Annotated in this window: 51 protein-coding genes (1 of these 51 running past the window's edge); 36 read left to right on the top strand and 15 right to left on the bottom strand. The window is 47.7% G+C overall.

Annotation, left to right across the window (positions count from 1 at the left end):
* The 3 genes from ACO0LC_RS04795 to ACO0LC_RS04785 all read left to right on the top strand — a co-directional run.
* Positions 1 to 1,026, top strand: partial view of a pyridoxal phosphate-dependent aminotransferase gene (locus tag ACO0LC_RS04795; protein ID WP_423001155.1) — the 3' portion only. 204 nt of this gene lie to the left of the window's left edge; 1,026 of the gene's 1,230 nt are visible here — the last part of the coding sequence; its start codon lies off the left edge, out of view; its stop codon occupies positions 1,024 to 1,026.
* Between the two features lie 135 nt (positions 1,027 to 1,161).
* Positions 1,162 to 2,472 carry a homoserine dehydrogenase gene (locus ACO0LC_RS04790; RefSeq protein ID WP_423001153.1) on the top strand — a complete coding sequence of 437 codons (1,311 nt, stop codon included), beginning with the start codon at positions 1,162 to 1,164 and terminating at the stop codon, positions 2,470 to 2,472.
* Between the two features lie 83 nt (positions 2,473 to 2,555).
* Positions 2,556 to 3,797, top strand: coding sequence for an MFS transporter (locus tag ACO0LC_RS04785; RefSeq protein WP_423001151.1), 1,242 nt, complete (start codon positions 2,556 to 2,558; stop codon positions 3,795 to 3,797).
* A 47-nt stretch (positions 3,798 to 3,844) separates the two neighbouring features.
* Here the strand turns inward: ACO0LC_RS04785 and ACO0LC_RS04780 are convergent, their stop codons facing one another.
* Genes ACO0LC_RS04780 through ACO0LC_RS04770 form a run of 3 tightly spaced genes read right to left on the bottom strand, consistent with a single transcriptional unit; the run spans position 3,845 to position 5,949 of the window.
* The gene (locus ACO0LC_RS04780; RefSeq protein WP_423001149.1) at positions 3,845 to 4,591 is read right to left on the bottom strand and encodes an NRDE family protein; all 747 of its coding nucleotides are present in this window, start codon (positions 4,589 to 4,591) and stop codon (positions 3,845 to 3,847) included.
* Positions 4,582 to 4,869, bottom strand: coding sequence for a DUF4936 family protein (locus ACO0LC_RS04775; protein ID WP_423001147.1), 288 nt, complete (start codon positions 4,867 to 4,869; stop codon positions 4,582 to 4,584). The genes ACO0LC_RS04780 and ACO0LC_RS04775 overlap by 10 nt, the downstream gene beginning before the upstream one ends.
* A 39-nt stretch (positions 4,870 to 4,908) precedes the next feature.
* Positions 4,909 to 5,949, bottom strand: coding sequence for a YgfZ/GcvT domain-containing protein (locus tag ACO0LC_RS04770; RefSeq protein WP_423001145.1), 1,041 nt, complete (start codon positions 5,947 to 5,949; stop codon positions 4,909 to 4,911).
* 140 nt (positions 5,950 to 6,089) lie between these two features.
* On the opposite strand from ACO0LC_RS04770, the gene mltG reads away from it, so the two are divergent.
* The 12 genes from mltG (at position 6,090) to ACO0LC_RS04710 (ending at position 17,734) form a co-directional block, all read left to right on the top strand.
* Positions 6,090 to 7,076 (top strand): endolytic transglycosylase MltG, encoded by a 987-nt coding sequence (mltG, locus tag ACO0LC_RS04765; RefSeq protein ID WP_423001143.1) that lies wholly within the window; start codon positions 6,090 to 6,092, stop codon positions 7,074 to 7,076.
* A gap of 15 nt (positions 7,077 to 7,091) precedes the next feature.
* Positions 7,092 to 7,739: a dTMP kinase gene (gene tmk, locus ACO0LC_RS04760; RefSeq protein WP_423001141.1), complete on the top strand. Its 648-nt coding sequence runs from the start codon at positions 7,092 to 7,094 to the stop codon at positions 7,737 to 7,739.
* Positions 7,736 to 8,767, top strand: coding sequence for a DNA polymerase III subunit delta' (gene holB, locus ACO0LC_RS04755; protein WP_423001139.1), 1,032 nt, complete (start codon positions 7,736 to 7,738; stop codon positions 8,765 to 8,767). Before tmk ends, holB begins: the two co-directional genes overlap by 4 nt.
* Positions 8,768 to 8,787: 20 nt before the next feature.
* Complete coding sequence (locus ACO0LC_RS04750) at positions 8,788 to 9,177, top strand: PilZ domain-containing protein (RefSeq protein WP_423001137.1); 390 nt, start codon at positions 8,788 to 8,790, stop codon at positions 9,175 to 9,177.
* A 5-nt stretch (positions 9,178 to 9,182) separates the two neighbouring features.
* A complete protein-coding gene (locus ACO0LC_RS04745) occupies positions 9,183 to 9,686 on the top strand; it encodes a GNAT family N-acetyltransferase (RefSeq protein WP_423001135.1) in 504 nt (167 codons plus the stop codon).
* An 82-nt stretch (positions 9,687 to 9,768) separates the two neighbouring features.
* A complete protein-coding gene (locus tag ACO0LC_RS04740) occupies positions 9,769 to 10,674 on the top strand; it encodes a 23S rRNA (adenine(2030)-N(6))-methyltransferase RlmJ (protein WP_423001133.1) in 906 nt (301 codons plus the stop codon).
* Between the two features lie 267 nt (positions 10,675 to 10,941).
* Positions 10,942 to 12,594 carry a 3-(methylthio)propionyl-CoA ligase gene (locus ACO0LC_RS04735; RefSeq protein WP_423001131.1) on the top strand — a complete coding sequence of 551 codons (1,653 nt, stop codon included), beginning with the start codon at positions 10,942 to 10,944 and terminating at the stop codon, positions 12,592 to 12,594.
* Between the two features lie 106 nt (positions 12,595 to 12,700).
* Positions 12,701 to 13,936: a branched-chain amino acid ABC transporter substrate-binding protein gene (locus ACO0LC_RS04730; RefSeq protein ID WP_423001129.1), complete on the top strand. Its 1,236-nt coding sequence runs from the start codon at positions 12,701 to 12,703 to the stop codon at positions 13,934 to 13,936.
* A gap of 92 nt (positions 13,937 to 14,028) precedes the next feature.
* Positions 14,029 to 14,976, top strand: coding sequence for a branched-chain amino acid ABC transporter permease (locus tag ACO0LC_RS04725; protein WP_423001127.1), 948 nt, complete (start codon positions 14,029 to 14,031; stop codon positions 14,974 to 14,976).
* A 3-nt stretch (positions 14,977 to 14,979) separates the two neighbouring features.
* On the top strand, positions 14,980 to 16,266 hold the full coding sequence (locus ACO0LC_RS04720) for a branched-chain amino acid ABC transporter permease (RefSeq protein ID WP_423001125.1): 1,287 nt from the start codon (positions 14,980 to 14,982) through the stop codon (positions 16,264 to 16,266).
* Positions 16,263 to 17,027, top strand: coding sequence for an ABC transporter ATP-binding protein (locus tag ACO0LC_RS04715; RefSeq protein WP_423001123.1), 765 nt, complete (start codon positions 16,263 to 16,265; stop codon positions 17,025 to 17,027). Before ACO0LC_RS04720 ends, ACO0LC_RS04715 begins: the two co-directional genes overlap by 4 nt.
* The gene (locus tag ACO0LC_RS04710; protein WP_423001121.1) at positions 17,024 to 17,734 is read left to right on the top strand and encodes an ABC transporter ATP-binding protein; all 711 of its coding nucleotides are present in this window, start codon (positions 17,024 to 17,026) and stop codon (positions 17,732 to 17,734) included. The genes ACO0LC_RS04715 and ACO0LC_RS04710 overlap by 4 nt, the downstream gene beginning before the upstream one ends.
* Positions 17,735 to 17,760: 26 nt before the next feature.
* Here the strand turns inward: ACO0LC_RS04710 and ACO0LC_RS04705 are convergent, their stop codons facing one another.
* Complete coding sequence (locus ACO0LC_RS04705) at positions 17,761 to 19,221, bottom strand: diguanylate cyclase (protein ID WP_423001119.1); 1,461 nt, start codon at positions 19,219 to 19,221, stop codon at positions 17,761 to 17,763.
* 277 nt (positions 19,222 to 19,498) lie between these two features.
* Here ACO0LC_RS04705 and ACO0LC_RS04700 point away from each other — a divergent pair, with 277 nt between their 5' ends.
* From ACO0LC_RS04700 to ACO0LC_RS04685, 4 genes are all read left to right on the top strand, one after another.
* Complete coding sequence (locus ACO0LC_RS04700; protein ID WP_423001117.1) at positions 19,499 to 21,577, top strand: 3-hydroxyacyl-CoA dehydrogenase NAD-binding domain-containing protein; 2,079 nt, start codon at positions 19,499 to 19,501, stop codon at positions 21,575 to 21,577.
* Positions 21,578 to 21,778: 201 nt separating this feature from the next.
* Positions 21,779 to 22,813: a hypothetical protein gene (locus tag ACO0LC_RS04695; protein WP_423001115.1), complete on the top strand. Its 1,035-nt coding sequence runs from the start codon at positions 21,779 to 21,781 to the stop codon at positions 22,811 to 22,813.
* Positions 22,804 to 23,415 carry an ABC transporter ATP-binding protein gene (locus ACO0LC_RS04690; protein WP_423001113.1) on the top strand — a complete coding sequence of 204 codons (612 nt, stop codon included), beginning with the start codon at positions 22,804 to 22,806 and terminating at the stop codon, positions 23,413 to 23,415. The genes ACO0LC_RS04695 and ACO0LC_RS04690 overlap by 10 nt, the downstream gene beginning before the upstream one ends.
* Before the next feature lie 213 nt (positions 23,416 to 23,628).
* Complete coding sequence (locus ACO0LC_RS04685; protein ID WP_423001111.1) at positions 23,629 to 25,230, top strand: ABC-F family ATPase; 1,602 nt, start codon at positions 23,629 to 23,631, stop codon at positions 25,228 to 25,230.
* Positions 25,231 to 25,316: 86 nt separating this feature from the next.
* Here ACO0LC_RS04685 and ACO0LC_RS04680 read toward each other — a convergent pair whose 3' ends face one another.
* From ACO0LC_RS04680 to ACO0LC_RS04665, 4 genes are all read right to left on the bottom strand, one after another.
* Entirely contained in the window at positions 25,317 to 25,844 is a 528-nt protein-coding gene (locus ACO0LC_RS04680) for a hypothetical protein (protein ID WP_423001109.1), read from the bottom strand.
* 108 nt (positions 25,845 to 25,952) lie between these two features.
* The gene (locus ACO0LC_RS04675) at positions 25,953 to 26,222 is read right to left on the bottom strand and encodes a hypothetical protein (protein ID WP_423001108.1); all 270 of its coding nucleotides are present in this window, start codon (positions 26,220 to 26,222) and stop codon (positions 25,953 to 25,955) included.
* Positions 26,223 to 26,225: 3 nt separating this feature from the next.
* On the bottom strand, positions 26,226 to 28,115 hold the full coding sequence (gene feoB / locus ACO0LC_RS04670) for a ferrous iron transporter B (protein ID WP_423001106.1): 1,890 nt from the start codon (positions 28,113 to 28,115) through the stop codon (positions 26,226 to 26,228).
* Complete coding sequence (locus ACO0LC_RS04665) at positions 28,115 to 28,414, bottom strand: FeoA family protein (protein WP_423001104.1); 300 nt, start codon at positions 28,412 to 28,414, stop codon at positions 28,115 to 28,117. The genes feoB and ACO0LC_RS04665 overlap by 1 nt, the downstream gene beginning before the upstream one ends.
* Positions 28,415 to 28,670: 256 nt before the next feature.
* Between ACO0LC_RS04665 and ACO0LC_RS04660 the strand changes: the two genes are divergently transcribed.
* Positions 28,671 to 29,648 (top strand): bifunctional helix-turn-helix transcriptional regulator/GNAT family N-acetyltransferase, encoded by a 978-nt coding sequence (locus tag ACO0LC_RS04660; protein WP_423001102.1) that lies wholly within the window; start codon positions 28,671 to 28,673, stop codon positions 29,646 to 29,648.
* On the opposite strand, the gene ACO0LC_RS04655 is transcribed toward ACO0LC_RS04660, so the two are convergent.
* Both ACO0LC_RS04655 and ACO0LC_RS04650 read right to left on the bottom strand, forming a co-directional pair.
* A complete protein-coding gene (locus ACO0LC_RS04655) occupies positions 29,645 to 30,259 on the bottom strand; it encodes a glutathione S-transferase family protein (protein WP_423001100.1) in 615 nt (204 codons plus the stop codon). The genes ACO0LC_RS04660 and ACO0LC_RS04655 overlap by 4 nt on opposite strands.
* 22 nt (positions 30,260 to 30,281) lie before the next feature.
* Positions 30,282 to 30,782, bottom strand: a complete 501-nt coding sequence (locus ACO0LC_RS04650) for a DUF1579 domain-containing protein (RefSeq protein WP_423001098.1) — start codon at positions 30,780 to 30,782, stop codon at positions 30,282 to 30,284.
* Between the two features lie 99 nt (positions 30,783 to 30,881).
* On the opposite strand from ACO0LC_RS04650, the gene ACO0LC_RS04645 reads away from it, so the two are divergent.
* The 11 genes from ACO0LC_RS04645 (at position 30,882) to ACO0LC_RS04595 (ending at position 44,109) form a co-directional block, all read left to right on the top strand.
* A complete protein-coding gene (locus ACO0LC_RS04645) occupies positions 30,882 to 31,838 on the top strand; it encodes a helix-turn-helix transcriptional regulator (protein WP_423001096.1) in 957 nt (318 codons plus the stop codon).
* A gap of 731 nt (positions 31,839 to 32,569) precedes the next feature.
* On the top strand, positions 32,570 to 32,872 hold the full coding sequence (locus ACO0LC_RS04640; RefSeq protein ID WP_423001094.1) for a hypothetical protein: 303 nt from the start codon (positions 32,570 to 32,572) through the stop codon (positions 32,870 to 32,872).
* Between the two features lie 157 nt (positions 32,873 to 33,029).
* Positions 33,030 to 33,590 (top strand): HNH endonuclease, encoded by a 561-nt coding sequence (locus tag ACO0LC_RS04635; RefSeq protein ID WP_423001092.1) that lies wholly within the window; start codon positions 33,030 to 33,032, stop codon positions 33,588 to 33,590.
* A 230-nt stretch (positions 33,591 to 33,820) separates the two neighbouring features.
* Positions 33,821 to 35,038: an NO-inducible flavohemoprotein gene (hmpA, locus tag ACO0LC_RS04630; protein ID WP_423001090.1), complete on the top strand. Its 1,218-nt coding sequence runs from the start codon at positions 33,821 to 33,823 to the stop codon at positions 35,036 to 35,038.
* 107 nt (positions 35,039 to 35,145) lie between these two features.
* Positions 35,146 to 35,613, top strand: coding sequence for an RrF2 family transcriptional regulator (locus tag ACO0LC_RS04625; protein WP_423001785.1), 468 nt, complete (start codon positions 35,146 to 35,148; stop codon positions 35,611 to 35,613).
* Between the two features lie 275 nt (positions 35,614 to 35,888).
* Positions 35,889 to 37,526 (top strand): response regulator, encoded by a 1,638-nt coding sequence (locus ACO0LC_RS04620; protein ID WP_423001088.1) that lies wholly within the window; start codon positions 35,889 to 35,891, stop codon positions 37,524 to 37,526.
* Positions 37,527 to 37,610: 84 nt separating this feature from the next.
* A complete protein-coding gene (locus ACO0LC_RS04615) occupies positions 37,611 to 38,306 on the top strand; it encodes a methyltransferase (protein WP_423001086.1) in 696 nt (231 codons plus the stop codon).
* Between the two features lie 2 nt (positions 38,307 to 38,308).
* Entirely contained in the window at positions 38,309 to 39,544 is a 1,236-nt protein-coding gene (locus tag ACO0LC_RS04610) for a sulfotransferase (protein WP_423001084.1), read from the top strand.
* A complete protein-coding gene (locus ACO0LC_RS04605) occupies positions 39,541 to 40,356 on the top strand; it encodes an arginase family protein (RefSeq protein WP_423001082.1) in 816 nt (271 codons plus the stop codon). The genes ACO0LC_RS04610 and ACO0LC_RS04605 overlap by 4 nt, the downstream gene beginning before the upstream one ends.
* A 177-nt stretch (positions 40,357 to 40,533) precedes the next feature.
* The gene (locus tag ACO0LC_RS04600; RefSeq protein WP_423001080.1) at positions 40,534 to 41,577 is read left to right on the top strand and encodes an ABC transporter substrate-binding protein; all 1,044 of its coding nucleotides are present in this window, start codon (positions 40,534 to 40,536) and stop codon (positions 41,575 to 41,577) included.
* Between the two features lie 9 nt (positions 41,578 to 41,586).
* Positions 41,587 to 44,109, top strand: coding sequence for a response regulator (locus tag ACO0LC_RS04595; protein ID WP_423001078.1), 2,523 nt, complete (start codon positions 41,587 to 41,589; stop codon positions 44,107 to 44,109).
* Positions 44,110 to 44,225: 116 nt separating this feature from the next.
* On the opposite strand, the gene ACO0LC_RS04590 is transcribed toward ACO0LC_RS04595, so the two are convergent.
* On the bottom strand, positions 44,226 to 45,407 hold the full coding sequence (locus ACO0LC_RS04590) for a tyrosine-type recombinase/integrase (RefSeq protein ID WP_423001076.1): 1,182 nt from the start codon (positions 45,405 to 45,407) through the stop codon (positions 44,226 to 44,228).
* 175 nt (positions 45,408 to 45,582) lie between these two features.
* Between ACO0LC_RS04590 and ACO0LC_RS04585 the strand changes: the two genes are divergently transcribed.
* The 3 genes from ACO0LC_RS04585 (at position 45,583) to ACO0LC_RS04575 (ending at position 50,220) form a co-directional block, all read left to right on the top strand.
* Positions 45,583 to 46,680: a DNA-binding protein gene (locus ACO0LC_RS04585; protein WP_423001074.1), complete on the top strand. Its 1,098-nt coding sequence runs from the start codon at positions 45,583 to 45,585 to the stop codon at positions 46,678 to 46,680.
* A 191-nt stretch (positions 46,681 to 46,871) separates the two neighbouring features.
* Entirely contained in the window at positions 46,872 to 49,034 is a 2,163-nt protein-coding gene (locus ACO0LC_RS04580) for a S46 family peptidase (protein WP_423001072.1), read from the top strand.
* 187 nt (positions 49,035 to 49,221) lie between these two features.
* Positions 49,222 to 50,220, top strand: coding sequence for an aldo/keto reductase (locus ACO0LC_RS04575; protein WP_423001070.1), 999 nt, complete (start codon positions 49,222 to 49,224; stop codon positions 50,218 to 50,220).
* A gap of 93 nt (positions 50,221 to 50,313) precedes the next feature.
* On the opposite strand, the gene ACO0LC_RS04570 is transcribed toward ACO0LC_RS04575, so the two are convergent.
* Complete coding sequence (locus ACO0LC_RS04570; protein ID WP_423001068.1) at positions 50,314 to 51,222, bottom strand: LysR family transcriptional regulator; 909 nt, start codon at positions 51,220 to 51,222, stop codon at positions 50,314 to 50,316.
* Positions 51,223 to 51,320: 98 nt separating this feature from the next.
* On the opposite strand from ACO0LC_RS04570, the gene ACO0LC_RS04565 reads away from it, so the two are divergent.
* Complete coding sequence (locus ACO0LC_RS04565; protein ID WP_423001066.1) at positions 51,321 to 52,301, top strand: zinc-binding dehydrogenase; 981 nt, start codon at positions 51,321 to 51,323, stop codon at positions 52,299 to 52,301.
* Between the two features lie 199 nt (positions 52,302 to 52,500).
* Here the strand turns inward: ACO0LC_RS04565 and ACO0LC_RS04560 are convergent, their stop codons facing one another.
* Both ACO0LC_RS04560 and ACO0LC_RS04555 read right to left on the bottom strand, forming a co-directional pair.
* Positions 52,501 to 53,955, bottom strand: a complete 1,455-nt coding sequence (locus ACO0LC_RS04560) for a DUF1254 domain-containing protein (protein ID WP_423001064.1) — start codon at positions 53,953 to 53,955, stop codon at positions 52,501 to 52,503.
* A 245-nt stretch (positions 53,956 to 54,200) separates the two neighbouring features.
* Positions 54,201 to 55,745 (bottom strand): hypothetical protein, encoded by a 1,545-nt coding sequence (locus ACO0LC_RS04555; RefSeq protein ID WP_423001062.1) that lies wholly within the window; start codon positions 55,743 to 55,745, stop codon positions 54,201 to 54,203.
* Positions 55,746 to 56,131: 386 nt separating this feature from the next.
* Here ACO0LC_RS04555 and ACO0LC_RS04550 point away from each other — a divergent pair, with 386 nt between their 5' ends.
* Positions 56,132 to 56,656, top strand: a complete 525-nt coding sequence (locus ACO0LC_RS04550; RefSeq protein ID WP_423001060.1) for a hypothetical protein — start codon at positions 56,132 to 56,134, stop codon at positions 56,654 to 56,656.
* Between the two features lie 776 nt (positions 56,657 to 57,432).
* Here the strand turns inward: ACO0LC_RS04550 and ACO0LC_RS04545 are convergent.
* Positions 57,433 to 57,671, bottom strand: a 239-nt coding sequence (locus tag ACO0LC_RS04545; protein ID WP_423001058.1) for a hypothetical protein, incomplete at its 5' end; no start/stop codon positions are given.

Here is a 57,671-nt window from a genome sequence, read left to right as displayed (position 1 = left end):
ACCGACTCCAAAGGCATGTTTGCACCGCGCAAAGCGATTATGCATTACACCCAGGAAAAGCATATCCGTGGTGTGACCATAGAAGATATCTATATCGGCAATGGCGCGTCAGAACTGATCGTCATGGGCATGAATGCCTTGCTCAATAGTGGTGATGAAGTATTGGTGCCCGCGCCTGACTATCCATTGTGGACGGCAGCTGTCAGCCTGTCTGGCGGCAAGCCTGTGCATTATGTCTGCGACGAAAGTGCAGACTGGATGCCGGATATTGACGATATCAAGAGCAAGATTACACCCAATACCAAGGCCATCGTCGTTATTAATCCGAATAATCCGACTGGTGCCTTGTACCCGGTCGAGGTCTTGCAGCAGATAGTAGAAGTGGCACGGCAGCACCAGCTCATCGTTTTTGCAGATGAAATTTACGACAAGACTTTGTATGATGGCGAAGAGCATACCTCCATTGCCTCGCTGGCCGATGACGTACTGTTCCTGACGCTGAATGGGCTTTCCAAGAATTACCGTTCTTGTGGCTATCGCGCAGGCTGGATGGTGGTATCTGGAGAAAAACGTCATGCCAAGGATTATATTGAAGGCTTGAATATGTTAGCCTCCATGCGGTTGTGTGCAAATGCGCCAGGGCAGTTTGCCATCCAGACGGCGCTTGGCGGCTACCAAAGTATCAATGACCTGGTTGGGCCCGGTGGACGTTTGCTCAAGCAACGTGATCTGGCGCACAAGCTGTTGACGGCAATTCCTGGTGTGACTTGCGTCAAACCCAAGGCTGCGCTGTATATGTTTCCTAAACTGGACCCCTTGATGTACCCCATCAAGGATGACCAGGAGTTTATCCACGAACTGCTGACCGAGCAGCGTGTGTTGCTGGTACAGGGAACGGGATTTAACTGGATCAATCCCGACCATTTCCGTGTGGTGTTCTTGCCCAATACGGATGATTTGACAGATGCTTTCGGACGTATAGCTAACTTTTTAGAGTCCTACCGAAAGCGTCACGGCACCAATTAGCAGTACTTGCGCAAAACCGCCCCAGCGGCGTTATGACTCCTAGTCGTACAATTTGTACTGCCTTCGTCGTCATGCCTTGCTGGGACAATTTTGCGAAAGTCCTGAAATTTTCATTTTTTACTGTTTAGAAAACTTATGAAACCCATCAAAGTAGGCCTGTTAGGCATAGGCACTGTCGGCTCCGGCACTTTCAACGTTTTGAAGCGCAATCAATTAGAGATTACGCGTCGCGCAGGTCGCTCGATTGAGATTGCCATGGTGGCAGACCTGAACGTTGAGCGGGCACGTGAGTTGACCAATGGTGAATGTGAAGTCGTCAATGATGCCAATCTGGTTGTCACTAACCCGGATATCGATATCGTCATCGAATTGATAGGCGGCTATGGCATCGCCAAAGACCTGGTCATGAAAGCGATTGCCAATGGCAAGCATGTTGTCACTGCTAACAAAGCTTTGCTGGCCACGCATGGTAATGAAATCTTCAAGGCTGCAGAACAAAAAGGCGTGATGGTTGCGTTTGAGGCCGCAGTTGCTGGCGGCATCCCTATCATCAAGGCTTTGCGTGAAGGTCTGACTGCCAACCGCATACAGTGGATCGCCGGTATCATCAATGGCACGACCAATTTCATCTTGTCTGAAATGCGTGACAAGGGTCTGGACTTTGCCACTGTGCTAAAACAGGCGCAAGAACTGGGTTATGCAGAGGCAGATCCTACTTTTGATATCGAAGGCGTCGATGCTGCACATAAAGCCACCATCATGGCATCAATTGCCTATGGCATCCCCATGCAGTTTGACAAAGCCCATGTCGAAGGTATCACCAAGCTGCAAGCCAGTGATATCCGTTATGCAGAAGAACTCGGTTACCGCATCAAATTGCTGGGTATCAGCAAGCGCACTGAAGCTGGCATAGAGCTACGTGTGCATCCAACCCTGATCCCAGAAAAACGTCTGATCGCCAACGTGGAAGGTGCCATGAATGCGGTACTGGTGCATGGTGATGCAGTGGGCGCGACGCTGTACTATGGCAAGGGCGCAGGTTCCGAGCCTACCGCTTCTGCAGTGATTGCTGATCTGGTTGACATCACGCGCCTGGCAACAGCTGATCCTGAGCATCGCGTACCTTACCTGGCTTTCCAGTCTAATTCTCTCAGCGATTTGCCAGTCTTGCCGATGGCAGAAATCGTCACCAGTTATTATCTGCGTATGCACGTAGCAGACAAACCTGGTGTTCTGGCTGATGTCACGCGTATCCTGGCAGATTTGACGATCTCCATCGATGCCATGCTGCAAAAAGAACCGGCTGAAGGTGAAACGCAGACAGATATCATTATCCTGACACATCAGACCAAGGAAAAAAATATCGTCGCGGCGATAGAGAAAATAGAAAAACTCGATTCCGTCTTTGGTGCTGTGACGAAGTTGCGCCTGGAAGAACTGAGCTAAATCACCAGGCTTCAAACGAAAAAGCGTGGCCATACAATAATGACCATGCTTTTTCTTTGCATAAACAGGATAAACAGGGCAACATGCCGCGCCTCTCCCTATCGCAGTTGCTGCCCTATGCCATGTTTGGTTTTCCGTTGGCGATGGTGGCATTGCCCATCTATGTCTATGTGCCACAATTTTATGCCGACCGCCTGGGCATGTCTTTGTCGGCAATAGGCACGGCATTATTGCTGACCCGTATCATGGATGCCTTCATTGACCCTTTTCTAGGTGCAGTGATAGACCGCAGGCCACAGAGCCGTACTTACGCGCCGTATATAGCTTTGGCATTGCCATTCTTGATAATTGGTTTCATTGGACTATTTCATCCTCCTCACTTGTCAGGCAATCCTGCTTTCCTCTGGTTCTTCGTGACACTGGTGGTTGTATATGCCGGATTCAGCCTGGCCAGTATTGCTTACCAGAGTTGGGGTGCATCCCTGACGCAAGAGCCTGGTCAAAGAGTCAGGCTGACCAGTGTACGGGAGGCATGTGGTCTGGTAGGTGTGATCACCACGGCCACCATCATCCAGTTTGGCAATGTCACAATATTGTCTGGTATCTTGAGTTTTAGTTTGTTGATCACGGCGTGGCTTTTGATACGCCATACGCCGCGAAAGTCGGGTGTGACAGAAGCGGATCATGTCCCGCTATCTTTGCGTCATCTATTCGCCAATCGCAGCTTCAAAGCCTTGTTTTTGGTATTTGTTGTCAATGGCATAGCCGCTGCCATACCGGCAACCCTGTTTCTGTTTTTTACTAACGACCGCTTGCATCTGGCACATTTGTCCGGTGTGTTGTTGCTGATGTATTTTCTGGCGGCTGCTTTATCCATGTCTTTTTGGACTCACCTTGCCCAAAGAAAAGGAGAAGTCAAAGCGTGGCTGTTTGCGATGTTGCTGTCAGTACTCAGTTTTGTTGGCGTGCTTGCACTGGGTGCTGGCGATGCCTGGGCTTTTGCTCTGATTTGCATTTTTTCAGGTATTAGCCTGGGAGCTGATCTGGCTTTGCCACCGGCTTTGCTGGCAGGCGTCATCCATGCAGCAGGGCATAGTGAAAAAAACGAAGCCAGCTATTTTGGCGTCTGGAACTGGGCTAGCAAGATGAATCTGGCCGTGGCAGCAGGCTTAGCTTTGCCAGTACTGGAATACTTGGGCTATATACCTGGTGTGGCAAGTCCCAAGGGCTTGCAGGCGCTGACACTGGCGTATGCAGCTTTACCCTGCATATTAAAGTTGCTGGCGGCAGCTTTGTTGTGGAAAGCCAAACTCGAAAAAGTATAAGGCCTGACTAGCAATGAATGGCGATCAGGCCAGATATTGAATGCTACTCAGCGCAACAGCTTTTCATGGAATTCCGCCGGATAGTCTTTGTGAACTTTGACTACCGTAGAAACTCTGGTGCCATAATTGGGTGAGACTATGCAGGGCGAGGACAATAAGCGCTCCATCTCGAAAGAAATACCAGTATCAGGCAAGCGGCAATCGGGGGCGGGGGTGGTGTTGGCCAACACTTCAAAATAGGCATCTACCGGGGCGCGCTGGCATATCATGCTGGCAAATTCTGCCTTGGTACGGACGACTTTAGGCCAGGGGGTATCCAGCGAGGCATTCGAAATGCCATAGATGCCAGGGGGGAGGGGCTGGCCATTGCGTACATCATCCTGATTGCGGTTGGAAAACCAGATCAAGTCTTCCTTATCACCGATCAGTAAATTGAAACCGTTATAGTCCGCGACGGTATCGCGAATACTGGCAATGTACTCTTGCGCGCTCATATCACTCTTAAGATAATTGGCAACCAGTTCGCCGCGCGATGGGGCATCTTCCCGTCTTTCGGAAGGTGCGCGGATATTGGTAATCGCGGCAAATTTGCTGGTCAGGCTATCTGCGCCATCCAGTGTACTCATACCCAGCCAGGTGCCACCAGATTGCAAGTCGCGCCCCGCATATATTCTGGGGTTGTCTTGCCACCAATCAGCTGCTGCAGATGGCCGATCATAAAATTCATCACGGTTACCAGCAAACACAAAAGGTGTGCAGGGTATCAGTTTCCAGGCAAAGACGATCAGGCACATAAGTTTACATCCATAAAATATTCCATATGTCGCTCACCAGACTGTAATTGCTGCAATCCAGTTTGTGCATAAGCCAGCTCTAGACGTTGCTCAAAATCAGACGCGACCTGATGATAAACTTCCATCCAGGTATGCATGCCATCCTGTTCCGTTGGACGTCTCTGCAAGCCTGGCCTTTGCTGGTTAGCCTGATGCATCAGGTTTTGCAACAACTGTTCTTGTTGCAGCACTTCAGCTTCTTTATCAGCGGCAGCTTTAAAATAGATATAACAATTCATATGCCTGTCTTTGATTCTTTATTTCGCGAATTTGTATAATTACTGCGTAATATCGGTAATCTCATACGGCAAACGAAGCAATTCTATTGCTGCGCCAGTGGCCGAATCCAAGGTCAGTTGACCACTTTCCTGATCGGCCAGCTTCATTTCTATCAGCACCAGCGAACTGTCTTCCTGATGTTGTTCTGCATTAACGATCATGCCGCAAGGCTGGCTGACATCATCGCTATTAAATACTTCTGTTCCTGCTGCTACATTTTTCGCGTGCACCAATGCTATTGCCATACGGCGCTTGAGTTTGCCCAGATATTGGCTGCGTGCGACTATTTCCTGGCCTGGATAGCAACCTTTTTTAAAATTCACACCACCTATGAGTTCAAAATTGATCATCTGAGGGACAAACTTCTCTTGTGTGCTGGCGATGACGATGGCAATGCCCGCCTGAATCTCAGTCACACGCCAAGCGCTGGTGTTCACGGCCTTTAACTCGGTGCTTAATTTTGGCCAGGCTTGCTGGGCAATTTCCAGCGGTACTATCCATTGATAACGCGGTGCATCATTGGCATCGACCATGCGCAGCAGGCTGCCATATTCATTACTCAGCTTTTTGTCAACTTTGGATGGCAGCTCGGGGAACCATTCTTGCAGTGCTGCTGAGGCAGCAGTTCCGCCCAGCCCCAAAACGACGTATTCAGCATTGATATCGTGTAATTTGGCCTTGGCCCGTAAAACAAACATTTGCAAGCGTTTCTGTACTGTTGCTTGTATGGTTTTTGATAGCTGCAGGATAATATCCTGACCATCTCTCCAGTACACAAAGCTGGCCAGCATACGTCCTTTGGGAGTGCAATAGGCAGCGCGGTGCAGTTCACTAGCACCCAAATGCTCAACGTCGTTGCTTAATTGATTATGCAAAAATGAGGCTGCGTCTTCACCAGTGACACGAATCAGGCCAAGATCGGTCAAAGGAGCAATAAATCCTGTCTGCAGGGCATCTGACTGCCAATGCGGTACGAAACCGGAAGTGCTCAAGTCTTCAAGCGATGCGCCCTGGTTGGATAAAAAGTCTTCCCACGTCATATTGATATACTCACTCTTATTTGCTGATTCGCTTAATGTCTGCGCTGGCTTTACAATACCGCCTGCACCTGTTCAGGCGAATTATAGTAGTGTCTGCAAAATCTCGTCAGAACTCCCTCAATTTTGATTAAGCTGCCTACATGGGTTTCATAAAAAAACTATTTGTATTATTGATTTTACTTGCGCTGGCCGCAGGTGGTGGCTTCTATTACTGGATGCAACTCCCTATTTTCAGCGAGGGCGCAGCGCGGGAATTTACCATTAAACCAGGTAGCAGCGTACGTACTGCATCGCGTCAGGTCTATGAGGCCGGGGTGCCAGTGCAACCATTGCTGTTAGAAGCACTGGCACGCACACTTGGCAAGGCTAATCGCATGAAAGCAGGGTCTTTTGAGATAGAGGCAGGCAAAACTCCCGTTGATTTACTCAATAAGATTGTCAATGGTGACTTTTCCATGGCCAGCCTGGCAGTCATAGAAGGTTGGACATTTCAGCAAATGCGCAAGCTGGTCGACGCACATCCAGCAATCAAACATGAAACCCAGGGTTTGAGCGAAACTGAGCTGATGCGCAAGATCACACCTGATTTTCCGCAAGCTGAAGGACTGTTTTTTCCTGACACCTATCGTTTTGCGAAGGGGAGTACCGATGTCCAGCTATATCAGCAGGCGCATGGCCTATTGTTGAAAAAACTCGATGACGCATGGAAAAAACGCGCAGATGGCTTGCCCTACAAGAATCGTTATGAAGCGCTGACCATGGCTTCCATCATAGAAAAAGAGACCGGGCAAAAATCCGAGCGCCCTATGATAGCCTCGGTCTTTGTCAATCGCCTGCGTACGGGTATGCTGTTGCAAACCGACCCAACCGTTATTTATGGTATGGGCGAGAGCTATCAGGGCAAGATACATAAACGTGATTTGCTGACCGATACTCCCTATAACACCTACACACGCGTTGGCTTGCCGCCCACGCCGATTGCCTTGCCTGGCATGGAATCGATTTCTGCGGCTTTGGCGCCAGCACGCAGTGATGCTTTATACTTCGTGGCGCGTGGTAATGGCACCAGCCAGTTTTCAGATAACCTGAATGACCATAATCGCGCAGTGAACAAGTATCAACGCTAATTAATAAAATTAAGAATGAAGCACACAGGAAAATTTATCAGCTTTGAAGGCATAGACGGTGCAGGTAAGTCCACCCATATCGCCTATGTGGCAGAGCGTTTGCAAAACAGACTGCAAGCGTATGGAGTAAAAGTCATTTGCAGCCGTGAGCCAGGAGGCACTTCGCTGGGTGAGACCTTGCGCGAATTGCTTTTAAAGCAAAAAATGCATCTGGAAACAGAGACTTTATTGATGTTTGCCGTGCGCCGTGAACATATCGCGCAAGTCATAGAGCCTGCACTCGCTCGGGGGGACTGGGTTATTTCAGATCGATTCACCGATGCCAGCTTTGCTTATCAGGGTGGTGGCAGGAATTTATCGCTGGATAAACTCAATGCCTTGGAACAATGGGTACATCCGCATTTGCAGCCAGACCTGACGCTATTATTCGATGTACCTCTGGAAGTGGCACGTGCCCGCCTGGATGCTACACGTGATCTGGACAAGTTTGAACAGGAAAAAGCCGATTTCTTCGCCGCTACCCGCAGTGAATACCTGCGCAGGGCTGCAGAATTTCCACAGCGTTTCAGAATCATAGACTCCACGCAAAGCATAGAGGCAATTCGTTTGCAGCTGGATGTCTTGATCGACGACTTGCTGAAATCGGCGCATGCAGTGATATGAGACACCCACTTTATACCTGGCAAGAAGAAGCCTGGCAGCAAATACAGGCTTTGGGACAGCGCTTGCCCCATGCTTTTTTATTGCATGGGCCACAAGGCATAGGTAAAACTGTGTTTGCCGAGCATTTGGCGCAATCCCTGCTTTGCGAAAGCCCAGGGCAGGGTGGGCACGCCTGTCAGCAATGTGGGTCCTGCGGCTGGTTTGCACAATACAGCCATCCGGATTATCGTCGCGTCAGGCCAGAGTTACTGGATGAAGAAGACGCACCAGCAGGAGAGGAGGCGGAACCTGCTGCTAAAACCAGTAAGGCCAGTAAAGCACCTTCCAAGGAAATCGTCATCAACCAAATCCGGGCCTTGTCGGATTTCATGAATATTTCCACCCATCGCAGCGGTAGGCGCGTCATCGTCTTGTATCCAGCCGAGGCGCTGAATGTGCCAGCGGCAAATGCCTTGCTGAAATCGCTGGAAGAGCCCAATGCCAATACGGTATTCATTCTGGTCTCGAATAGCATAGACAGGTTGTTGCCAACGATCTTGTCGCGTTGCCACAAGTTTGGTCTGGGCTTGCCTGATGCTGCTGTCGCCCTGGAATGGTTGCAAAAACAAGGGATCAAGGACGCCGATGTCTGGCTTGCACAGCAGGGCGGTGCTCCTTTGGCAGCTATGGATATGGCGCATTCAGATTTGCGTGCTGACCTCGATGAATTTATTCGTTTTTTGAGCAAGCCAGGTACAGAACTCAGCCTCAAAGCAGCAGACAAGATGCAGAAAATGGAAATGCCCGTCGTCGTTGGCTGGCTACAACGTTGGCTCTACGATATATTTTCCTATAAACAAAGTGGCAGAATCCGGTATCATCCTCGCTATGAGAAAGAGTTGAAAGCCTTGTCCATGCAGGTTGATGAGTCAGCTTTGCAGCAATTCATCAAAAATTGCAATGAAAGACAGGCGATAGCCAGCCATCCTTTGTCGGCCAAATTATTTTTGGAAGACATGCTGCTTGAATACTCAGCACTATTTGATTAAAGAATTGAGAAAGCCTGAACATGTCAGATTTACCAGCAGACCCTAGTGCTCCGCTCAATATGCCTTCACCGAATCGGCCTTCGGTGTTATCACTGGCAATTAAAGAAAAAGCTGCCTTGTTTGCAGCCTACATGCCTTTCTTGAAGCATGGCGGTATTTTTGTGCCTACTAACAAGACATATCGCCTGGGTGAGGAGATTTATCTGATTTTGACACTCCTGGATGACCCCAATAAATACCCTATCGCTGGCAAGGTGGCCTGGATCACTCCTGCAGGTGCTGGTAATAACAAGTCGCAAGGCATAGGTGTACATTTCCCGGACGATGAAAGCGGCACCAGGATACGCTTGCGTGTAGAAGAATTGCTAGGCGCGGCAGTACGTTCTTCCCGGGCCACGCATACGATTTGATGAAGATGGCTGCAGAATTTACGCATAGACTGGCTCAATTTGAGGATTTGCCACAAATCGTGGAGATTTATAACTCCACAATTGATTCTCGTGAGGTCACCGCAGATACCGAGCCGGTGACGGTAGAGTCGCGTCATGCCTGGTTTCATGAACATCAGCCTGAGTCACGACCGCTCTGGGTATGCGAGCAACATGGCCAGATCATAGGTTGGTTATCATTTTCAAATTTTTATGGCAGGCCTGCCTATTCAGGCACTGCCGAATTGTCTATTTACTTGCATGTAGCAGCACGTGGTCAGGGTTTGGGACGTTATTTCCTGAATCAGGCTATTGCCCATGCACCTAAAATCAAGGTTCACACTCTGCTAGGCTTTATTTTTGGTCATAATGTCCCTAGTCTGAAGTTATTTGCTGCATTTGATTTTGCGACCTGGGCAAATATGCCACGGGTAGCGACATTGGATGGCATAGAGCGCGATTTGATCATACTCGGCAAGCGGGTAGCCTGAACTAGCTTTTCATTTTCGCTTGCTACCATTTCGGGTGACTTGCCTATGGCAGGTTGCCTATCCATTTTTGAAAGATTTTATTATGCTGAGCTACCGCCACGGCTTTCATGCCGGTAATCATGCCGACGTTTTGAAACACTTTGTCCTGATCCAGTTGCTTGATTATCTGGGCCAAAAAGATACGGCGTATACCTATATCGACACCCATGCAGGTGCTGGTTTGTATGCACTGGATAGTGGCTATGCCAGTAAAAATGCGGAATTTGAAACTGGTATAGCCCCTTTGTGGGACAGGAAAGATATCCCCGAGGCTTTGGCTTCCTATATGGATTTGATCAAGGGCCTCAATCCCAGCGGTAAAATGCGTTACTACCCTGGCTCACCATATTGCGCCAATATCGTCATGCGTGAGCAAGACCGCTTGCGCCTGTTTGAACTGCATCCCAGCGAAATCAAGATATTGAGTGAAAACTTCCGCAAGCTTGATAACCATGCGGCTGAACAGGGCAAGCGCCAGACGGTCAGGGGCAAGCGTGTCATTATCTCGGCTGGCGATGGCTTTGAAAGCCTGAAGGCCTTACTGCCACCACCATCCCGCCGTGGCATGGTACTCATCGATCCTCCCTATGAAGTCAAGGATGACTACCGACGTGTCAAGGTCTGCCTTGAGGATGGTATAAAACGCTTCCCCACTGGTACTTTTGCGGTCTGGTATCCCGTGTTACAGCGTCAGGAATCGCGCTCCCTTCCTGAAAAACTCAAACGCCTGCAAGCGAATAGCTGGCTAAACGTCACTTTGTCCATCAGTGGCCCGTCGCCGGATGGTTTTGGTTTGCATAGCAGTGGCATGTTTATCTTGAATCCACCCTGGACTTTGCTGGCTACCCTGAAGGAAGTCATGCCCTATTTAGTCAAAGTATTGGGCAAAGATGCGGGTGCTGGTTTTGTACTTGAGTGCGGCGAAGCAGGTGCAACTGGAAAGCGTTAAGAGAATGTGTCCGTCAAAGGGAGTGAAGCTCTCTTTTCGAGACAAAGCAAATTTGTTGATTGTTGCGATGCGGAAGAGCTTTTCTTCCGCATTTTTGTTTGTGGGGAAACAAAAAAGTTGAAGCTGGACAAGATATCCTTTGTGCATTGCAAAAGAAATACTGATTGACGGATTAGTACGGTCGTACAAAAATCAATAAAGAATAATATTCAGAAAATTAGCAAAATACCAAAATAATCGATAACGCTGCAGATTTCAGGAGAACAAATGTCGTCTTATGCTATGAGTCCCGTAATGGGGCAAATGATGAGCAAGCCCATGCTTATTTCCAGTCTCATTGAACATGCTGACCGTTATTTTGGGAAGAATGAAATTGTTTCCCGCAGGGTGGAAGGGGATATACATCGTTATAACTATAACGAATGTCATAAGCGCTCCAAAAAACTGGCGAATGCTTTTGCCAAGCTGGGTGTTAAGCTCGGCGATCGTATCGCCACCCTGGCCTGGAATGGCTACAGGCATCTGGAAGCCTATTATGCAGTTTCTGGTTCTGGCGCAGTCTTACACACGATCAACCCAAGGCTACATCCTGAACAGATTGTGTATATCGCCAATCATGCAGAAGACCAGTATTTATTGTTCGATATGACCTTCCTGCCTATAGTCCAAGCTATAGCCTCACATTGTCCGGGTATCAAGGGCTATATCATGATGTGTGACAGGGATAAACTGCCTGTCGACAGCAAAATTCCGAACCTGATGGCATATGAAGATTTAATCGAAGCTCATAGTGATGATTATATCTGGCCTATGTTTGATGAAAATTCTGCCTCCAGCCTTTGCTATACCTCAGGCACAACAGGTAACCCTAAAGGTGCCTTGTACTCTCACCGCTCCACCATCTTGCATTCTTATGGCTCCTCATTGCCCGATGGCTTGAATGTATCAGCGCGGGATTCTGTCCTGCCTGTGGTCCCCATGTTTCATGTGAATGCCTGGGGCTTGCCTTACTCTGCACCTTTGAATGGGGCCAAACTGGTTTTCCCTGGCCCGCATCTGGATGGTAAATCTCTCTACGAGTTGTTTGAGCAAGAAAAGGTAACCTTTTCTGCTGGCGTACCTACCGTCTGGCTGGGCTTGCTGACCTATGTGGCCCAAAATAACTTGAAATTCTCGACCTTCAAACGTACTGTGATTGGAGGGTCAGCCTGCCCGCCAGCCATGATGAAAACCTTGCGCCATACCTATGGTGTGGAAGTGGTACATGCTTGGGGGATGACAGAAATGTCGCCTTTGGGTACCGCTGGCACCTTGATGGCCAAGCATGCTGATTTGGCGGAAGAAGAGAAAGAAGCCATACTCCAGAAACAAGGCCATGTCTTGTACGGCGTGGACATGAAAATCGTCGATGATGTAGGTAAGGAATTACCCTGGGATGGCAAGACTTACGGCAATTTGCTGGTCAAAGGCCCGTGGATCATCCAGAGTTATTTCAAAAATGAAGGCGGTGATGTGCTGCAGGATGGCTGGTTCCCCACTGGAGACGTAGCAACCATAGACGCTGAAGGTTATATGCAAATTACTGACCGCAGCAAGGATGTTGTCAAATCCGGCGGTGAGTGGATAGGTACGATAGACCTGGAGAATGTTGCTGTTTCGCATCCGGCGATTTTACAGGCTGCCTGCATAGGTGTGTTTCACCCTAAATGGGATGAACGCCCTTTGCTGCTGGCAGTCAAAAAAACAGGTGCCGAAGTCACAAAAGAAGAGCTGCTGCAATTTTTTGAAGGCAAGGTTGCCAAATGGTGGTTGCCCGATGATGTCGTCTTTATCGATAGCCTGCCTTTGGGTGCGACAGGGAAAATTTTGAAAAATAAACTGAGGGAGCAATTCAAGGAATATAAACTACCAACAGCATAGGAAGAGCAGGGCATGGACCATCAGCGCGAATTGTGATGTGCCCTGGAAGTAGCGATAAAACGAAAAAATCTAGATTCCAAACAAAGAGAATACCGGAGAGAGACAAATGAAATTTCCTTTACGTGTCAGCCTTGCTGCAGTCGCTTTATCCTTCGCCGTACCAGCAGTGATGGCTGATACCATCAAGATCGCCTATATCGATCCACTGTCAGGTGCCTTTGCACCAGTTGGGCAAAATATTCTGAATTCCTATCAATATATTGCTGACAAAGCGAATGCTGAAAAATGGGCGGGGGAACACAAGTTTGAAGTGGTTGGTTTTGATAACAAAGGCAGCCCGCAAGAATCGCTGAATGTCTTGAAAACTGTCATCGATAAAGGTTTTCGCTATATCACTCAAGGTAATGGGTCTGGTGTCGGCCTGGCATTGCTGGACGCGGTCAATAAGCACAATGAGCGCAATCCAGGAAAAGAAATCATTTACCTGAATCATGCTGCCGTTGATCCTGATATGACAAACAGCAAATGCAGTTTCTGGCATTTCCGTTTTGATTCCAATTCGGATATGAAAATGGAAGCCTTGACGACCTTCATGGCGGCAGACAAAAATATCCAAAAGGTTTATATCATAGGCCAAAATTATTCATTTGGGCATCAGGTGACGCGTGCAGCCAAGGAATATCTGGCACGCAAGCGTCCTGATATACAAATCGTCGGTGACGATCTTCACCCTATTGGGCAAGTCAAGGATTTCTCTCCTTATGTCGCCAAGATCAAGGCTTCCGGTGCAGACACGGTTATTACCGGCAACTGGGGGGCCGATCTGGCCTTGCTGATCAAATCTGCCAAAGATGCTGATTTGAAAGCCAATTTCTACACTTATTATGCGTCAACTACTGGCGTGCCTACAGCCATGGGTGCTGCAGGTATAGACCGTGTCAAATATGTAGGCTATTGGAATGCCAACAATGAAACTTTCGCCGGCAAAGACATCATTGAAGGATTCAAGGCCAAATACAAGGATGACTATTATTCCATGGCGACTTACTCTGTCCTGGCAGCTATGGGACAGGCCGTCAAACAGGCCAAATCCATAGAGCCTGGCAAGGTGGCCTTGGCGCTTGAGGGTTTGAATTTCAAAAGCCTGAATGGCGATGACAGTATGCGTAAAGTCGATCATCAAATCCAGCAGCCGCTGTATATCGCCACCTGGGTAAAAACCAATGGCAAGGATGTCAAATTTGATCAGGAAAATACCGGCATGGGTTGGAAAACCAACCAGAAGATAGATGCATTCGTTGCATCACAACCTTCTTCATGCCAAATGAAACGACCAGGCTAAGTACATGAAAAGAGAGTGCCAGCATGCGCACTCTCTTTTTTTAACTATAAATAGTACGATCGTTCAAGAATTTTCTGAAAAGGGTCTACGCTGTGGAATTTACACTGATCACTTTGCTCAATGGTGTCAGTTACGGATTGCTGTTGTTCATGCTTTCATCCGGATTGACATTAATTTTCAGCATGATGGGCGTACTCAACTTCGCCCACGCCAGCTTCTATATGCTGGGTGCGTATTTTGCCTATGCCATTAGTATTAAAATCGGCTTTTGGCCAGCCTTGTTTCTGGCACCACTAGTCGTTGGCTTGCTGGGTGCCATGGTAGAGCGCTATGGTCTGCGTTCGGTACATAAATATGGGCATATTCCAGAATTATTGTTCACCTTTGGGCTCTCATACGTGATTGTCGAATTGGTGCAATTGATCTGGGGTAGATCTACCGTGCCTTACCCTATCCCGGCATCTCTGGATGGCCCCCTGTTCACCTTGTACACAACGACTTTTCCCATCTATCGCGGCTTCATGATGCTGGTTGCGCTATTGATGTTGGCCTCGATTTATCTCTTATTGACACGTACCCGCATAGGTTTGGTGATTCAGGCTGCTCTCACTCACCCCGATACCGTTGAGGCGCTGGGGCACAATGTGCCGCGCGTTTTCATGCTGGTATTTGGCGGTGGTTGCGCACTGGCAGGCTTGGCAGGCGTAGTCGGGGGAAATGCCTTTGTGACTGAACCGGGGATGGCATCTACCCTCGGCAGTATTATTTTCGTAGTGGTGGTGGTTGGTGGCATGGGATCTTTGGCGGGGGCATTTGTGGCATCGCTATTGATAGGCGTATTGCAGACATTTGCCGTGGCGCTTGATTATTCATTTGTCACCATGTTTGCCAAACTGGGGATGGTGATTACGGTAAATGCACCAGCTTATGCCTTGTTGAGCCTGACGATAGCCCAGGTCGCACCTATCTTGCCCTATCTCTTATTGGTACTCATCCTGATTTTCAGGCCCAGAGGTTTACTCGGCACACGTGAAGGATAAAAGATGAGCAAACCTTTAGTATTCAAGCCTATCAATCTGGCACGCTGGATTATCTGGGGCAGCTTTGTGATCTTGCTGGTTCTTGCGCCTTTGATCTTCAGCTCTGGCGGCTCATTGTCTCTGCTCTCACAAATGGGCACAGTCATGATCTTTGGCCTCTCCTTCAATATGTTGTTGGGGCAGGGGGGCATGCTGTCGTTTGGGCATGCCGTTTATTCCGGTCTGGGGGCTTTCTTTGCCATTCATGCCATGAATATGGTGGCGGCTGGCAGCTTGCATTTTCCTATCACGCTGATTCCTTTGATAGGCGGTATCGCCGGTATGTGTTTTGGTGTGTTGTTTGGCTATGTCACGACCAAAAAATCAGGCACCACTTTTTCCATGATCACTTTGGGCATGGTGGAGCTGGTTTTTGCCTGTTCCCTGATGTTTCCCAGCTTTTTTGGCGGTGAGGGAGGTATTTCTACCAATCGCGTCATAGGCCAGCCTTTTCTGGGTATCACTTATGGTCCACAAATTCAGGTGTATTACCTGATTGCCTTTTGGCTATTCATCAGCACCATAGGCATGTATGCATTCACGCAAACACCTTTGGGCCGTATCGTCAATGCTGTCAGGGATAACCCCGAGCGTGTTGAGTTCATAGGCTACGATACGCAATGGGTGCGCTACATGACGTTAATCCTGTCGGCCTTCTTCGCAGGTATTGCCGGTGGTTTGTCAGCCATTAATTTTGAGATCGTGACGGCGGAAAATGTCAGTGCAGTGCGATCAGGAGCGGTATTGCTGTTCACCTTTATTGGTGGTGTGGGCTTTTTCTTCGGGCCCATGATAGGAGCGATTTTTGGAGTGTTTCTAACCGTGATGCTGTCTGATTTAACCAAAGCCTGGCAATTATACCTGGGGGTCTTTTTTATCCTGATCGTCATGTACGCTCCTGGCGGTGTTGCCAGCATACTTATGATGAATTTGCGGGTAGCAAAATTCGGCCTGTTCAAGCGGGTATGGCCCAGTATGTGGAAACTGGTGCTGGCCGCTGCAGTGACCGCAGCCGGCGTCATATTGGCGATAGAAATGCTGTATCAGCGCACACTGGAGGCTACTCAAAGTGCGGTCATAGAAATGTTTGGCATTTCCATAGACACTGCCAGTGGCGTTTGGTGGACAATGACGATGCTTGTCATTGCCCTTGGTATTTTTGCCTGCATCAGGCTGAAAGGTGGTTTCTCTCAGCATTGGGGTGAAGTCAATGCTGAAATTGAAGAGCAAATGCGGAGGGTGCAAGTATGACAGGCTTTTCGCTGGAATTAAAAGAAGTACGCAAATCCTTTGGCAGCGCAGAAATCATCCGGGGGGCAAGCCTGCAGGTGCCCAAGGGCGAACGCTTCGCTATCATTGGCCCCAATGGTGCTGGCAAGTCCACCTTGTTCAACCTGATTTCTGGCCGCTTCCCTATCAGTTCAGGAGATATTCTGCTCAATGGCGACAGCATTACCAGTCTGAAACCATATGAAATCAATCGCCGTGGGCTCTCACGTAGTTTCCAGATCACGAATATATTCCATCGTCTGTCAGTGTATGAAAACCTGCGCTGTGCCGTATTGTGGTCGCTAGGGTATAAATATTCTTTTTGGCACAGGCTGAATGGCTTGAAGGATGCACATGAAAGAGCCGAGGCTGTGCTGGAGCAAATTGGCCTCAAGCGCAGACGCAACGTGACTGCTGGTTTGTTGACCTATGCAGAGCAAAGGGCGCTGGAAATTGGCATCACGATTGCTGGTGGTGCTGATGTGATACTGTTGGATGAACCCACTGCCGGCATGAGTCGTTCTGAGTCAGATGCGGCAGTTGAATTGATACGCAAAGTCACGGTCGGTAAATCCCTGCTGATGGTAGAGCATGACATGAGCGTGGTCTTTGGGCTGGCTGATAAAATTGCCGTGGTCGTCTATGGCGAGGTCATCGCCTGCGATACTCCAGCCAATATTCGTAATAATCAAAAAGTCAAAGACGCCTATCTGGGTGGTCATGCGCCGGTGGAGGTTGAATGAGTTTGCTCACGATTAAAAATCTGAATGCTTACTATGGCAAGAGTCATGTCTTGCATGGTGTGGACATGCAAGTCCATCCTGGTGAAATTGTCAGCTTGCTGGGGCGCAATGGTGTCGGTCGTTCCACGACGGTCAAGGCGACCATGGGGCAGGTTGATGCCACAGGTTCCATTTTGTTCAAAGGTGAAGAAATCATCGGTCTGAAAGCTTTCCAGATTGCCCATAGGGGATTGGGTTACGTACCTGAAAATCGCGACATTTTCCCTAGCCTGACTGTAGAGCAAAATTTGATGCTGGGTGAAAAATCTGGTCGCTCCAAAGACAGCAAGCCGCGCTGGAGCATGGAAGATATGTACCAGATGTTTCCACGCCTGCGTGAACGCAGGAATACCCAGGCAGGTGTGATGTCGGGCGGCGAGCAGCAAATGCTGACCTTATGCCGCACCTTGATGGGGGACCCTGATCTGATCATGATAGATGAACCGACAGAGGGTCTGGCGCCAAAGATTGTGGAGTTGGTGGCCGAGTATTTGAAGGAACTGAAAAACCGAGGTATATCGGTCTTGCTGGTGGAGCAAAAACTCGCCATTGCCCTGGAAATCTCACAGCGCGTGTATGTCATGGGGCACGGCAGCATCGTTTTTGAAGGCACGCCAGCCGATCTGCGGGCCAATGAAAACATCCGTAAAGAATGGCTGGAGGTATAGTAAGAACGATATTTTTAAAATGATGATCAGGCCTGCTTACTTGGGGTCTGGCCATTGTCATTTTTGACTTCATCAAAATTATGATATTCAACCCGATTGCGCCCATTTTCCTTGGCACGATAGAGTGCCTTGTCAGCCACTACCAATAATGCTTCAATATCCTGTACGGCACGGATGACGAAAGTGCAGCCTATGCTCACGGTCACAGAGATTTGCTGTCCATCACCTATATCTATGGATTTATTGGCGAGACTAACGCGTATGCGTTGGGCTATCCTGTCCGCTTCCTCATGAGCACAGCTAGGCAATATGGCGGCAAACTCTTCACCACCTATGCGACCCAGCATATCAACGTCCCGCAAACTTGAGCTGGCGATGCGTGCAAAAGCTACCAGTACCTGGTCGCCGCCAGCATGCCCGTAGTTATCATTGACGCCCTTGAATTTGTCTATATCCAGCATCAATACTGCTACCGGTTTTTCTTGCTGCGCAAGCTCGCCTAACAGATTCAGGGCGCGTTCATAAAAAGCGCGTCGGTTCAATAAACCAGTGAGTGCATCATGCTCTGCAATGTACTCAAGATGGCGCAAAAGTTCTTCACGAGCTGCCATGACACTGGCTACGGTCAATGGTGCCAGCGCCAGCATGCTGACCCCTGTGCGTATGGACAGCAACATCGACCGTGAATTCATGTTGACGATAGAGATAGGCAGATAGCCCAGGGACATGGAAATTAATACCCAGCCGCTATACAGCAAGGTCATTATGCTGGTCGTGAAGATGCCATAACTTAAGGCACACCAAAGTAGCGCCGGAATAGGGAAGGCCAGTGCGCCCGGGCCGCCAAGCATGATACCCAAGGCAAAAGATGCAAACAGCGTACCAACTGGCAATAGTTTGTGGATTTTCAGGCGATAGATATCCTTCGATCGACGTCGATTGATCCTGAATTTTGAAACATTGGGCAAACTCAATATGACAGGCAAAATGGCAAGCAAATTCACCAATTCAGTCACTGACCAAAATGTCCATGCCTTGAGATGACTGTCATTCGATAGGACTGAGTCAGCGATCGTGTTCACTATGCCAGCGGTAGCAGCACAAGTAACGGCGATCAGAGCGAGATATAACACAGACAGTGGATGCTTCAAACGGCGATGTCCTGCGTCCAACCATGAAAACAGCATACATCCCACGATGACACAAGCCAGATTGCCAGCACTGAGTAATAAACTGCTTGGCCAGCTTTCACCACTCAATACCTCAGATGCGATATAAGCTGCTACTGCACCCAGCCACCCACAGGGCTTGTTCAGAAAGGGAAAGCGTACGAACATGCCAAGCAAAAGAGCATTGGCTGGCCATAGGCCTGCCAGATGGCCCATGGAGCGACTGAATATGCCTAGCAGGCATGCCAAAAGTACGACGACGCAAGTGATGGCGGCGATCTTTATTTCATCTATCCACGCAGGTCTGGTATCCAGCATGAGTTCACAGGCTCCTGGTCACTGCCAATCTGACATAAGGAAGGATTTCTCCTGATTTTGGCATATAGTGACAAAGATGTTTAATTTATTGATACTTCACAAACCAGAAGGCTTGCTTACCCCGATGTTTATACCAGCAAAAAGCAAAATAAAAACCCAAATAAAAATAATACGCTCGTACTATTTTGCGGTATAGTAAGCAAAAAATAAGCTTATTCCCAATTTTTTAAGCACTGAACTGGCAAATCCAAGCAGTATTTCACCTATAGGAAGAGACATGAGCGCCGAATACCAAGTGAATGGCAATATTGCCGTAATTACTCTGAACAATCCGCCTGTCAATGGACTAGGCCATGCTACCCGTACAGCAGCGGTGAATGGCATGAAGCAGGCATTGAATGATGATGCTGTCAAAGCCATTGTCATTACAGGTGCTGGTAAGGCATTTTCCGGCGGTGCGGATATCAAGGAATTCAATTCTCCCAAAGCATCTGCCGAGCCTAGCTTGCACACCCTTATCAATGTAGTCGAAGGATCGGATAAGCCGGTCGTCGCGGCTATTCATACTGTTTGCATGGGCGGTGGCCTGGAGTTGGCGCTGGGTTGTAACTACCGCATAGCGTCCAAGGGAGCGCAAATTGCCTTGCCTGAAGTTAAATTGGGCATCTTGCCTGGAGCTGGTGGCACACAGCGCCTGCCGCGCGTGCTGGGCCTGGAAATGGCATTGAACATGATAGTCTCTGGTACGCCTGTGCCCTCTGAGAAACTGGCCAAGACAGCGATCTTCAATGAAGTTGTGGAAGGCGATGTACTGGAAGCGGCGCTCGCATTTGCCGCTAAAGTTGCTGATGTGCGACCTTTACCCAAGGTGCGTGATATCAAGATTGATTATCCAAATTATGAAGCTTACCTGCAATTCTCACGCAATACAGTGCGCGCAATGGCTGGCCCTTTCCCTGCACCTTTGAAATGTGTGGAAGCAGTGGCTGCCGCTATCACCAAGAAATTTGATGATGGCATCAAATTTGAGCGTGAATTATTTGTTGACCTGGTACAAACCACAGAATCCAAGGCCTTGCGTCATGCCTTCTTTGGTGAGCGTGCTGCGAGCAAATTGCCGGATGTACCGGAAGATACACCAACTCGTCCCATCAAATCAGTTGCCGTTATCGGAGCTGGCACCATGGGTGGTGGCATTGCCATGAACTTTGCCAACGCTGGCATCCCTGTGAAAATTCTGGAAATGAAGCAGGAAGCCTTGGACAAAGGTCTGGCGACTATCCGCAAGAATTATGAAAACACGCTTAAAAAAGGCAAGCTGACTCAAGAGAAATTTGACCAGCGTGTGGGCCTGATCACAGGTACTTTGTCGTATGACGAGATTGCTCAGGCAGATATCGTCATTGAAGCGGTGTTTGAAGACATGGGTGTCAAGGAACAAGTTTTCAAAAAACTGGATGAAGTGATGAAGCAGGGCGCTATTCTGGCGTCGAATACCTCAACACTGGACGTCGACAAGATTGCTGACTTCACCAAACGCCCTGAAGATGTTATCGGTACCCATTTCTTCAGTCCAGCAAATGTCATGAAATTGCTGGAAATCGTACGCGGCAAAAAAACTGCCAAAGATGTGCTGGCAACGGTGTTGGGCCTGTCCAAGAAAATCAAGAAAACTGGCGTGGTATCCGGCGTTTGCGATGGCTTCATCGGCAATCGCATGATAGAACAATACAGCCGTCAGGCAGGTTTCTTGCTGGAAGAGGGATGTACGCCTGAACAGGTGGATAAAGCCGTAGAAAAAATGGGCTTTGCCATGGGGCCATTCCGTATGGGCGATCTGGCTGGCAATGATATCGGCTGGTATATCCGCAAACGCCGTTATGTAGAAAAACCACAGATCACTTATTCCAAAACGGCAGATTCGCTGTGCGAGCTGGGGCGTTTCGGGCAAAAAACCGGCGCAGGCTGGTATGACTATAAACCGGGCGACCGCAAAGCTTATCCTTCAAGCATCGTGAATGACATGATCGTCCAGCACTCCGCTGACCTGGGTATTACGCGTCGCAAAATTTCTGATCAGGAAATTGTCGAGCGCCTGATATTTGCTCTTGTCAATGAGGCGGCCTACATCTTGGAAGAGGGCATAGCGACACGTGCTTCTGATATCGATATGGTGTATCTGACTGGCTATGGCTTCCCATTGCATACTGGTGGACCTATGTTCTACGCCGATACCGTGGGCTTGCCTAATGTGGTCATGGCCATGGAGAAATATGCCAAAGGCCGTCATGGCGATGCCTGGAAACCGGCACCTTTGCTGGCAAAACTGGCTGCAGAAGGAAAAACTTTCAATTAAGTAAATTACTTGAAATTAAAAATGGCTTGTCTGGGGGTAATCTTCAGATAAGCCATTTTCTATTGGTGAAGAAGTAATCTCGCCAATGCTTGACTTACTATTACTGCCAAGTGATACAACACAATGACTGCTTATTCCCAATTTCATGTCAAACAAGCCCGGTACGGCTTATACCAGTTCGCGTCGAGTATGAAGAGCTCGATGGAAGTGATCTTGCTTGCTGCCGGGCAAGCGATACTTATGGCAGTGGCATTGTTGTCTTGGCCTCTGTGGCTCAACGCGATATGGATGGCCGAACACTGGCCTTTGCAAAACGTGCTTGGGGTATTGCTTGCTTATTCGGCGATATTGACGCTGCCGATCTTTTTATTGCGTAAGCGTCTATTACCCAAGGATGTGTTGCTGTGGAGTCGTACGCTACCTGTCAAGCCGACCGAGCGCTGGCTGGCGCATGTTGCGGTAGTTCGGCTCTTCATTTTCCCACTTGCTATTGCCTATGCGCTTTCTACCCTTGCATGCTGGTTTGAAATGCCGGCCAGCCATCAGGTTGCGGTTAGCGGTGTAGCAATGATGCTCATTTCACTAGCACTAATTCTGCTGTTTGGCACGCTGGTGCTGCATTTACGCCAACAATGCCTGGAATGGAGGTTGATGCGCGCCACGTTGCGCAAACCTCATGTGATATCGATGTTGTCCTACCAACAGCAAAGCCAAGGTCCAGGCTTGTTGCACCAATGGTATAAGCTGTTTTGGTTGCCGTTCTGGCGCCTGGAAAATGGGATCGGTATCAAGCAATGCATGCTGTTCATCTCCGCTGCAACAATGTTCTGGCTTTGGCTGCAACCAGGCCCGCCGTTTGTGCGCTTTCTGTTTTGCATCAGCGCCAGCAGCTTGACCTTGATCCTAACCGACCAAGGCAGTAAAGCGGTCCAAGAGCAAATGCAGCGTTTGCGTCCGCACCTGCGCGCACTACCATTTGCATTGTTGCCGCTCGAGGTATTGAGCAAGTTCATGTGTATCATTCCTGCCAATGTGGTGCTGGCGTTGTTTGCCATACTACTCTCCGGCAAGGGCGACAGTTTTCATGCTGGGGTGGCTCACTGGTATATTGGCGCGCAATTAATAGCGCAAGTGATCATTGTGAGCTTGAGCCATTTATCATCAGCAGTGCGCGCCCGCATCATTATCTTGTTTATGGTAATTCTGACGGCAATCGGGAGTGAATTGTGGAATTGAGCGTACGAAATTTGTGTTTTGCCTATCCGAACCGCAGTCTTTTTTGGGCGTATTCATTCACTGTGGGCGCGGGTATCACATGGCTGCGCGGCAGAAATGGTGCAGGGAAAACCACCTTATTAAAAGTACTGGCCGGATCACTGCATGCCCCTAAAGGTGACATTTTCCTTGATGACTGCAATCTTCGTCAGCAAGGCTTTGCTTGGCGCTTGCAATGTTTTTGGTGTAGTAGTGAAACCCCGGACTTCGCTTGGCTGACCGTGCAGGAATTTCTTGACTTACATATGAGTCTGTATCCAGCAGCGCGCGCAGCAGACCTGAACATCAATTTGGCCGCATTTGGTTTGCTGCCAATGTTAAAGCAAACTATCGACACACTCTCGCTAGGCCAGCACAAGAAAATGTATTTATCCCTGGCACTAGCTTTACCCGTGAAGCTGCTTTTAATTGATGAGCCGTTTAATGCGCTTGATGTCGAAGCCGTAGATTACCTGCGCCAGCAATTAAGCGACCCGGCACGGCAGGCTCGTCAATGCATTTTGGTGACTAGCCATGTGGCACCCGATGTGCCTTTGGTTGGTGAGATGATTGTCGGCGATTGAATGGTACACGGCGCCAGAAAGAAGAGTGTCACAAACACCATCATGCATCCATTTTAAATTTCAATTTTTGCTACTTACAAAAGATTAATTATTAAATATACAGTTGTAAGTCATTGATTTTCAGTGTGCTATACAGTGCTTAATAGTGGTTGGTGTATAATCGGAAGATTGTGCCTAACGCTTTGATTTAATTAAATAAAGATTTAAACTTACATGCTTTCTACCGCTAATATCACCATGCAGTTCGGCCCCAAGCCGCTGTTTGAAAATATCTCAGTCAAATTTGGCGAAGGTAACCGTTATGGCCTGATCGGTGCCAATGGCTGTGGCAAATCCACATTCATGAAGATTCTTGGCGGTGACCTTGAGCAATCCTCAGGCACAGTCATGCTGGATCAAAATGAGCGCCTGGGTAAATTGCGCCAAGATCAATTTGCTTTTGAAGACATGCGCGTGCTGGACGTGGTCATGATGGGCCATATAGAAATGTGGGCAGCAATGTCGGAACGGGATGCGATTTACGCCAATCCTGAAGCGACTGACGATGACTACATGAAAGCGGCAGACCTCGAAGCCAAGTTTGCTGAATACGATGGCTACACTGCTGAAGCGCGTGCCGGTGAATTATTGCTGGGCGTAGGCATACCAACTGATCAACACCAGGGCGTCATGAGCGCGGTTGCACCAGGATGGAAATTGCGCGTCTTGCTGGCACAGGCCTTGTTCTCCAATCCAGACATTCTGCTGCTTGATGAGCCGACGAATAACCTGGACATCAACACCATTCGCTGGCTGGAAGATATTCTGAACGAACGCAATTCCACCATGATCATCATTTCCCATGATCGCCATTTCCTGAATCAGGTATGTACGCACATGGCAGATATGGATTACGGCACGCTGAAAGTGTATCCAGGCAATTACGATGACTACATGCTGGCATCGTCACAGGCACGTGCGCAGCAAATGGCGAACAATGCCAAGGCCAAGGAAAAAGTCGCTGAGTTGCAAGACTTTGTACGCCGCTTCTCTGCCAATAAATCCAAGGCGCGCCAGGCAACTTCACGTGCCAAGCAGATTGATAAAATCAAGATTGAAGATTTCAAACCATCCAGCCGTCAAAATCCTTTCGTGCGTTTCGACGGCGAAAAGAAATTGCATCGTCTGGCTGTAGAGGTGCAATCCTTGAGCAAAGCTTATGACAAGCCATTGTTCAAAAATGTCGATCTGATGGTGGAGGCAGGTGAAAGAATCGCGATTATCGGTGCCAACGGCATCGGTAAAACCACGCTGTTGCGTTGCATAGGCGGTGATGACATCACTGGAATGCACGCTGATTATGGCATTGTCAAATGGGCAGAAAATGCCAATGTCGGTTATATGCCGCAAGATCCTACCGAAGAATTTGCATCGGATAAAAACCTGACTGACTGGATAGGCCAGTGGACACAAGAGGGTGATGATGATCAGGCAGTACGCTCGATTCTTGGCCGTTTGCTGTTCGGTGGTGATGACGTTAAAAAATCAGTCAAGGTGCTGTCCGGTGGTGAAAAAGGTCGCATGATGTATGGCAAGTTGATGTTGGGTCGCCATAATGTCTTGTTGATGGATGAGCCAACCAATCACATGGACATGGAATCTATCGAGTCGCTGAATATCGCACTGGAAAAATATGCAGGCACCCTGATTTTCGTGTCGCATGACCGTGAATTTGTGTCCTCTTTGGCGACGCGTGTATTGGAAATCAAGGAAAACAAAATTATCGATTTCCAGGGCACTTATGAAGAATACCTGAGTAGCCAAGGTATCGAGTAAAAGAGGGTAGGTGTAAAGAAAAAGCCAGGTTGATACCTGGCTTTTTTGTTCTTGTATGACAAATAGGCTTTTAAGTAATTAATTATTTAAGTCTTGCCTAGTAATAAATCCAGCCTGTCACTCAAGCTGCGTGCCATTTCTGGCCCCTTTGCTTTTTGGACTGCTTCCACATACGTCTGTCTCAGTGCCCGAAAATCGTCAATATTTGCGGCACGCTCTACCTTGAGTTGCAAGCCATAGCCGCGCAAGCCTATGGCGCTCTTGATGGTTTCATTGTAAAAGCTGTATAGCGCCTGAAAACGCTCAGCATCCGTCATCGATAGTTCTGCGGATACTGATGATGGCTCATCTGCCTCAGCCTCTGCTACGGTGACCGAGGCATCTGCCAGCAAATCAGCTTGTACAGACGTTTCAGCAATGAATTCTTGCGCCAGCAGTTCTTGCAAATTTTCTTCCGTTAAACCCAGTGCAGATACTTTTTTCATGATCTCGGCAGCGGTTTGCTTGCCGTCTATCATGACCAATAAAGTGCGCAATCTGGACGCCAGTTGATATTTCCTGGTGGTGATTTCTTCCCGGCCTTTTTCTGTCTTGTCGTAGATACTTGCAGTCATGTCCAGCTACAGCCTTTGTTTGTCTCAATATGTCAGAAATTGTTTCTGCTTTTTTGAGGATACATCAATTCAGGCGGGCTGCCAATGAAAGCCAGAGATAAGCATTACTTATCTCTGAGGGGATGTTTTACGAATCAGCTTGATAGGTTTTGCTTCAAGCGAGTTTGTGCAGCTATCCTCGGATGAAGACGAGCAATTACTGCAACCAGAGCCACATCCTGCCGTTTGCTTGACCAGTTTGCTAAATAAGGGCTCCATGGCAGGGAATCGACTCAGGCTATATATCCTGATCTTTTCTTTAGCTCCAGCTGGCATCCATTTCAGCACAAGATAGACAAAAGCCAAGGTCAGTAATAGAGTTGCAACCAGGTTTTGCATGGTTTATTTCCCCAGGAAAAACGTAGAAATATGGTAAGTCAGGAAGGATGCAGCATAAGCCAGCGCAAATAAATAAGCTGCCATCAACACCGGATAGCGCAGGGTATTGGTTTCACGCCTGACCACACTTAAAGTAGCCACGCATTGCGGCGCAAATACATACCATGCCAGCAAGGACAGGGCGGTAGGTATACTCCATGAGTGAGCAATCAAGGGTTCCAGCGAACGACTCAGTTCTTCACCAGATTGCGAGAGCGCATATACCGTACCCAAGGCTGCTACCGCAACTTCGCGTGCAGCCAGGCCAGGCACCAGGGCAATACAGATTTGCCAGTTGAAACCGATAGGCGCGAATACTACTTCGAGCATGCGGCCCAGATATCCGGCAATACTGTAATAGATCGCAGGTTGAGTTGCATTTTCCGGTGCGCCAGGGAAACTGCTGAGAAACCAAAGTAAAATCATCAGAGCCAGGATAATGGTCCCCACACGGGTGACGAAAATCTTAATCCTTTCCCATAAGCCCAGTAGCAGATTACGTATATTGGGCAAGCGATAATCGGGCAGTTCCAGCATTAAAGCCTGCTGGTGAACCTGACTCCCCCATTTTGTCTTAAAGAAATAGGCGACCAGCATGGCAGATACTATGCCTGCCAGATAAAGCAGGAACAAGACCAGTCCTTGCAGGTTCAATACACCCAGCACAGTTTGCTCAGGGATGAAGGCGGCGATGATTAATGCATACACCGGCAAGCGTGCTGAGCAAGTCATCAGAGGCGCAATCATGATCGTTACCAAACGGTCACGGGGATTTTGTATGGTACGGGTGGCCATGATGCCAGGGATGGCGCATGCAAAGCTTGAAAGCAGGGGAATAAAGGCGCGGCCTGATAAACCGACTTTGCCCATGACCCTGTCGAGCAAGAAAGCGGCGCGTGGCAGATAACCTGAATCTTCCATCACCAGGATGAAAAAAAAGAGGATCACAATCTGCGGCAAAAATACCAGTACACTGCCGGCGCCACCTATGATGCCTTTCACCAGCAAGCCTTGCAATATACCTGGTGCCAGTGCAGCTTCAACGGCAGCGCCTGCACTGTCTATCGATGACTTGATCAAGTCCATGGGTACTTGAGCCCAGGCAAATACTGCCTGGAATACCAGGAACATTAAGGTGGCAAAAATAATGGGGCCGATAAAGGGATGCAAGATCCAGCTATCCATGCGAAAACTCAAATTGGCAGCACGTTCGCTGACAGCATCGGCACTTTGCGTAACACAGGCAGCCAGTACGGCATTGGCTTGCTGTTGTAAACTTTCAGGGCTTTGTTCAGACAGAGCGTGTGGCGTCATATTGCCATTGGGTTGCAGTGTTTGTGCCAATGACTCAAGCTCACTCAGCAAGGCGTCTACGCCTGCAGGGTCGACGGCAACAGTTTCGACCACGGGAATATTCAGAGTACTTCTCAGTGCAGCAATGTCGACATGGATATGGCGTTTTTTAGCAATATCCATCATGTTGATGGCGAGGATGAGGGGCTGTCCAAGCGCAAGCAATTCAAATACCACACGCAAGCCACGCTTTAAATTGGTGGCATCGACGACGCAAACAATTGCATCAGGCATAGCTTCATCTGCACGTCGGCCAGTGACAACATCCTGAGTGATTTTTTCGTCGGGAGTGATGGCATGCAGGCTGTATGTGCCCGGTAAGTCCAGTACTTGCCAGTGACGCCCCGCAGTAGAGCGGAATTTACCCTCTTTCCGTTCTATGGTGACACCAGCATAATTTGCCACTTTTTGCCTTGCACCTGTCAATCGATTGAAAAGTGCAGTTTTTCCGCAATTAGGGTTACCGACAAGAGCAATGCGCGGAGAAAACAATTCGTTCACTATGTTCCTACTTTTTCTGTATGAGTAACACCGATTAAAGCAGCTTCGAAATTTCGCAAGGCAAAGGTAGATTGACCAATCCTGACAGCCAGGGGCTCTCCACCAAAATAACCTTTATGCAGTACCTTGACTGATTCACCTTTGACAAAACCTAATTCTTTCAGGCGACGGGTAATATTGAACAGGCTCTCGTTTTTTGCATCACCCTGATCTTCAACATCGACAACCACGCCAGAATCCCCCACGCGCATTTGATTCAATGTCGTGGCAATTGCTTGCTTTATTGGCAGGCTGCTCATGGCGTCGTTCCTTTGGTCTATATGCAACTCTAAATGATAATGAGAATATATATCAATACCAATTATGTTTCAATCGCTATGGGCATTTGTAACGTTCTGGATTGACTTACTTCAAGACAAAAAGGGCTTATTTTTCTTTATGTGACAATCTTCTGTTTTTGATAATAAAAAGCCGGTGACGCAGAATGGAAATAAGACTTGCAAAAAAAAGGGTTGCGTCATATGGTTGTATAGTGCAACTATATGACAGACGACCATGAATACCAACAATCCTCAATTCTGTATTCAAGCTATTCGAGATGCCTCGCGTAAATTAGTGCGTGAACTGGGTTTTATGAAACCGACGCTGGCTGGCACTCATCTTTCAGCTTCTGCTGTACATGCCTTAATCGAAATCGGAGAAAATGGCATCAGTAGTGCTACTGAACTCTGCGATGTCCTCTGTCTTGAAAAATCCAGTATCAGCCGCATGCTGCGCAAGTTGATAGACAATGGAGAATTAATCGAAACTGGCACCGAAAAAGATGGCCGTGAAAAACAGCTTGCCCTGAGCGCCAAAGGCCATCAAGCCCTGATAGCTATCAACCAGTTCGCATATGCGCAAGTCAGTAATGCGCTAAGCAATATGTCAGCATCGGCGCAAAGTAAAGTTCAGCATGGGCTAAGTGTTTATGCAGAGGCGTTGGCGGCTAGTCGCAAAGAGGTGCGCCCAACTGTATTTCCTATGGGGCATGAGGTGAATATAGTGTGTGGTTATCAGCCAGGCGTGTTGGGGCGCACAGTGGAAATGCACGCCAATTACTATGCAGATTTTGCAGGATTTGGACATTTTTTTGAGGCTAAAGTGGCTGGTGGCATGGCTGAGTTTGCCGGACGCCTGGATAAACCGTGCAATCAACTATGGTTTGCTGTGTGCGAGGCTAAAGTCGTCGCCGTTATCGCTATAGATGGCGAGGACTTGGGTAACAATATCGCGCATCTGCGCTGGTTTATCGTCGATGATGAGTTGCGTGGTAGCGGTTTAGGCAGACGCTTGCTCACCAAAGCCATTTCTTTTTGCGTGCAACAGCAATTCAGTGAAATACAATTGTGGACCTTCAGAGGCTTGGATGCAGCACGACGCCTGTATGAAGCCGCCGGATTTGTATTGCTCGAAGAGCGACCTGGTCGACAATGGGGTGAAGAAGTCATGGAGCAACGCTTTTCCCGCCCTGTACTTGATTGTCTGCTTTAACTGACGGCTGCTACCAACGCAATATCTGGATGAACCCAGCCGGGCAACGCGCGGATCGACGATAACCAGCGTTGAATATTCGGAAATACTGCTTCATCGATTCCTGCCTGTGGCATCCAAAACAAATAAGCTGAGCAACTGAGGTCGGCAACAGTGACTCCTGAGGGCAGCAAAAATTCGCTTTCGGCAAATACACGATCCAGTGTCAACAAATCAGTCATCGTGCGATCACGCAAATAAGTTATTACTTCTGGTGCTTGGGGTGCCCAGCGCAAAGCATAGCGCAAGTTAGGTATGCTAAAACCTATGCGATTGCTTTCCCAGCTTAGCCATTCGAGTATGGATTGCCACTCATATTCATCGTATCCACAATACAGTTTGGTTTTTTGTGCCAGGTAGATCAGTATTGCATTCGATTGGCACATTGCCCGCTCGCCATCCACAAGCACGGGTACTTCACCAAATTTGCTGACGGAGACAAAATTGTCTGGCCGCGCAGATCTGGCCAGCGCAAGGTCTACTCCATGGTATTCATGGGGTATGCCAGCAAGTAGTAGAAATGAGCGCGGCTTGAATGAGTGCCCAGAATCTATGCTTCCAAATAATTTCATGTGACATGTCCCCATAGAATGATCAGGTGGAATGCAGAGCATATCTGTGAAAATCCATGATCCAGTTAGTTTCCCAATGGATGCCGCCATCGGTGGAAAATGCCTGCTCCCAGCGCGGTTGATCTATTGCCGGCATGCTCCATAAAAAGCGTACACGTATTGTTTGCCCGGCAAAGATGTCGTCTGCATAAAACTCACCAATACCGTTGCTGAATTGTCCTTGCATGGGCACATCCAGATGGGATGGGTAGCGGCCATCCAGCCACCATATAGACCAGGTTTTTTTGTCTGCATCAAATGCACGTAGAGTCGCTGCCCGATAGGCTCCGTCTGGCATTTCCAGCAAATTGTCATCAACGTTAGCTGCTCCACCGAGTAACTTGATGACACTGGTATTACCCTTAAATTCCTGCCATTCATGGCAGCCTGCAAGCCGCTCTTTGAGGCGGCGGTGCTTCACTGCCCAATTTCCAATAAAAAAATCAAAGTCTTTGATGCTACTGGTGCTTGTTATTGTGCTCATATTTTCTCCTTTTGAGATCTGCTTCAGGTGAAGCGATAGATGTCAGCATAAAGAATATATAGGGCATAATTTGTCCTATTAAATAAATAAACTTGCGCGATGTCTAAAGCCTATCATCCAACCATCCGTGTGCTGACTCTACTGGAGTTATTGCAAAATCATCGGCAGCTTAGTGGGGCTGAGTTGGCACAGATGCTGGAAATTGATCGCCGCAGCCTGCGTCGATACATCCTTACCCTTGAGGAAATGGGCATACCCATCATGACGATGCGCGGACGTTACGGTGGCTATGCCATCATGCCGGGTTTTAAATTGCCGCCCATGATGTTTAATGAGGAGGAGGGCTTCGCCATATCTCTTGCGTTGTCTGTCGCGCGCAAAATGAAGTTACTTGATGTGCCAGTTGCAATAGAAAGTGCGCAAGCAAAATTGCAAAGGATTTTGCCTGAGCAGCTCAGACAAAGACTGGTCGCCACTAATGCCTCAATAGAGCTGAATCTGAGACCTGCCATGGTACCGGCTAACAAGGAAATACTGGCCAGGCTCAGTGATGCCATCGCGCAAAAGCGCCGCGTGCGTCTGTATTACCAAGGAGGAGACGGCAGCAAGAGCGAGCGCATGGTGAATGGCTATGGCGTTGCATATCATGCCACTTTCTGGTATGTCGTGGGCTACTGTCATTTACGGCGTGACATGCGCAGTTTTCGGCTTGATCGTATTCTCAAGCTTGAAGTGCTGGCGCAGTATTTTGATTTGCCGGGTGACTTCAATATTCTCGACCACCTGCGCAGTGCTGTAGCAAGCATCCCGCGTACTTATAGTGTCGAAGTCATGTTGAACACGGAGATGCAGACGGCACGTCGCTATTTGTCAGATGCCATTGCCGTTCTGGAGCAAACCCCGGAGGGGGTAGTACTCTATAACCAATCCGATGATCTAGCTTGGTTTGCGCGACAACTGGCGTCTCTGCCTTTTGATTTCGTCATTCGCAAGCCTGCACAATTGCAATTGGAGTTAAGGGAGTTGGCTCAAGGTTTGTTAGATAGACTAAATTAACTCAATGCCCCGGGTTAGGGGGTATTTCGATCATGAAAAATAAGTCATAAAAACTATACCCTATTTAATTTCTTCTTTAAATGAAGAAATTAATCTTTTAAAGACTTGTTTATTGGAAAAAATTATGTCAATATGAATTTGTAAATACTAAAAAGTTTCAATATCAACAAAAATATGATTATTCAAGCCATACATCAATCGTCAGTTAAGCCAAGCTTAGGCCTCGCGGCGCGGGCGAAACTGCTATTGAGCAATTGGCTGGAAACAAAAGAAACTAATGGTAGTGCAATACCAAGTGCTGTGCCGTCGGGAAGGTCTGAACCAGTCACTGGTTTTTATGCACAGGGCAGCGGCTGGGAGCTGGCATTTCACAGGACTATCATGATGGATATTCGGGGGAGCAATCCTTGAATTCAGTGGCCGCAGACATGTTTCTGCCTTCTGAATTGAGAGCTAAAAAGCCCGGATGCCTATAAAGAGCCGGGCTTTTTGCCTTTTTGGTTTTCAGATTAACTGCTCTGAAAACCCAGTAGTAGAACCCGCCTTGGGGCGGTCGTGCCGGAAAGCGCCGGATAACACGGGATTCTTTAACAATTTGGGACGACGTATTGACGATCCTTTCAAGCCATCATGATGGTGGGCCTGGAGGAGGGTGCCAGTAGCGGGCTACGCATTTGTCCGCAGCATCTTAAAAGTGGTTTGAATGAAAGCCTCTTTTAACATGCTGAAATATGGAGAATATCCAGATATGGCTTCTGCATGCGTTTTGTAATTCCATAAAAATAAGAAAAATAGAAGATATGTTTATGATTTATTGGTCCATCCTGGTAGATGGACAAGAGCGAAGCTGCTCAAAAGAGTTTGATTGTGAAAATATGGCTGCTGCCTTGCAGTTCTCTGAATCCTTGCGTGCAGAGCAGCGTCAAGGTATGGTTATTCGCCATATCACCATGTCATGTGAAAATCCGAATTTAGTAGGCCGCGCAGGCGTTGCCGATCCGGGGCCAGAATATTCCTGGAAAAAACGCCGTTAGATCTTGCTGAAAAATGTTTAGAAAATGAATTTTGATCATCATGCCTTACAGCATCGACTTTTCCTGCCTACAATGAAGTCATGACTAGTGATGTGTATTGAGTTTTTGTCAGCCGTCTTCCCAAATTGAAAAACATCCCAATAGAAACAGGTGATGTATGCAACAAATATTGGTTTTGGATATAGCTGGAGTACCCTATGACTGGATAAGTCAGAATGATGCTGCGACCCATTACGCTGCAAACAAAGTGGCGTGGGACATAGGCGATCAAGTCTTCACGCTGCGTGGCGGTTATAACAAGGATGGCGAGCAATCAAAAATCGCCATCAAGCCCATTATCTCCATCAGGAATAGTGAGCGCATGTCAAAAAACAGCCGTCACCAGATTCCATTAGGGGATGGAAACAGACTGCTGTATGCACGAGACAGGCATATCTGTGCCTACTGCGGAGAAGTTTTTCCTTATCTGGATTTATCCCGTGATCATATTCTGGCGACCTCACGTGGCGGGAAAGATATCTGGGAGAACTGTGTGACTGCCTGCAAGGACTGCAATCACGCAAAAGGTAATAAGTTGGTACACGATTTCAAGCCTTTGATTTATGTCCCTTATGCTCCTTGCCGTTTCGAGCATTTCATACTGAGTGGCAGGAATGTGATAGCGGATCAACTTGAGTACTTGTCTGCAAAATTGCCCAGGCATAGTCGCTTGTTGTAAGTAAAGATGACATGAATCTCATTCAATAGCAGAGGTTCATGTTCATTCCCAAAAGAAGTGCGACCTTTAGAGCCTTGTCCAATCGAATGGAAGCCAAACATGTATTTACAATATATGTTTAAGGGTTTATGATGTGTGCATGCAATCCCTATGAAGTTCTCAGCCTGTTTTTAGCCTTCGTGTTTTTGATGTGGCTTAAAACATGTATTTAATATATATCTAAAACTATTATGTTAGACATTACGACTAGAAATTTAGTAAAAGCGACAGTTCCGGTATTAAAAGAGCATGGTGTCACGTTGACCCGTCATTTTTATGCACGCATGTTTGCTCACAACCCCGAACTAAAACCCATTTTCAATCAAGGCAACCAGCAATCCGGTAGCCAGCAACAAGCCCTGGCAATGGCCGTGTTGGCTTATGCAGAACACATAGACAATCCCATGGTCTTGTTGCCTGTACTGACGCTGGTGGCAAATAAGCATGTGAGTCTTGGTATCAGGCCAGAGCACTACCCTATAGTCGGCACGCATTTACTGGCTTCGATCAAAGAGGTATTGGGAGATGCTGCCAGTAATGAATTATTGCAGGCTTGGGCGGCTGCTTATGGACAGTTGGCCGACGTATTAATTGCGCAAGAGACAGCCATCTATGCAAAAGCAGCGATGCTGCCTGGTGGTTGGACAGGTTGGCGCAGTTTTGTAGTGGCTGAGAAAATAGCGGAAAGCGAGGAGATCAGCTCTTTTTATCTCAAACCAGCCGATGGTGGCGCAGTACCTGACTATCAGCCGGGACAGTACATCTCTGTCAAAGTATTTGTGCCAGAACTGGGTATCATGCAACCTCGACAATACAGCCTCTCATGTTCGCCAGGTCAAGAGTATTTACGTATCTCAGTCAAACGTGAAGCAGAGATGCCAGGAAAACCTGCTGGACTGGTTTCCAATGTATTGCATAGGGATGTGAACCAAGGTGCCATGGTGGATGTCGCGCCCCCCATGGGTGATTATGTATTGCATGAAGAACGCGATACACCAGTTGTGTTAATCAGTGCTGGTGTCGGTGTGACGCCCAAACTGGCTATGCTGGAACATTTACTTAAGCAAAATACTTCTCGTCAGATCCGTTTTTTGCATGCATGCCGTCATGGTGGGGTGCATGCTTTCAAACAGCAAGTGCGCGAGTGGAGTCAGCAATTTGCACAAGTCAAATCACTGATTTACTACGAAGTACCTCGCGCAAAAGATCAAGTCACCATCGATTACGATCAACAGGGGCGATTGAATCTGCAAGATTTGCCTTCAGACTTCATACTGGCTGATGCTGATTATTATGTTTGTGGCCCGCGCGCATTCATGCAAGCGCAAATTGATAGTTTGCAGGATCTGGGGGTCGCATCTGAGCGCATACATAAAGAGGCTTTTGGTAGTGGTGGATTTGCTCATTAATTAATTTCAGGCCATAGGCTTTCATGGAACAAAAAAGTTTATGGCCTTGTTTTTCAGTGGTTCTGTATTACTATGCGCAAGCGATAAGGACATATCAGAAAAAATTTATGCAATTGACCCACTTTACCGACCTTGGCATGCGCGTGCTCATGTATTTGAGTCACAAAGATAGGCAAGATCCCGTCACTATCAGTGAGATTGCTGACAAATTTTCCGTCTCTCGTAATCATTTGGTCAAGGTCGTGCACTTCCTGGCTCAAAGGAACTGGATTATCACAACCAGAGGGAAGGGGGGCGGTATGGCGTTGGCCCAGGATGCAAAAAAATATCGCTTGGGTAGCATCATTCGCGAACTCGAGGGCGTAACTGCACTCATTGATTGTGCTTCGCCACCTTGTGCATTGCGCGGCAATTGCCAGCTCAAGACCGTGCTTGATGAGGCTCTATATGCATTTTATGCAACACTGGATAAATACACGCTGCAAGATGCGATCGGCGGAAGTACGTATGAAGCTATTGTCATGTTGCATCGCACAGGTTTTGTAGACCAGTCTGCGCTCAAACATCCGTCTTGATTCACCATGTTCGCATGGTAACTAGCAAGCTCCAACAAGTCTGCCAGAATATTTCATGTTCTTTTACAAAGTCATGTGTCTATAGGCATTATTGCATTGCTTATTTTTTATCATCGTTTTCAAAAAATGCTAATATGCTTATAAGAAGAGTTATCTAAACGGACTTGTCCGGTAATCTAGCTTTTGCGTCAGTTAATGTGTTCGGCTTGCTAGCTAAGATAAATCTGTCAGGCAAGTGATAGATATTGAACGTTCAGACTATGCCAGGAGTTCGAATGACATCATCCCAAATGCAAGCACGCATTTTAATAGTTGACGATGAGACCGCACACTTACAAGCCTTGTGTGATTTGTTGCGTGACCACAACTATGCAACGACGGGCTTTGCAAACGGGATCGAGGCACTTGATTACTTACGCAGCAATACATTTGACCTGCTGTTGACAGATTTGATGATGCCTGGCCTGGATGGCATTGCGATGGTCGAATCGGCCCGAAAGATTGATTCTGATCTGGCATGCATTGTCATGACCGGCGAAGGTAGTATTACATCAGCAGTCAAGGCAATGAAGGTTGGTGCACTTGATTACATCATCAAACCATTCAAAATTTCATCCATTTTGCCGGTGCTGGTGCGTGCCATGGATACGCGCCAGTTGCGTATGGCCAATGCCAAACTGGAAAGGCAATTACGCGAACATACGATAGAACTGGTGGCACTCAATAAAGACCTGGAGCAAGCCAGGACACAGGCAGAAATCGCCAATCGGGCGAAATCGACTTTTCTTTCCAATATGAGTCATGAGCTACGCACGCCTTTGAATGCCATATTGGGTTTTGCACAGATACTCGCCTCTGAAACGCTGCAGACAAGCCTGGATGAAAAAAAAGAATTTGCCAAGCACATAGAAGAAGCAGGGAGTCATTTACTGACACTGATCAATGAGATACTGGACTTGGCAAAAGTTGAGTCTGGTGCGATGAAATTATCGGTTGAGGCCATCGCTCTTGACGATATATTCAGTGAATGTCGGACAATGATAGAGCCGCTCGCTAAAAAGCGCAGGATCAGCGTTGATTTTGAAGAAGATACGCAATTTTTTGTAGCGGCCGACCGCATTCGTTTGAAACAGGTCCTGATCAATCTTTTATCCAATGCCATTAAATACAACCGTGAAAGCGGCATGGTCAAGGTCACGGCTCATGCCAGCGAAGATGGCCTTATTTGCGTGCAGGTTATAGATAGCGGTGTAGGTCTGAGCGTAGTTCAACTGGAAACCATTTTTCAGCCATTCAATCGCCTTGGGCGGGAAGTTTTCAATGAAGAAGGAACTGGCATTGGTTTATCACTGGTCAAACATTTGGTTGAGGCCATGCAAGGCAGTATAGGCATACATAGCCAGGTCGGTGTGGGCAGCACATTTTGGGTTAAATTTCCAGGCGCGATCACCAGTTCTTTGACTCAGGCGGCGGGGACTAAGGAGCAGCTCCATGAGAGCATCACAAACGGCAGGACATCGGTCAAAAAGTCCCTGCTTTATGTTGAAGACAATCCGACTAATTTGCGCTTGGTTGCTGAGTTAATTCGTTTGCGTTCAGACTTGGTATTGTTGACTGCTACAGATGGCTTATTGGGCATAGAACAAGCGCGGCTGTATTTACCTGACATTATTTTGATGGATATTAACTTGCCAGGTATTGATGGCATAGAAACTCGTCGCTTCCTGCATGACGACCCTAAAACTGCCCATATTCCAGTAATTGCGGTTACGGCGAATGCGATGCCAGCTGATCTGGAAAAAGGAAATAGCGCCGGTTTTTTCGCTTATGTCACCAAGCCTATAGATATAGAAAAATTTAGTGAAGTGATAGACCTTGCTCTGGAGTTTGCTGCGAAAAAAAGACGGGCTTAAAACATCAATATTCCAATCCCTGTCTATGCTTAGGAATGCTTTTGGTAGGTATTTTTTGCAATTGTCTTTTTGAAAGGAATAGCCATGGAACAAGCATCTGCATCTACCCTTACTCACATAGATCGTTGGCAAAAAAATAGACAAAAGGCTTTTAAAGCTATTGCCCCCACAGGCAAAACTGTCAAATATCTGGGCAAGGAATTCTTGGTTTTTCCTGAAACTTTCTGGCCATTTACCGATAGTCAACCCTTGGTGCAAAGCTTCAAAATCAAGACCGGTGAAAGTGTGCTGGATGTGGGGACAGGTTCAGGGGTCATTGCCATATTCGCCTGTTACGGTGGTGCGAGCAAAGTTACTGCCGTAGATATCAATCCGTCAGCAATCAAAAGTGCAAAGCACAATGCCAAAATGCATGGCTTTGACAAACTCATGAAAGTGAAAAAATCCAATCTGTTCCAGGCGCTTAAAGATGAGCAGTTTGACGTAATTACGGCCAATCTTCCTTTTCGTAACAAGCCTGCGCCCGATGTGGTTGCGAGTTCCCAATGGGATACTGATTTCAAGACAAATACACAGTTCTTTGCCGATGTGGGGAAGCATTTGAAGCCAGGAGGGCGGATTTATTTTGCGCAATCCAATTTTGGTGCAATTGATGAGATCAAGGCATTGGCGAAAGCTGCTGGTTTCTCTGTGAGGACATTGGCAAGTGCTGCAGCGGATAAGGCCGAGACCAAAAAATTCTATGCCTTTGTCATGAGGCGAGCAAAGTCTGTGGTGTAGCAATGGATGTTATCGATACTATCAATGTTTTGCGGCAAGTACCACATACTGATATTGCTCAAAGTGTCAAGAAGGTGGCCGTTATTCTGACCGCCCCCAGGTCAGGTTCAAGTCTATTGAAAAGCGTGTTGTCGGTGCACCCCGACATTGCTTCCATGGATGGTGAGATGGAACCTTTTTTGGCCTTAACCAGGAACGGCTTCGCCTGCAACAGTGACAGTGATGTCATCACTCAATTAAATAGTAAAGAGGCGCTACTGGATAATATTTTTGATGACATGAGTTTGCCTGCCAGCGAGGTTTCTGATTACGATACACTTAGAGGAAGATGGATAAAACGTCTGCTACTACAATATCCAGCATTGTTTTCTCAAGCCGAAGCGTACCTTCAGCTTGTGCAGGACTTGGATGCTGTCTTCGATTACGCTAAAGAGCAGCAAATACAAGGTGAAGCCATGTTGCAAGAGCTGATCTTGTCCAGAGTCTTCAGACATGAGGCATGGAGGCTGGATTACTACGATGGTAAAAAAAATCCTGCAGCAAATCATTGCTTCAATGAAGTGATTAAATTAGAAGAGCCTCCTTTCGTCATTCCCCGTCACTATCGGCGACATTTCAGATCCGACGATGCCAGTGATAAGACTTTGCTTTTTAAAACGCCACCTGATGTTTATAGGATTGGCATGTATGAGCGATTATTTCCAAATGCACAAATCAGATACATACATCTGACCAGGGGCTATGCACAGTCAGTGAATGGTTTGATAGACGGATGGTTGTCACCAGTTGCTTTTTTTTCGCGAAATCTGGAGATCGTAGGCGTTAATTTGACCATTAAGGGATATACGAATCTAGTTGGCTTTGGAAAGCATTGGTGGAAATTTGACCTGCCACCTAACTGGAAAGAATTTACCAGCGCCAGCTTGGAAGAGGTTTGCCTGAATCAATGGTTGTCTGCCCATCAAGCCATTTTTAATAGTCAAGTCAGATGTTTACCTGTTTCTTTCGAGGAGTTTTTGTCGAAACCTGGCAGCACCATGAAAAAAATTACTTCTTACCTGGGCTTGCAGGACATGTCTGGTTTGCCTGCTTTTCCAGTAACGATGGCAACCGAGGCACCCAAAATCAGGCGCTGGCAAAAACGTGAGGACAGCTTGCTACGTCTGGGGGATAGAAAAGAGGTCAGGGTGATGATGGACGCTTTGGGTTATCAAATGATTCCTGAAACCTGGCTATGAAAAATCACTTGCTTATTCCCTATCTGACGGGGCAGAGAAGAAACGGGCTGACACGTGTCAATGATGTCAGCACACATCCGTGGCAGGTCTTGGATATTCCAGATTTTACCGAGAATACTATTAGTGACGCCAATGAAAAATTGCGCAGAATGGGACAAATTTATGCACTGCATGCCAATACTGTCAGGCAGATAATCGAGCGTGGTGCCAGACCTGTGACTATCGCTGGCGATTGTTTTTCCACTTTGGGTGTTTTGACTGGATTGCAAATGGCAGGCAAGTCACCTGACCGTATATTGTGGCTGGACGCACACGGGGATTTTCATACCTGGGGGACAACGCAGACAAAATATCTTGGTGGAATGCCTTTAGCCATGCTGGTCGGAAAACGAGACAGGCGCAAAGATAGTCGCGACACAGTTGGCGCATTCCTTGATGTAATCGGCATCCAGCCCTTTCCTGAAGAAAAAATTATTTTGTCAGACGCGCGCGACCTTGATCCTGGCGAAAAAGAGTCGCTAGAAAGTTCCAAGATAACCATCTGCACAATTGGGGATGTACATAAGCATTTGTTGCCAGAAGAGAACATTTATCTGCATTTTGATACGGATGTGATTGATGATAAGGCAAAGTTGCCTGCATTAAAGTATCATGTAAAACAAGGTCCATCACATGCAGAAATAAAGTCACTTTTCACTTATCTGCGCCAGCACAAACTAGCTGCCATATCCGTTTCTGCCTGGCATGAAGAAGAAGATCTTGACAACAAAACTGCTATTGCTTGCTTAAATTTGCTAAAAGAACTAGAATAAAAATTAACATTTTTGCATTTCTCATTGCAAATTTTGGCCTTGAGCAATAAAAATATTGTTTTATCATCAAGAATATCCTAACTTCACCAGATAAGCCTTTGCTAGATTTATCCCCACTCTTGCGTAGTTCTGGCACTAACGGAGCGGGTATCTGGAAAACCAAGAAGGAGAGTAGGCATGACGGGTGCGAAATTCAGGCAATTGAATAATAAGGCCATCCTGACCTGGCTGGTCTGCCTGTTTTTGGTGGCACTCTTGATTGGTCTTATTTATCTTTGGTTAATTCGTACACCTGCGAAACCTGAGTCCTCGCTAGAGCAAGTCATCATCGCAACCAATACAGAATATGTTGGGACTTGCTCAATCACTGCTGCCAGAGAGAAGGGCTATTTCGCCAAAGAAGGAATTGTCGTCCTCATTCAATCACACTCCAGTGGTAAAGCCGCCATGGAAGCTGTCTTGCAGGGACAGGCAAATCTCGGAACGGTGGCCGATATTCCTGTCATGTTCGCCGGACTCGATCAAAGACCTGTATCGGTGATTGCCACCATATTCAAAACCGAAAAAGATCATGGCATTGTTGGGCGCAGGGACAGAGGTGTATTAAAACCATCTGATCTCAAAGGAAAGCGGGTGGGGGTGACGCTGAGCACGTCCAGTCATTTTACGCTCAGTGCATTTTTAAATCGCCAAAAATTGTCGGTAAAAGATGTCACCATGATTAACTACAAACCCGAAGAATTTGCAGATGCAATTGAGCGGGGAGAAGTTGATGCAGTTGCGTCCTGGGAGCCATTTTTAAATACCATGATGACGCGTCTGGGTAGCAATGGCGTAGTTTTTTATGGCAAAGATGTATATGAGAGTTTATACAATGTTGTTGGTATGCGTAGCTATATCGCTGAGCAGCCAGAAACCATCAGAAAGGTGTTGCGCGCCTTGGACCAGGGGAGTCAGTATTGTAACGATAAGCCAGATGCTGCAAGGGTAATGCATGAGGCAGGCAAGAAAACTGACACCAAAGAGCAGAGGGCTGCATGGGCGGCATATCGATTTGAAATAGTGCTCGATCAGGGATTATTGCTGGCTTTGGAAGATCAGGCACGATGGGCTATCAAAAACAAGTTGACCAACAAGACAGAAGTACCGAATTACCTGGACTATGTCTACCTTGATGGCATGGAAAAGATAAAACCGTCTGCAGTGACCATTATCCATTGAGATTCTAAAGTGAAAATTTCAACTAGACTGAAATTTGCGGAATTAATCTCTTTAGCGATTGTGGCTGTTATTGCCGCTATTTTGTTGTCCACTACTTTGCAGATGAAGCGGGAAATTGCAAAAAACGAAGCTGCTGGCGAGTTATTGCAAGCAGTAACTGCTTTGCGCTATCTGACGCTGGAATACGCCTTGCGCCATGATGAGCGCACCAGGGCGCAATGGCAATTACGCAGTACCTCGCTATCCAAGCGTCTGGCTGGCACCGAGGAATTTATTGAATTCAACGACAAAGAGGCGATTTCTGATTTGCGTAGTGCCAATGAGAACATAGAACAATTATTTACTCTTCTGGTAAATAATCATCATGAGCTACTACGCGAAAAAGAAAAGGCCGAGATACTGGAAGAGTTGGAATCACGCTTGCTGGGGCAGATTACGAATAAAACCCAGGCCATGATTTCCGATGCTTTGAATTTATCCGACCAAAGCCGCATTGGCGCCTTGGATGCACAGCAAAGAGCTTTCAATGCCGTTATTTTGTTTGGCGGTATTGTTGTGCTGGTTGTTACCGTCACCATTTATATCACACTCAGAAGTGTCAGTCGCCCACTGGAAAAACTACGGGAGGGAACTGCCATTGTTGGGGCTGGCAATCTGGATTTCTCCTTGCGTTTTGAAAGCCAGGATGAAATAGGAGACCTAGCCCGCGCATTTGATGGCATGACGGAAAAACTTAAATTGACCACAGTGTCACGTGATGCACTGGTGAATATCAATGAAGAATTGCAGGCAGAAATAATTGAACGCCAACAAATAGAAAAAAAAGCACAAGCACAACTCGCCCGGCTCAATCTATTGCATCAAATTACCCGCTCCATTGGCGAGCGGCAGGATTTGCGCAGTATTTTCCAGGTTGTCATCCGCAGTCTTGAAGATCATTTACCTGTCGATTTTAGTTGTGTCTGCCTCTACAGTCAGGAGAAGAATTTACTGACTGTTACTAGTGTTGGCTTGCACAGTGAGTCACTGGCACAAGAATTATCCATGACACAAAATGCTCAGGTATCTATTGATGAAAACGGTTTGTCTCGTTGTGTGCGCGGACATCTTGTGTACGAGGCGGATATCGGCAAAGTTGACTTCCCATTCCCGCAAAGGCTGGCTGCGGGTGGGCTTAGTGCCCTGGTAATGGCACCCTTGAGGGCCGAAAGCACTGTTTTTGGTGTACTGGTTGTCGCCAAGCGGCAAGCTTATAGTTTTAATAGTGGTGAATGTGAGTTTTTAAGGCAATTGAGTGAGCACGTTGCGTTGGCTGCGAATCAGGCGCAACTCTACACGGCATTGCAACAGGCATATGATGATTTGCGCCAAACTCAGCAATCCATCATGCAGCAAGAACGTTTGCGTGCACTTGGTCAGATGGCAAGTGGTATTGCTCACGACATCAATAATGCAATTTCTCCAGTCGCTTTATATACAGAATCTTTGCTCGAAACGGAAAAAAATCTTAGCGTCAAGGGGCGTAATTATCTCGAAGTTATTTCCCGCGCTATTGACGATGTGGCAGCTACTGTGGCAAGAATGCGGGAGTTTTATCGTCAACGCGCCCCTCAATTAACGCTACTTCCTGTTAATGTAAATAGTTTAGTGCAACAAGTTATAGATCTGACCCGTGCACGATGGAGTGACATGCCACAGCAACGTGGCATCGTCATTAATGTGCATACTGAGTTTCTTCCTGACTTGCCTGACATTATGGGAGTGCATGGTGAAATCAGGGAAGCGTTGACCAATTTGATTTTCAATGCGGTAGATGCCATGCCTGAAGGAGGTGTGCTCACGGTGCGTACCAATGTCGTACAAGACTTGCTTGAGTCAACCAAGGAAGTCATTTTGAAACAGGTCTGTATTGATGTCTGCGATACCGGCGTGGGCATGTCGGATGATACCAAACGCCGTTGCTTGGAACCGTTTTTCACTACCAAAGGAGAGCGCGGTACTGGATTGGGTTTGGCCATGGTGTACGGCATGATAGAAAGGCATAGCGCGCACATAGAAATACTGACGGAAGTCGGCATAGGTACCACCATGCGCCTGAGCTTCCTCGTACCCACAACAGTGGGTGAAATTTCGCACTTGCCTGTGCCGGACACTATTCCGACACAAAGACGCATCCTGGTAGTTGATGATGACCCCATGGTGCTTAAATCTTTGCGGGATATACTGGAAATTGATGGTCATAGCGTGATTTCTGCTGATGGTGGCCAAGCCGGCATAGACTCTTTTAATGACGCTCACGGCCAAGGAGATCCATTTGCAGTTGTGATTACAGATTTAGGCATGCCTTATATTGATGGTCGCAAACTGGCGAATTCGATTAAACAAAAATCTCCCGCCACTCCTATCATTATGTTGACGGGCTGGGGTCAGCGTCTTGTCGATGATGGAGACTCTCCATTTCATGTGGACTATGTATTAAGTAAGCCACCCAAATTGTCAGAATTGCGCGAGGCTTTGAGAAAAATTCTTTGATCTGCTTGAAAATTCTTTCAAATGCCCACTTTGATACTGATACGGTACACTTAAAGTGCAGCCGTCCCCTGGACTGCGACACAATAATCTCAATTTATTTGACGTGGCGAACCTGTTCACCAATTGATTTTATGCCCCGCTTCTGTTTCTGTATGGCGGGCGTCATCTGTGGTGTGTAAATAATTATTTGTGGTGCTCAACGACTCATGCCCAAGATTATCTCGTATGTGACGCAAGTCGATATCATTATTGGCCATGTGAGAACCAGCTGTATGACGCAGCCAGTGCGCCGAAGCCTGTTCAACACGGTCAGCAAGGGCGAAATACTGCTCTCCACGCTGCCTCAATCTCTCTGCGGTCTGTTGAAAAACCTTTTTTACTATGGAATGCAAAGCGCCGCGAGTCATTGCATCTGTTCTGCTGCCGATAGGTAGTAGCAATGGAAGCTGCTCTGCTTGCAAGGGTAGGGGAGTTAAGCCTTTGGCTGTACGATAGCGGCTCAGTTCAAGCATCAATTCATTCGTGGCGGGCACAATTCTCAGTTTGCCTCCTTTGCCTAAGATTTCCAGCCACCAGCGTTCTTGCCCGTTCCTGTCGCGCCTGCAGAAAAAACTGCCCATAGTATTTACTATCACTTCGGATATTCTGAGGCCACACAGGTAAAGCAAGGAAAACAGCCAGCGTAGACGGCAGTATTGTTCGCACTGACGTTCAGTTTCTTTGGGCATGGCTTCTATGCTCTGCTTGACTTCAGACCACAGCTCATCTTCCAGATAACGAGTAATGCGTGGCTTGGCTTTTCTGCTGCGCTGGCGCGACAAGGAGAGCGGATTGCCAGCCAGATAGCCCGCATTCACCAGCCAAGAGAACATGACATTCAATATCACCGCAGCCTGGCGCTGGCTACCAAGCGATAGCGGGCCTGAGAAGGGGCGCCATTCAGGATGCTTGCGAGAAAATTTCCGCTTGTCCCGCATTACCCAGCGTGTAGCCGGTTCTGGGTAGGCTAAAAATCTTTGGTAGCTGAGCCAGTCTTCATGCGTCAGTGAAGATAGCGGTTTGCCCAATTGCACTGTCGACCACAGTAGCAGGCGCTCAGCCTCTTTGCGGTAATTATCAAAGGTCGTCTTCGTATCCCAGAAGCGTGCCAGCCAGGCTTTGATGGCATCGATATCGTTATCCGCCTTAATTTGTGACCGATTGCCTGTGGCCCGGTTACTGCCGCTGCTGCCATCCATTTCCCTGGGCAAGTGCGCATTTTCCAATGTTGTCGGCACGGTCAAAATATCGGTATTCATGTTTTGGGATTGTCTGCTGGGCGATACGGGGATGTGAAGTGTTTAGTATTGCTTATTTCGACTTGGGCGGCAAATTATAATGACATTATAAAAGTAATGTCATATTTATTTTTAATTTAATTAAATACACTACGTAATACGTTGTATTATCAATTAAATTAATAGTGAGAATAATATGAACACTTCGACATCAGACGAGCGCATGCTATTGGCCGATATTGAAACGCTGCGCGAGCAATTCACGCAAACACAGGACTTGTACAGAGAGGTTTGTGCCGCGATGTTCTTCCGTTATGGCATGACGCCAACTGCCAATAAGCTCTATCAGCTTGTGCGCAAGGGCAGCATGTCAGCGCCAGCCGAGGCATTGAACCGTTTCTGGCAAGATTTACGGGAGAAGAGCAGGGTCAAAATAGAGCACCCGGATTTGCCGGAGGCTTTAAAGCAGGCAACTGCAGCAATGGCAGTCAGCCTGTGGTCCACTGCCTTGGAGCAGTCACAGGAATCCTTGTCTACTTATCGCGCTGAGACCGCAGAGCAGCTTATTGCTGCCAATGCCGCAAAAGAAATGGCGGAGCTGGAAATGCAAGTGATGCTGAAATCACAGGAATCTTTGACGAGTGAGTTAACGGCAGCCAAGGCAAGCATTCAAGAAAGGGAGCATGAAGTCACCACCTTACAAGTCAGGAATGAGAGTCTTGATATCCAGCTTGCCTCCAGTAAGTCGGAAATAGCCCAGTATCAATCCAGATTACAGGTGGCCACTCAGGAATTTACTCTGGAATTGGAAAAGCAGCGCCAGACATCCCTGTTGGCCGAAGAGCGCTTCAGAGTTGCAGAAAAGCGCGCGCTCATGGAAGTGGACAGAGAAAGACTACAGAGTGGCAAATTGCAAAAAGAGCTGGACCTGGTGCGTAGCTCAATGGTCCAGGCACAAGATAGTCACCAAAAGGAAATGCTGGCCTTACAAGAGCAAACAGGTAACTTGCGCCAGGACGTTGGTAGTCTGCAAGGACAATTGTTCGCACTCACTGAAATCCGTGACTCAACCATGAAAGAATTGCTGATGGAAAGAGGGCGCATGGAGACGGTGCAGTCTATGCTAATCACCGGCAAAACTGAAATGGAGCAACTGCAAAAGCAATTACAGCAGAGCAGAGAAGCTATAGAAAACTTGAAGGTAGAACTGGCTAATGAGCGCGCAAGCCGTGAAAACGAAAAGCAAATGCTATTGCAAAACAAGCATCAAATGAAGGAAGGTGATGTCGACTAGTTTCATGGCAAGGCTTCGTACTGCCTGGCAATCGTTTAAAAATCGTGCTCTTGGCAGAAATTTGTGCGAAATACTGAACTTTCGCTCAGTTTCTCAGACTAAACTTATCGCGCCTTAAGCTTGCTTTAAACTTGCCTTAAGGTGTACGAGGGAAACCATTTATAATTTTCACATCTTTTTATAACAATATGATGAAAAAAACACTTACCACGCTGGCGGTCATGAGCCTTTGCCAGATAGCTAGCGCAGACGAAGGCATGTGGATGCCCCAACAATTGCCACAAGTTGCCAATCAACTTAAGGCCGCAGGTCTGAAACTCGATCCAGCAACATTAACCAAGCTGACAGAATTCCCTATGGGGGCTATTGTAAGCCTGGGTGGTTGCTCTGCATCGTTTGTTTCACCACAAGGCTTGGTCGCGACCAATCATCACTGCGTCTACAATAGTGTTGCCCATAATTCCAAGCCAGAACGCAATTTGCTGGCCAATGGTTTCCTGGCAAATAGCCTGGATGAAGAATTGCCGGCATCTCCAGGCTCACGTATTTTCGTGACCAAAGAAGTCAATAATGTCAGTGACAAGATCATCGATAAAAATACGGCAAAATTGAACGGCAAAAGCCGTGTTGATGCCATAGAAAAAAATTCCAAAGCCATCGTCGCAGAATGCGAAAAAGATGCCGGTCATCGTTGCAATGTTTATCCATACTATGGTGGACTGGAGTTTTATCTCATCAAACAACTGGAAATCAAAGATGTCCGTCTGGTGCATGCCCCTCCTGAAGGCGTAGGCAAGTTTGGTGGCGATACCGACAACTGGATGTGGCCACGCCACACTGGCGACTATGGCTTCTACCGTGCCTATGTCAGCAAGGATGGTAAATCAGCCGACTACAGTAAAGACAATGTTCCTTACGTACCCAAGCATTTCCTCAAACTGGCTAAAGACAATTTGAAAGAAGGCGATTTCATCATGGTACTGGGCTACCCAGGCCGCACTAATCGCCATCGTTTGCCTTCAGAAGTTGCCTATACTTTCGACTGGAATTATCCAGCGTTCGTGAAAGGCTCGGGCGACATGCTGGCCATTATCGCCAAAGAAACCAGCGGTAATCCCGATGCCAAACTGAAGTATGCTGGCCAGGTTGCAGGCATCAACAACTACTACAAAAATCGTCAGGGTATGCTTGATAGCTATGCAGGTAGCGATATCCTGGCACGCAAGACCAAGGAGCATGATGATCTGAAAGCCTGGATCAACAGTAGCCCTGCGCGCGCAAAAGAATATGCCAACGATATTGAGCAAGTGGAAAAACTGATTGCTGAACGCGATGCAATCGGCAAACGTGATTTTTATCTCATGAATTCTTCCCCTCGCTTCCTTGGCACAGCACGCACTTTGTATCGTCTGTCCAATGAGACCGTCAAACCAGACGCAGACCGCAAAGCAGGCTTCCAGGTGCGTGATTTGCCGCGCTTTAAAGCAGGCATCGATGCCGTAGAACGCAATTACGATGAAAAAGTCGACAAAGCCCTGGTGATATACAACCTGAGCAAATATGTTGCACAGGCAAAAGCTGAACGCAATGCCAATTTTGATGCAGCTTTAGGTATCAAGGATGGTATGACAGAAGCCGAGCTTAAGTCCCTGCTTGATACACTTTATGCAGGTAGCAAACTGGGCGACAAAGCCAATCGCAGCGCATGGCTGAATGCAAAACCAGCAGACTTCAAAGCCAGCAATGATAGCTTTATTAAAGCAGCCGTCGCCATGTATGAAGGTGGTTTGAAGCAAGAAGCTGAAGAAGAAGAACTCTCCGGCAAAATCCAGCAAGCCTATGGTAACTACATGAAAGCAAAAATTGCTTTCATGAACAGCAAAGGGCAAGCGGTATATCCTGATGCCAATAGCACCTTACGTGTTACCTTCGGCAAAGTAGCTGGTCGTGATCATGGCACTGCTGATGGGCTGGCCTGGAGTGCATTCACCACGGTCAATGGCATTCCACCGAAAGCAACGGGTAAGGGTGAGTTCAATGCCCCGGCAACGCAATTGGCGGCAATCAAAGGCAAAGACTTTGGTAAGTACGTAGATCCACAACTCAAGACAGTACCGGTGAACTATCTGGCGACACTTGATATCACTGGTGGTAACTCGGGTTCTGCAGCTTTGAATGCAAAGGGCGAATTCATAGGCCTGGCATTTGACGGCACTTTGGATTCCATCATTTCTGATTGGGATTACAACAAGGCTAATTCTCGTTCCATCCAGGTTGATCTGCGCTATATGCTGTGGCAGATGAAACATGTAGACAAAGCTGATCGTCTGCTTAAGGAAATGGGCGCCGAGTAAATTTTGGTATTAGGTCGCTTGAGCTAGCTCAAGCTTCTAAATGAAATGGGTCGCATTGCGGCCCATTTTTTTGCATGATTTAGTTCTATATTGCTGAAATTTTTTCAGTAGCTCATGCAGACTATCGCATCTTATCAAGTTGCATACGCTACCCCATACTGACGATAACTTTTTTGGGAGTGTATATATGAAAATGCGTCAACTTGGATCTTCAGAATTATTTGTATCCGCTATTGGCCTTGGCTGCATGGGAATGAGTTTTGCGTATGGCAGCGGCGATGATGCGGAGTCGATCAAGACTATCCATAGAGCGGTAGATCTTGGAGTCACTTTTTTTGACACCGCTGAAGTCTACGGTCCGTTTGCCAATGAAGAACTGGTGGGAAGGGCACTCAAGGAATTGCGTGGCAAAGTCACCATTGCCACCAAGTTCGGCTTCAAAATCCTTCCTGAAGGGAAGGGGGTAGAGCGCATGGCGGGTGTAGACAGTCGGCCCAGCCATATACGCGCGGCAGTTGAGGGCTCGCTCGCCAGACTTGGTGTCGAAGCCATTGATCTCCTCTACCAGCATCGCGTCGACCCGGCAGTTCCCATTGAGGACGTCGTAGGCACCATGGCCGATCTCGTGCGCGAAGGTAAAGTTAAGCATCTAGGACTATCCGAAGTTTCAGCCCAAACACTCAGACGTGCACACGCCGTCCATCCCATTGCGGCTGTCCAATCCGAATATTCTTTATGGAGCCGCGATGTCGAGGCGGAAATCCTGCCAGCGTGCCAGGAGCTCGGCGTTGGTTTTGTTCCTTACAGTCCTTTGGGTAGAGGCTTCCTGACAGGCAAGCTCAACTCGACGGACGGCTTGAGCAGTGACGATTATCGCCGCAGCTTGCCGCGCTTCCAGGCAGAATCACTGGGAGCCAATAAGCTGCTTATCCTGGAACTGGAGCGCCTCGCCACCAAGCGTGGTGTTACTGCTGCACAGCTCGCTCTCGCCTGGATACTTGCGCAGAATGAGTCAATTATTCCTATTCCTGGCGTCCGTCGTCTTGCACATCTCGAAGAAAACCTGGCTGCGACGGACATAGTACTAACTCAAACCGAGCTTGCAGATATCGCAGCCGCCATTCCTGCAAAGGCAATTCAGGGTGAGCGCTATACAGAAAAGGAATTGGGCATGGTCGGCCTCTGAGACAACTTCGATAAACTGTAGCTCGCTCATCAATGGAAGTGCTTTTGGTGATATAAAAACATACTTCGTATTTTCTTATATTCCAGCAGTTCATCAATTCAAAGACGAGGCGGCTTGCTGACATTGATCCTGGATATAACTCCAGAGTTTTTCGGCAACAGGTCCGTGAGGGATGTTGCGGTTGCGTGCCGCAACGAGACGGACTTGCCCGCCTCTGAGATGCAGGCCTTTGATTGACAGCAATTTTTGTGTGCGCAAATCTTCTTCAATCAGATAATCGGGCATATGCCCCCAACCCATTCCCTGAACAATAATTTCTTTCTTCATCAATTGATCGCTTACTGTCCAGCTGCGAGCGCCGTCCATCAGATAATAATCGCGCGGCTTGGAATGTGTCGCTGAATCACGGATGACACACTGCACATAGTCTCGCATCTGTTCTGGCAAAATGTTATCGCTGACCGGGAAAGAAAGAAAGCCGGGAGCAACAACAGGAATGAGTTGGACATTTTGTAGTTCTATATATTCCAGGCTTGGATCGCTAGCATCAATATGATGAAAGATAAGGTCTGCATTGCCATCCCTCAGACGCTCCCAGGGGCCAGAAATTGCCTCGAAATGCAAGTGGAGTCTCGTACTGGGACTTGCATCAAAAAAACGGCGTAACAGGTTTAAGGTTTCTGTCAGTGGACTCAAATCTCCTATCACTACATGCAACTCAGCCTCCACACCCATGGTGAGCTGGTTGATGTGATTTTCCAATTTCCCATATTCCTGAAGTAGAACGCGGGCATGTCCATAGAATGAACGTCCTGCGTCTGTCAGCTTTACTCTGTAGCTGCTCCTATCCAAAAGGCTGACGCCTACTTGCGCCTCCAGGCTCTTGACTGCCGCGAAGACAGTGGGTTGAGAGCGAAATAATTGATCCGCCGCTGCCTGAAAACTCCCATGATTGACCACTGCATCAAAACAGCGCAACTGGTGCAGCGTCAGATTGTTCATATTAGATTAATTGAATTAAGTTATTAGAAATTTGAAAGTATAAATCAATTAACTCCACTGATAAAGTCTTACACATCTACAACAGCGGAGTCTCAAAAATGAAAGCAATCGTTATAAAACAATATGGTGGGCCAGAAGTGTTGGCAATAGAAGAGCGTCCAATGCCAGTAGTGAAGGCAGGGCAGGTTCTAATAGAAATAAAGGCATTTGGTATCAATCAGGCGGAAATTTATTTCAGGAAGGGTAGTTGGGCTGATGTTGCAGAAATCAGTGGAATTGAATGCGTCGGCCTCGTTAGCGCAGACCCATCCGGGCAATTTCAAGTCGGGCAAAAAGTCTTTGCCATCGTTGGCGGTATGGGGCGCAGTATCAATGGCAGTTATGCAGAATATATCGCTGTGCCGGCAAGTAACGTCACACCTTTTAATAGCAATCTGGCATGGGAACAATTGGCCGCGATCCCAGAGTCATATGCGACAGCATGGAGTTGCCTGCATAGCAATCTTGAGATAAGTGCTGGTGAAACTTTGCTTATACGTGGCGCTACCTCAGCTTTAGGTCAGGCAGCGCTTAATATAGCGGTGCATGTCGGAGTGAACGTCATTGCTACAACTCGCAATGCAGAACGAATCGCTGGATTAAAAGCAATTGGTGCCAAAGAAGTCGCGATAGAAGCACCAGATCTACACGAAACTTTGAATGTGCACCGATCTGGCAAAATTGACGCAGTCCTTGATCTGATAGGGAATACTACAGTGCTCGGTTCTCTTGCAGTAGTTTCCAAAAATGGTCGTGTTTGCCTGGCAGGTTTTCTTGGTGGTGGTGGTCCGATCAGTAATCTTGAACCCGTGTTTCAAATACCAAGTGGACGCCACCTCAGTGTCTTTGCCAGTGCATTAGCGATAGGAAGTGCTGAATTTCCCATGAATGAAATCCCTTTTCAGGAGATAGTTGATCTGACGGCCCAAGGTGTGTACAAAGCATCGCCAGCAGAGGTGTTTGAGTTCAACCGCATTCAAGACGCACATCGTTTACTTGAGTCCGGGCAGGCAAATGGAAAAATCGTCATTCGTATTTAACATAGCCATGCATTTGCATGAGATGTTGTAAAAATTGGTCAATGCGTGACTTACAGTTATGTAAGTCACGCATTGATAAGTATCTTTACGGGCTACCTTTGTGGCGGGCTATCTACAACACTACTTCTATAAACAGGTGATCAGGTTCACCAGTTCCGCCTCCTGTTCCTCCTGGCGATAGCCTCTCTAGCTAGCTCAATCAGCTTGCAAGAACAATCGCTGGCGGGCTATAGGTTTGCGTGAAGCTGACAGTAGGGCCGGGAACATAGATCCGTAAAATTAAAAAGAAACTTTCGTCATCGCTGGGTGACTGCAACCAGTAACTTCCAGCAGGTAAGGTGCCGGGCTTTTCGCTTTGGATCAGGATGCTCATGCCGCCTTGGGCATTGGTTGTGGAAAATTCTGGATAATAGCCGTTGATGGAATAATTGCTTGAGCCGGGGCAGAGGTTGTAAGTCGAGTTATACAATGTCAGCGACCAGAAACCATGCATATCAGCGTTGAATGGCGGGAAATTATCTGCCGAAAAAGTCATGCTATAGCTATTGGCGCTATTCAAATCCCGGCCGTTGCTGTCGATGCTGGTGTTGATATACACTGCTTCGTCCGGGTCGTTGGCGCAGATTCCTGATAGCGATTGCACCGCTGCCCTGGTAATAAAGTCGCTGTTTTGCCCGGCGCGGCCACTGTCTTGCGGTGGATACGTCCAGTTATTCATCGTTTTCCCACGACCTTTGCTGAATTTTTTCAGTAAGGCCAGCCCATCTCTCGCCGCTCGCTGAAGACCGATGCGGGTGGCTTCGGATTGCTTCTCTACATGCTGGTTCGGGCCGATGTTGATCGTGGCAAACAGCCTCAGCAATTGCTGCTGATTGATTCCCGGCGGCAAACCGGGCGGGTTTTGTGTCATGGCTTCGTTCATGGTGTGCCATGCCCCTGCGGTATGGTTGTAGTCGACACCCCAGGGTATCATCACAGGCTTTTTATACGGAGTGGGCGCATTGGGCCAGTCCGCCAGCGGCGTCAATATGTATTGCTGCTGGATCGCATTGGCCAATTGAAGATCGGCTGAGCTACTATCGTTGACCCCGGTCCGTCCCAGCAGGAATACGGTATCGGTGCGCGAGCGCGGCAAGATGTCCGCCACGCCATCTGGCACCGTGCCGTTCCAGTGGTGTGGTGCAATCAGGTAGTTGCCTGCTTCTGTGCCTGTGGAATGCGTGCCCACATAGGCGAAGTTGTCAGCATCCATGCACACCATTTCGACGACGAAATACCGATCGCTGACTGCCGGAACCGAGATGACGATGGGGTCTTCGCCAATGTCCAGCCAGGCTGTGGAATACAGCGTATCGGTATTGGGCGCGCCACCCGTTTGCGCTGCTGGCGTTGCCAGCACGGCTGCGTGATGAAAAGTATTGATGGGCGCATACAGGTCAGGCAGCCCATGCTTTTCTGAAAAATGCTTGCCTGCTTCGCTGGCCCACAGCCAGCGCAGTTGCGTATTGTAAATCCAGGGAAAACCAAAGACGTAGGCTTGAATGCCCAGCGAATACGCATACTCTTCTTCTGCATTGTCTGGCCCAGGCAGGCTGAGTTGCGGCAATTGCAGGCTGAACTGGCTTGCGTCCGGTGTTGATGCTGCGTTGCTCATGATGAATCCTGTCAGGGGTGAAATGATGGGGATAGAAGCAAAACACGCTCTAAAATGCTGTTTTGTCCTGGCGGTGTAGTCGAAGGTTTCAGACTTCATGTTGTTTCCCGACCTAGCGACCCTCCCTTGCTAGGGAGGATTCCATACATCGTTAGCCCAGCCGGTAAAATTCTGCATCAGCCCTCTTGATTAATTCTGTTGATACAGGATATGCCCGGCTGTGGTTGAAATAGCTGTCCCTTTTCCTACTTAAAACATGCGCTGGTGTCTTGCGGATTCTTTGCATTGCCAGGCATCAGCTCGAATGGCGTGAAGCGGCCAGGGGCCGTGGTTTGCTTTTGCACGTAGTCGGAGTACGACATCAGCGCGGCGTTCATGACATGCAGCCGGTTCAAAGTGGAAAGCTCCTGCAGCGGCAATGTCACCAGACCGGACTTATAGACTTCGCCGCGTGTCCATTGCTGGCCCTGGGTGATCGTGCCGACGAGCCTGGCCTGCAGATCGGCAGAACTTTGCCCCATGGCGTTTTTTCCGCCAACGACATCAGGAGGCAGCAGTTCTGGGTTGACGATCCATCCCCTGGCTTTGGCAACCGTATTACCAAAAATAATCAGCTCGTTTAATGTCATATTGAGTGACGTGTAATCACGCAAGGGCAAGGGAGCATCACCAGTAGCTGTTTCTTCGGTATGCCCGGCGATGTGCGGCGCCGTGGCACAGGTCGCACCGAAGATGAGTTGCAGATTATTGCCATCCAGTTTCATATAGCTACCGACATCGGTGCCGCCAGGAGGAGAGGGGGCATCGTCGCCGCAGTAGGTCGAATGCGAAGCCGTGTCCTGCATGCTGTGGATATACAAGCCGATGCGGGCAAGCTGCACAGGAACTGGCGGCAAGGCCGGATCTTTCCATAAAACACCGGTTGTGCGTGACTTCTCTTTCAACCAGGGGCCAAGCTCCCGGTAGCTGACGTCGCCATTGCTGTTGTCGAGAATTTTAGGCCCAGAGTTAAAACTGACCTGAACACCGTTCTGTGACTGTGTAATCACCGGCACGGTTCCCTGCACAGTGATCCCGGTCCTGCACGCACGGCCACTGAAATTCGAAGCGCCATTTGGCACCGTCAAGCCCGCCGCGCACAGCAATCCAGGTTCATCATCTGGCTGCATGGCCCATTGCCGCAGATTGGACAGGGAACCCTCATAAACATCATCAATCACGACCGGATAGCCGGGTGTAGGGAAATGAAACGGATAGACGGCTTGGATGCCACTGGCACCATGCACGTCAGTACCCGCACTGTTCGGGGAAAACGGCAACACGTAGTGATACAACGGGCCATCGGTCGTGTTATTGATGCGCTGAAAGCCATTAAATTTGGCCGTGATATAAGACTGGCCAGAGTTGCTGACAGAAGCCTGCACACCGCACTGATCAACGGGGGCATATTGCGTATAGTCTGCCACTTCATTGTAAGCAATGATCCAGTACGCCACATCTGCCCTATACCCCAGTGCCTGTGCCAAAAAGTAGGTAGCATCCGCATGTATCATGCTTCTGGCTGGAACAGGGGCAGCAATTTGCTTAACCGCCTGCTCAAGCTGGACCGGACAAGCTTTTCCTTCTGACGGCGTCTTGACACAAGCTGCGCGCGGTTCTACACAGGCGACGATCTTGTTGTTTTGTGTGGATGCACAGAGATCCTCAAAATAGGCATGCGCGACTTGTGGCGCAAAGAATAAAATCGCCAGCAGGGACGCCCCATTACCGATCAAACGCTGAATTTTCATGTGAGCAATCCCGGGATAGTATTCGTGCACGCCGATACGAACGTAATGTTGACGAAGATTGTTTAGTTTAGGCTGTCGATCTAAAGCAGGACGAAAGCGACGAACACTACTAGAATGCCTAAAAAATTGCTTATAGTGGCATTTGTGAATTAAGGTTATCATAAAAACATTTATTGTTGATATAAATGTCACTTGATTTAATTGAAAAACAACAAAGCCGCGTTATTGCATATAACCAATGCCTTTGTAGTACTGGAAGTGTTTGATTTCATTGGAAATATTTCTGATGGCATCACATTGACAATGTATCGCAATTTACAATACTCTGATGCCATTATGGCAGGGTAGTAGTTAAGATTATTGCATTTAAATTTGCATATCTAATCATGAAGCGATTGCCTGATCAAAAGTTTGCTCAATCATTGCTTGAGCCACCAAAGAGCATTAATCGTGGTCATTTTGATCAGTTTCTTGATGCTCCATATTCCAGGAAAATCCATCGGCGAGTCTATTGCTATGGTCATTCATCATACGATTTGTGGAATCGTCTAGAGGTCGACTCCGACTTAAGCTACTTCAATGAAGACCCTCCCAAAATTTCAATTTCAGCTGCGGACAAAATAACTTCTGTTCAGCCAGCGTTTGTTGCAAAAATGAGGGATAAAGCTGTTGTTGCTAATTTTAAAGCCAGTGAATCGGATTCGGATTCAATTGCTACCGATATTTTGAGATTGGCCCTTACAAATTGGTCAGAACAATTTGGAATTGGGATCAGAATTTGGACTCCAAATTTGTTGAGGAAAAACGTAGTATGGCTCGCCAATATTAAGCAATTGCTTCGTTATGTCTGTCGTACTGATTCCCACGCAAAATCGAAAGTTGAAGTGGATGTAACCACAATCAAAACATAGTGACATAAATAGAGAAAATTCTAGTTGTCGCTTAACTGTTCGTTTGCTAACTGAATTGACCCTATCAGTTTGATCCACCTTCCACTTCCTGACGAAGGCAGCCACTCGGTCATACGACCCTTCAAATCACAGTTCTTTCAGATCCAGATGAAGCTGTTTTAAGCTGCGTTATTGTTTCCGATTTTTACCTGCTTCGGTTTTAAGCCAGCTCGAAAGCTGTAATGCATATTTGTCGATAGCACTGGTTGTTTGTCGTTCCGCATAGGCTGGCTCTGTGACTTCAGAGCGCAGATAACACCGAACTGCGTTGCGAGAAATGTCCAGTCGTCTGGCGATCTCCCGTAATGGGATCTGGTCACGAATGTGCCAACGTCGAATAATACCTGGTAATGTCACGTCAATCACTCCTGCTCCCTACTCATCAAGATAAGTAGGATTGTGTGCTAAACGTGGGGCTGTGGCGTAAAACTTGGACTGGTTTATGCCGTAAATCCGAGGCTTTCTCGGTATTCAAGACCTAATGCAGGCCGATTCATGGATTTTACTTTGCAGTAATCTCTTCCCTTATATTCTAAAATGATCCTACTCCCAGAATTCGGTTACGTTACCCTTGAAAAACTAGCATTAAGGATGTCAATTGAGCCTTTGGACGCAGCGCAGTATAACGCCTGCGAACCCGAGCATGGTAGCCATGTTTGAAATATGTATATCGGATTTGCATATAAATAATGCCAGCATATTTTAAATGTGCTTTTTTCGTGAAATGTCATATCGCTTTAGGCAATCGCTTTCCAGTTAACAACTTCAATCCGCATTCCTTCTATGCGTTGAAATGTTATGGAAATACCAGTCGATTGATTTGCAATTGTTTCATTTGTCGGTACTAGAGTGAGGTATCCTGACTTTTTCGGACATTCCTGTTTGTTAAAATAAACGATCAGGAGAAATAATGAAACAGAAAAAAAGATATACCCCGGAATTGCGGGAAGAAGCGGTGAAACTTGTATTGGCGCAA

It is taken from the genome of Undibacterium sp. JH2W (genome assembly GCF_049340425.1).
In the GTDB taxonomy this organism is placed as follows: domain Bacteria; phylum Pseudomonadota; class Gammaproteobacteria; order Burkholderiales; family Burkholderiaceae_D; genus Undibacterium.
This window is presented reverse-complemented; position numbering and strand designations above follow the sequence as displayed.

Excerpts from the sequence above, each read along its gene's own strand:
- ACO0LC_RS04665 (WP_423001104.1), bottom strand. The coding sequence starts at position 28,414 with ATGAGCAGCCTGCCAATAAAGCAAGCAATTGCCACGACATTGAATCAA.
- ACO0LC_RS04775 (WP_423001147.1), bottom strand. The coding sequence starts at position 4,869 with ATGAATTGTTATATCTATTTTAAAGCTGCCGCTGATAAAGAAGCTGAA.
- ACO0LC_RS04745 (WP_423001135.1), top strand. The coding sequence starts at position 9,183 with ATGGCTGCAGAATTTACGCATAGACTGGCTCAATTTGAGGATTTGCCA.
- holB (WP_423001139.1), top strand. The coding sequence starts at position 7,736 with ATGAGACACCCACTTTATACCTGGCAAGAAGAAGCCTGGCAGCAAATA.
- ACO0LC_RS04790 (WP_423001153.1), top strand. The coding sequence starts at position 1,162 with ATGAAACCCATCAAAGTAGGCCTGTTAGGCATAGGCACTGTCGGCTCC.
- ACO0LC_RS04575 (WP_423001070.1), top strand. The coding sequence starts at position 49,222 with ATGAAAATGCGTCAACTTGGATCTTCAGAATTATTTGTATCCGCTATT.
- ACO0LC_RS04625 (WP_423001785.1), top strand. The coding sequence starts at position 35,146 with ATGCAATTGACCCACTTTACCGACCTTGGCATGCGCGTGCTCATGTAT.
- ACO0LC_RS04605 (WP_423001082.1), top strand. The coding sequence starts at position 39,541 with ATGAAAAATCACTTGCTTATTCCCTATCTGACGGGGCAGAGAAGAAAC.
- hmpA (WP_423001090.1), top strand. The coding sequence starts at position 33,821 with ATGTTAGACATTACGACTAGAAATTTAGTAAAAGCGACAGTTCCGGTA.
- ACO0LC_RS04620 (WP_423001088.1), top strand. The coding sequence starts at position 35,889 with ATGACATCATCCCAAATGCAAGCACGCATTTTAATAGTTGACGATGAG.
- ACO0LC_RS04780 (WP_423001149.1), bottom strand. The coding sequence starts at position 4,591 with ATGTGCCTGATCGTCTTTGCCTGGAAACTGATACCCTGCACACCTTTT.
- ACO0LC_RS04735 (WP_423001131.1), top strand. The coding sequence starts at position 10,942 with ATGTCGTCTTATGCTATGAGTCCCGTAATGGGGCAAATGATGAGCAAG.
- ACO0LC_RS04650 (WP_423001098.1), bottom strand. The coding sequence starts at position 30,782 with ATGAGCACAATAACAAGCACCAGTAGCATCAAAGACTTTGATTTTTTT.
- ACO0LC_RS04645 (WP_423001096.1), top strand. The coding sequence starts at position 30,882 with ATGTCTAAAGCCTATCATCCAACCATCCGTGTGCTGACTCTACTGGAG.
- ACO0LC_RS04555 (WP_423001062.1), bottom strand. The coding sequence starts at position 55,745 with ATGAAAATTCAGCGTTTGATCGGTAATGGGGCGTCCCTGCTGGCGATT.
- ACO0LC_RS04785 (WP_423001151.1), top strand. The coding sequence starts at position 2,556 with ATGCCGCGCCTCTCCCTATCGCAGTTGCTGCCCTATGCCATGTTTGGT.
- ACO0LC_RS04740 (WP_423001133.1), top strand. The coding sequence starts at position 9,769 with ATGCTGAGCTACCGCCACGGCTTTCATGCCGGTAATCATGCCGACGTT.
- ACO0LC_RS04615 (WP_423001086.1), top strand. The coding sequence starts at position 37,611 with ATGGAACAAGCATCTGCATCTACCCTTACTCACATAGATCGTTGGCAA.
- ACO0LC_RS04680 (WP_423001109.1), bottom strand. The coding sequence starts at position 25,844 with ATGACTGCAAGTATCTACGACAAGACAGAAAAAGGCCGGGAAGAAATC.
- ACO0LC_RS04635 (WP_423001092.1), top strand. The coding sequence starts at position 33,030 with ATGCAACAAATATTGGTTTTGGATATAGCTGGAGTACCCTATGACTGG.
- ACO0LC_RS04655 (WP_423001100.1), bottom strand. The coding sequence starts at position 30,259 with ATGAAATTATTTGGAAGCATAGATTCTGGGCACTCATTCAAGCCGCGC.
- ACO0LC_RS04710 (WP_423001121.1), top strand. The coding sequence starts at position 17,024 with ATGAGTTTGCTCACGATTAAAAATCTGAATGCTTACTATGGCAAGAGT.
- ACO0LC_RS04750 (WP_423001137.1), top strand. The coding sequence starts at position 8,788 with ATGTCAGATTTACCAGCAGACCCTAGTGCTCCGCTCAATATGCCTTCA.
- ACO0LC_RS04715 (WP_423001123.1), top strand. The coding sequence starts at position 16,263 with ATGACAGGCTTTTCGCTGGAATTAAAAGAAGTACGCAAATCCTTTGGC.
- ACO0LC_RS04695 (WP_423001115.1), top strand. The coding sequence starts at position 21,779 with ATGGAAGTGATCTTGCTTGCTGCCGGGCAAGCGATACTTATGGCAGTG.
- ACO0LC_RS04730 (WP_423001129.1), top strand. The coding sequence starts at position 12,701 with ATGAAATTTCCTTTACGTGTCAGCCTTGCTGCAGTCGCTTTATCCTTC.
- ACO0LC_RS04660 (WP_423001102.1), top strand. The coding sequence starts at position 28,671 with ATGAATACCAACAATCCTCAATTCTGTATTCAAGCTATTCGAGATGCC.
- ACO0LC_RS04570 (WP_423001068.1), bottom strand. The coding sequence starts at position 51,222 with ATGAACAATCTGACGCTGCACCAGTTGCGCTGTTTTGATGCAGTGGTC.
- ACO0LC_RS04550 (WP_423001060.1), top strand. The coding sequence starts at position 56,132 with ATGAAGCGATTGCCTGATCAAAAGTTTGCTCAATCATTGCTTGAGCCA.
- ACO0LC_RS04585 (WP_423001074.1), top strand. The coding sequence starts at position 45,583 with ATGAACACTTCGACATCAGACGAGCGCATGCTATTGGCCGATATTGAA.
- ACO0LC_RS04700 (WP_423001117.1), top strand. The coding sequence starts at position 19,499 with ATGAGCGCCGAATACCAAGTGAATGGCAATATTGCCGTAATTACTCTG.
- ACO0LC_RS04705 (WP_423001119.1), bottom strand. The coding sequence starts at position 19,221 with ATGCTGGATACCAGACCTGCGTGGATAGATGAAATAAAGATCGCCGCC.
- ACO0LC_RS04565 (WP_423001066.1), top strand. The coding sequence starts at position 51,321 with ATGAAAGCAATCGTTATAAAACAATATGGTGGGCCAGAAGTGTTGGCA.
- mltG (WP_423001143.1), top strand. The coding sequence starts at position 6,090 with ATGGGTTTCATAAAAAAACTATTTGTATTATTGATTTTACTTGCGCTG.
- tmk (WP_423001141.1), top strand. The coding sequence starts at position 7,092 with ATGAAGCACACAGGAAAATTTATCAGCTTTGAAGGCATAGACGGTGCA.
- ACO0LC_RS04770 (WP_423001145.1), bottom strand. The coding sequence starts at position 5,949 with ATGACGTGGGAAGACTTTTTATCCAACCAGGGCGCATCGCTTGAAGAC.
- ACO0LC_RS04640 (WP_423001094.1), top strand. The coding sequence starts at position 32,570 with ATGGAGAATATCCAGATATGGCTTCTGCATGCGTTTTGTAATTCCATA.
- ACO0LC_RS04675 (WP_423001108.1), bottom strand. The coding sequence starts at position 26,222 with ATGCAAAACCTGGTTGCAACTCTATTACTGACCTTGGCTTTTGTCTAT.
- ACO0LC_RS04685 (WP_423001111.1), top strand. The coding sequence starts at position 23,629 with ATGCTTTCTACCGCTAATATCACCATGCAGTTCGGCCCCAAGCCGCTG.
- ACO0LC_RS04600 (WP_423001080.1), top strand. The coding sequence starts at position 40,534 with ATGACGGGTGCGAAATTCAGGCAATTGAATAATAAGGCCATCCTGACC.
- ACO0LC_RS04720 (WP_423001125.1), top strand. The coding sequence starts at position 14,980 with ATGAGCAAACCTTTAGTATTCAAGCCTATCAATCTGGCACGCTGGATT.
- ACO0LC_RS04580 (WP_423001072.1), top strand. The coding sequence starts at position 46,872 with ATGAAAAAAACACTTACCACGCTGGCGGTCATGAGCCTTTGCCAGATA.
- ACO0LC_RS04560 (WP_423001064.1), bottom strand. The coding sequence starts at position 53,955 with ATGAGCAACGCAGCATCAACACCGGACGCAAGCCAGTTCAGCCTGCAA.
- ACO0LC_RS04590 (WP_423001076.1), bottom strand. The coding sequence starts at position 45,407 with ATGAATACCGATATTTTGACCGTGCCGACAACATTGGAAAATGCGCAC.
- ACO0LC_RS04610 (WP_423001084.1), top strand. The coding sequence starts at position 38,309 with ATGGATGTTATCGATACTATCAATGTTTTGCGGCAAGTACCACATACT.